The sequence below is a fragment of the Ruminococcus sp. genome (assembly GCF_016287535.1).
GTDB lineage: Bacteria > Bacillota > Clostridia > Oscillospirales > Ruminococcaceae > Ruminococcus.
This window is the reverse complement of the sequence record NZ_JAEFAJ010000016.1, coordinates 1-57,671: the sequence shown is the minus strand read 5'-3', so window position 1 is coordinate 57,671 and position 57,671 is coordinate 1. Positions and strand designations below refer to the sequence as shown.

Sequence of the window (57,671 nt, the reverse complement as noted above, 5' to 3'; positions counted from 1 at the left end):
ACGTTTTCACCCGTGAAACTCTCCTTGACGCTCAGGCTCACCCTGAGAAGTACCCACAGCTCACCGTAAGAGTTTCGGGCTACGCAGTAAACTTCGTAAAGCTCACAAAAGAGCAGCAGGACGACGTTATTTCAAGAACATTCCACTCAAGTCTCTGATAAAAAGCTGCAACATATAAAGTTTTGCCCCTGAGCGTATTAAAAAGCGCTCAGGGGCATTATATTTATCTTTCTGTGATGAATCGGGCAAGCTCAACATTGCCGTCTGTTTCAATGGATACTATACGAAATCCGCATTTTTCGGTATAGAACTTAACATTTTCCTTCTTATCCAAAGGCGTTACTAAAGTGAGCTTCTCCCAATCATCATAAAGCTCCTTTACAAACCGAACTGACTTAGTACCTAATCCTTTGCCCTGATACTCAGGGATAATGCACAGGCAAGTTATCTCATATACTCCCATTTCCTGCATTTTACAAGAAACACAGCCAACAGGCTTTTTATCGCACAGTATGATATATTTCGGATACTCTCTTATTGATTCTTTCATCATTTCTACCGTTCTGCCGTATCCGGGACACGCACCATATCTCATGTAATCGCTGTAAAAAGCAGCATCGTAGATATTTACCAGTATTTCCGCATCTTCTGATACTGCTTTTCTATATTCTATCGTCACAGTTTATCAGCTCCGCATCTTCCGATTTATAATAGTACACATTATAGCATGATACAGCTGAAATGTCAATAAAAAAGCCATAGCACTTCTGACTTTCATCAGAAATACTATGGCTTAAAACTTCTATACCAGTGTCTTTTCACAGGCACAGCCTATTTTGTTTTATTTAGTGGCATTAGTCGCGTATATTCCAAGTATTATTGACGCGTCCACTGCGTCTGCTGTGCCGTTTGTGTTCATATCAGCGGCAGTTTTCTGAGCTGCTGAAAAACGTGAGCCTCGTCCCGAGGAAACGCTTGCGTACTCCGTCAAGACCTCAGAAGCGTCGATAGCGTTTATTGCATTATCGCCGTTCACATCGCCCTTTGAAAGGTTAGTCTTGTCGCCGCTCTGTACCTTTATAGTCGGGAAGTCGGTGTACTCCACAGGAGAGTCCATAAACAGCTGTACCCAGTTAGCACAGCCGCCGTCATTATAGTAGCCCACACCGATGTACTTGCATCTGGAATTGAGAATATTATCTCTGTGACCGTTTGAATTCATCCAGCCGCTCATAACATCTTCGGGAGTAGGATATCCTGCGGCGATATTCTCGCCTACCCAGCTCCAGTTGAGCCCTGCGTCTTCAACAGCGGTAAAGCCGCGTCTGCCGTCGGGGCGTGTATGGTCGAACTTGCCTGCTATTTCCTTTGCGCGGGCAGAAGCCGCTTTGTTCATGGATATAAGAGCCTTGACAGGCTGGAGACCTCTCTTTGATCTCTCGCTGTTCACAAGCTTTACTACCTGCTCAGCATAAGCGTCGGCATTTGCCGAAGAAGCCTCTACTATGTTGTCGCCGAGCACAAATGCAGTATCAGGGGCAGCAAAACTCATCATCGGCAGCACAGCCGATATAGTCAGAGCTATTGAAATTACAGACGCCAAAAGCTTTTTCATAAAAAATCACTCCGTTTCTGCATATTTCCCCCAAAACCATGCATTTCACTTCTTATATTTTAAAGCTGTAAAAAACTGCGAAGCCGATAAATATTATACATAATGTTTACCAGCTGTCTAAGTTTATTATATCACAGGTTGTCCGACAAGTCAACAGGGATGACGAAAATTCGCATATTACACAGTGAGAAGAACTTCCTATACAGCACAATAGACAAAGGGAGTTGTACCATATTGTACAACTCCCTGTATAGTATACGATCCGTAATAAATTACTTGATCTCGATTGTAGCGCCAGCCTCTTCAAACTTAGCCTTGAGCTCGTTAGCCTCAGCCTCAGAAACGCCTTCCTTGATAGCCTTAGGAGCAGCCTCAACGATCTCCTTAGCCTCCTTGAGGCCGAGACCGAGAACTTCCTTAGCAACCTTGATAACGCCCATCTTAGCGTCACCGAAGGAAGCAAGGATTACGTCGAACTCTGTCTTAGCAGCAGCAGCGCCGCCTGCAGCAGCACCAGCAGCAGGAGCAGCAGCGATAGCAGCTGTTACACCGAATTCCTCCTGGATAGCGTCTACGAGCTCAGAAAGCTCAAGAACGGAAAGAGTCTTGATATCTTCAACAAATTTTGTGATCTTCTCAGAAGCCATGATAATAATCTCCTTTTAATAGTATTTGCCCTTCAGGGCTGTGATTTTAAACTGCGGAGCATATCTCCGCGTAACGTGTGTGAAAGACTAAGCGGCAATTATGCAGCTTCTTCTTCCTTCTTCTTGTCTGCAACAGCGTTGAGAGTAGCTGCCAGCTTCTGAAGAGGGCCCTGGAGAGAGCCAACGAGCTGAGCGAGAAGGGTGTCCTTTGAAGGGATCTTGGAAAGAGCAACAACTCCAGCCTGATCGTAAACTTCACCTTCAACGAAACCTGCCTTCAGATTGAACTTCTCATCGCCTGCCTTCTCAGCGAACTTACCGAGGATTCTTGCGGGAGCAGTCTGATCGTCGCTTGATACAGCGAGAGCAGTTGTGCCGTTGAGAGCCTCTTCAAAGCCCTCGATACCGCATTCCTTGAAAGCGCGGAGAAGCATTGTGTTCTTCTCTACAAAGTAGTTGACGCCAGCCTCACGGAGCTCTTTTCTGAGCTTGGTATCCTCTTCAACAGTGATACCCTTGTAGTCAACGAGAACGCCTGATACGGAGTTCTTGATGATCTCGGTGAGCTTCTCGACCTTAGCCTTCTTTGCTTCGAGTACAGCATTGCTTGGCATAGTGTGTATTCACCTCCGAATGATTTTTATCGTATTCAGAGAGAGCAATAAAAATGCCCATTCCGACAGCGCAGAATGGACAACGATAATTCTATCAATTGCTATTCCTCGGCGGGACTTACTGAGCTTTCGCTCTGCCAGCTGTCTTTAGAATACGATGCTGTATATTTCACAGCTTGATAATTATAGCATACTATTTCTCATTTGTCAAGCATTTCCCGAAAATAAATCAAAAGAAAAAGATGAGGGGAAATGATACGAAAAAAGCCTCTCAAATTGAGCATGGTTTTTCATTCAATAATATCCGAAAGCATTTTCCCGCCTTTTTCCGCATAGACCACAGGAAAGCTGTCCCCTATGCCTACACGTCTGTTCATGAATGTATGGGTACCCTTATGCAGCTGCCCGCTGCTGTCAGTAAAGCTGTAATCGCATATATAGTTGGTAAAGCCGCTGCTATCCTGCTTTACGGTCACATTGGTGACGGAAGCCTGACCCTGCGTGCCGTTCTTCATAAGGTATCCCTGAACACCGCGCTTCCTGAGAAGCACTGCAACAGCAATGATACCTGCCAGCGCCGAAGCAGCTGCACCTGCATACAGCAATATAATTCCGAGCTTATCGGGCTTTCTGTACACCTCAAAGGGGTTGTTCTCGTATACATAGCACTGATAATGCGCACCGACATAAGTTGATTTACTGCCGACTCCGTTGGTTATGCTGGCATTTATGGTCTTTCCGCTGCTGTTTACGTAATCCACATTTGCACTTACATGGTTGCCCACTTTGACAAAATCCGTCACAACGCAGTCAGTAAGCTTTCCGCCGGGCGGAGGGAGCATAGCATTCATCGCAGCGAAGATAAGTGTTGCAGGCACGAGCAGGATCAGCAGAAATCCTACGAACAGCGGTATTCCAACAGACATTTTTTTCATAATTAGTCCCCCTTTTAATAAAAACGGCAGTTCCCGTGACGCCGATGACCTTCGGAGCTATTCATGGGAACTGCCTGAATACATATTATTGCCTTTTTATTACTTTTTAAGAGCAGCCTTTACTGTCTTGACGATGTTCTCTGCTGAGAGACCGAACTCCTTGAGGAGTGCGACAGCAGGACCTGAGTGACCGAACTCGTCGTTCACGCCGATCTTGATAACAGGAACAGGACAACACTCTGTAACTGCATCTGCAACAGCAGAGCCGAGACCGCCGATAACACTGTGCTCTTCAGCAGTAACGATAAGACCTGTCTCCTTTGCACACTTGCAGATGAGCTCCTTGTCGAGAGGCTTGATAGTGTGGATATTAACAACTCTTGCGGAGATACCCTCAGCTTCAAGTGCCTTGGCAGCTTCTACAGCTTCGTTTACCATGAGACCTGTAGCAACGATAGTAACGTCCTTACCGTCCTTCATGACAACGCCCTTGCCAAGCTCGAACTTGTAGCTTGCAGCGTCGTTGATCACCGGTACTGCAAGTCTGCCGAAACGCATATACACAGGACCGTTGAAGTCAAGAGCAGCCTTTACAGCAGCCTTAGCCTCTACGTCGTCACAGGGGTTGATGATAGTCATGCCGGGGATAGTTCTCATAAGAGCGATATCCTCGTTGCACTGATGTGTAGCGCCGTCCTCACCAACAGAGATACCGGCGTGTGTAGCGCCTATCTTTACGTTGAGGTGGGGGTAGCCGATAGAGTTTCTTACTATCTCGAAAGCTCTTCCTGCAGCGAACATTGCGAATGTGCTTGCGAAGGGGATCTTTCCGCAGGCTGCAAGACCGGCAGCAACGCCCATCATATTAGCCTCTGCGATACCGCAGTCGAAGAAACGATCCGGATAAGCCTTCTTGAATATACCTGTCTTTGTTGCAGCAGCAAGGTCTGCGTCGAGAACTACCAGGTCCTTATATTCGCCGGCAAGCTCCTTGAGAGCCTCGCCGTAGCTTTCTCTGGTAGCCTTTTTGATAACATCTGCCATGTGATTAGTCCTCCAATTCCTTTAACTGCGCATTAAGCTCTGACATAGCCTGCTCGTACTGCTCCTGATTTGGAGCTGTACCGTGCCAGCTTACCTGATTTTCCATGAATGAAACGCCCTTGCCCTTTGTGGACTTCTGAATGATAGCCACGGGCTTGTCCTTTACGGAGCCAGCCTCTGTGAAGGCTCTGTCGATATCGTCGAAGTCGTGAGCGTCCATAGTGATAACGTGCCAGCCGAATGCTGCGAATTTATCAGTGATAGGCTCAGGTGAGCATACCTCTGTAATCGGACCGTCTATCTGCAAGCCGTTGTTATCTACGATAGCAACAAGATTTGAGAGCTTCTTGTGAGCTGCAAACATAGCAGCCTCCCATACCTGTCCTTCCTCGATCTCGCCGTCGCCGAGGATAGTATATACCTTGTATGACTTGCCGTCGATCTTGCCGGCGAGAGCCATACCGCAGGCTGCTGAGATGCCCTGTCCGAGAGAGCCGCTTGACATATCAACGCCGGGAATGTGTATGCAGGGGTGACCCTGAAGAAGTGCGCCTATGTGTCTGAGAGACTTCAGCTCCTCAACAGAGAAATAGCCCCTCTGCGCAAGTACCGAGTAGAGTGCGGGTGCAGTATGTCCTTTTGAGAGGACGAACCTGTCTCTTTCGGGAGCGTCGGGGTTCTTGGGATCATTGTTCATTTTGTTGAAGTAGAGATAAGTGAGTGTGTCGCTTATCGACAGCGAACCGCCCGGATGACCTGATTTAGCGTTATAGGTTCCTTCGATAACGCCCATTCTTACCTTGCAGGCAGTTTTCTGCAATTCCTTTTTAAGCTTTGCGTCCATATTGACCTCCAATATTTTTTTAACGGCTCATGCCGTGATCTGCATTTTTTGGTAGCAGGGGCAGGCTTTCTCCTCCATCCTCAAAGTGAAAGGTCAGACGGACGGTCCTGCCCCTGCGGGGTTGGCTATACCAATATTATACCGCAATATTTGAGTTATTGCAATGCATTTCTTGCTGAAAAATGTAAAATAAATATGTACATCATCTCATAGCTGTCATAATAAGGACTATGACGTAAAAGATGAAAAAGCCCGTACACACCGCCGCAGGCAGTGATATGAGCAGTTTGTTCTGTTTTTCGTGGAGCGTGCCCCTGAGCCTGAGAGCCTTCATGAGCAGGAACGATATTATCCACATTGGAACAGCGGATACCGCCAGCGCAAGTATCGCCACGTCCTCAAGAGTGAAGCTTGCGGCAGCTTCAGATGCCCTGCCGCTGACCCTGCTGTAAATGAGCAGCCCGATAAGTCCCAGTACGCACACTACTGCGATTATGTATGCAATTATTGCCGCCTTCTTGTTTTTCATTGTTCTACTTTCTGCACCTTTCGATGATATATTCTATGAGCTCTGAAACGGCTCCCTCGTCATTGGTGCGGGTGAGTATAAGGTCTGCCTTTGCCTTTACGGAATCTTCCGCATTTGCAGGACAAGCTCCCAGATCAGCTTCGACTATCATCTCTATATCGTTGTCGAAGTCGCCTACCGACACAAAGGTACAGTCCTCCATGCCGCTGAGCTTCCTGTATTCCGCAAGAGCGGAGCCCTTGCTCACTCCTTTGGGGAGCATTTCATAAAATATCTCCGAGGACTTCACAAAATCAACGTCCCCGTAACCGAGCTTCTTCACAAGAAGCTCCATACATTCCACGTCCTCAGGTGACATGGCAAACAGCACCTTCAGCCAGCCGCCTTCCTCTATCTCTTCAAGTTCCTTATAATACGGCTCTATGCCGCAGAGCCTTGTATGCAGCTGCTGATAATCGGTATTGCTGAAAACGTAGGTGCCCTCCGCTTTCAGCACCTCTCCGCCCACATCCGGCATAAGCTCCATGATACCTGTTACATATGCCTTTGCCTTATCGGGGAGAGGGTGTGAACAGAGTGTTTTCCCACTCATATAATCATATATCGCCGCTCCGTTGTACATGATTATGGGGTATTTCAGTCCCAGCATCGAGCGGTACTGGTCAAAGGACTGCACTGTGCGTCCCGTAGCCACTGAAAATCGTCCTCCCAGCTCCCTGAAATGCTCTATGGCACGTCTGTCGGAGTCGGTTATCCTCTTGTCAGTGCTGAGGAGAGTGCCGTCCATGTCGCTAAGCAGGACTACTTTTGATATATCTTCAAACAACGGTATCCCTCCTACATTTTTTCAAGCTTCGCGAGCACCGATATGAAATAATCCGGCAGCCCGCTCTCAAACTCCATATACTCCCCTGTTGACGGGTGTATGAAGCCTATCTTACGGGCGTGGAGACACTGCCCCTCTATGCCCTTGAAGGGCTTCCCGTAAACGTCATCTCCGAGTACAGGGTGTCCTATGTAGCTGAGATGTACTCTTATCTGGTGAGTTCTTCCAGTTTCCAGCCTGAGTCTCACATGGGCGTAGCCGCCGTACTGCTTTATCACGCTGTAATGAGTGACAGCGTTGCGGGAATTCTCACTGGTAACGCACATCTTCTTGCGGTCGGTCTTATGCCGTCCTATGGGAGCGTCCACAGTGCCCTCGGTATCCTTGAAATAACCGCAGGCTACCGCCTCGTATTCCCTCGTGAAGCTGTGAGCCTTTATCTGCTCCGCAAGCTTCAGGTGAGAAGCGTCGTTCTTCGCAACTATCAGCAGCCCGCTTGTGTTCTTGTCGATACGGTGTACTATCCCCGGACGTATAACTCCGTTTATGCCCGAAAGGCTGTCTCCGCAGTGATGCAGGAGCGCGTTCACGAGAGTGCCGGTATAGTTTCCGTGAGCAGGGTGTACTACCATACCCTTGGGCTTGTTCACAACAAGGAGGTCATCGTCCTCATAAACTATATCAAGGGGGATATTCTCCGGAACAGCGTCCATCGGCTCAGGCTCCGGTATCTCCACCGTCACCTCGTCCCCTGCTTTCAGCTTGCAGTTCTTGCTTACCTCTTTGCCGTTCACAAGGACAAGTCCTTTTTCAATGAGACCCTGGACCGCAGAACGTGTGAGCTCAGCAATATTGTCCGAAATATACCTGTCGATACGGCTTCCCGCATTCTCCGCAGTTACCGCAAGCACTACCGTTTCATTCATTGCTCTCTGCTGCCGCAGCTTCGGCTTTCTTTGCCTTCTCGATCTTCGGGTCTATGAATATGCCGTATATCAGCAGCATTACGAAAGCCACCGTAACGCATATGTCAGCCACGTTGAATATAGCGAAGCGGAAGAGTTTCAACTCGAACATATCCACTACATAGGCAAAGCGGAAACGGTCTATAAGATTGCCTATTCCTCCCGCAATGAACAGAACTATCGCCACATCAAGGAATTTCGAGCGCCTGTACACCTTTATGAGCATTATTATGCCTGCGAGCACCACGATACTCGTGAAACCTACAAGAAACCAGCGTTTTCCGGACATCATTCCGAATATAGCTCCCTTGTTTTCAAGGTAGGTAAGGTCGAATATCTTAAAATCGCCGATATGGATAAAATCCTTAGTTCCCACGGGCTTCAGCTCATATATCGCCCAGTATTTCACAAGCTGATCGGCTGCGATAAGGGCTGCCGCCAGCAAAGCAAGTAATATAGCCACTTGTTTTATCCTTTCAATAAGACTGCCTGCCGACTGATCAGCCGACAGGCAATATAATACAGATCAGACCTCCACAGCTGCTGCACACCTCTCACAGAGGGTGGGGTGAGTATGATTTGTGCCGACGTACTTGCTGAAGCACCAGCAGCGCTCGCACTTTTCTCCCTCAGCCTTTGCGACCTCGTAAACAGTCTCGGCTCCGCCCTTTTCGACCTCAACGCCTGATACGATGAGGATATCCTTGAGCTGGTCAGCAAGAGATACATATTTATCGTAGTCAGCCTCGCTGCTCCTGATAATGATCTTAGCCTCAAGGGACTTACCGATAGTCTTTTCGTTTCTTGCGTCCTCAAGAGCCTTGTTTGCTCCGAGTCTTGTGTTGTAAATGAACTGCCACTTGTCAATGAAGTCGGCTGTGAACTCAATGCCGCTCTTTTCCGGCATCTGATTGAGGAATACACTCTGAGTGTCGTCGTCTGCGGAGTGTGGCATGAACTGCCATATCTCCTCAGCGGTGAATGAAATGATAGGTGCGGCAAGTCTTGTTATCGCACTGATAATGCGGTACATTGCCGTCTGAGCTGCGCGGCGGAGAACTGAATCCTCCTTCTCGCAGTAAAGTCTGTCCTTGATTATGTCAAGGTAAAAGTTGGACATATCTATTACGCAGAAGTTGTGGAGAGCATGGAGGGCGATATGGAAATCAAATGCCTCGTAGCCCTTCTTCATAGTGTCGATGAGGTTGTCCAGCTTCATGAGAGCCCACTTGTCGAGCTCTGTGAGCTTATCGTCGCTTACGCAGTCCTTGTCGGGATCGAAGCCCGCGCCGTTTCCGAGGTTGCCCAGTATGAAACGTGCGGTATTTCTGATCTTCTTGTAGGCGTCGGAAAGCTGGCTGATTATAGGCTTGGATATACGGATATCGCTGTGATAATCGGAAGAAGCTGCCCAGAGTCTGAGGATATCAGCGCCGAACTGCTCTGTTATCTCACTTGGGTCGATACCGTTTCCGAGGGACTTGTGCATTGCCTTGCCCTCGCCGTCAACTACCCAGCCGTGTGTGCATACTGCCTTGTAAGGAGCGCAGCCCTTGTACACAACAGATGTGAGGAGGGACGACTGGAACCAGCCTCTGTACTGATCGGCACCTTCAAGGTAGAGATCAGCAGGCCATGTAAGACAGGGGAAGTCCTTGCCTTCCATAACAGAAGTATGGGATACGCCGCTGTCGAACCATACGTCCATGATGTCATATTCCTTGGTGAATTCACCGCAGCCGCATTCGCACTTTACGCTTGCGGGGATAAACTCACTTGTATCCTTAGTCCACCATGAATCAGCGCCCTCCTTGCGGAAGAGCTCTGCGATAGCGGAGATAGTCTCGTCGTTGTATATGGGCTTGCCGCAGTCCTTGCAGTAAACAACTGGTATCGGAACGCCCCATGTTCTCTGACGTGAGATACACCAGTCGCTTCTGTCGCGGACCATTCCCTTGATACGGTCCTCGCCCCAGTCAGGTATCCACTTTACGGACTCGATAGCCTTTATAGCCTCGTCCTTGAAGCCGTTAACCGAGCAGAACCACTGCTCTGTAGCTCTGTATATGATAGGACTGTTGCAGCGCCAGCAGTGAGGATACTGGTGGACGATCTTCTGTGTAGCCAGCATAGCGCCCAGCTCTGTGAGCTTTGCGGCGATAGCCTTGTTCGCCTGATCAGTATCCATGCCCTCGAACTCGCCTGCTTCGGCGGTCTGCTTGCCCTTTGAGTCAACGCATACGATTATGCCGATATCGTCGTAGTTCTTGCACACCTCAAAGTCCTCGACGCCGTAGCCCGGAGCTGTATGTACGCAGCCAGTACCGCTTTCAAGAGTAACGTGGTCGCCGACGATTATCGGTGACGGACGGTCGTAGAGGGGGTGCTTTGTCTTCATTCCCTCCAGCTCAGCGCCTGTAAAAATATGGTCTGTGGTATACTCTGTGATACCGGCAGTTTCCATAGTGGTCTTTACAAGCTCCTCAGCCATTACGTAGTACTCGTCGCCTACGTGAACGAGGGTATAGTTGTACTCCGGACCGAGGCATATAGCCAGGTTGCCGGGGATAGTCCATGTGGTAGTTGTCCAGATAACGAAGAATATCTTTGAAAGATCAAGACCGAGACCTGTGAAAATGCCCTTGTCGTCGGTAACATTGAACTTTACATATATAGAATAGCAAGGATCGTTGGAGTACTCTATCTCAGCCTCTGCAAGAGCTGTATTACAGTCAGGGCACCAGTAGACAGGCTTCAGGCCCTTGTACATATAGCCCTTCTTTGACATTTCTCCGAATACCTCTACCTGTCTTGCCTCGTACTCGGGACGGAGGGTAAGATAGGGGTAATCGTAGTCGCCCAGTGAACCGAGCCTCTTGAAGCCCTTCATCTGGTTTGCGACCTGTGTCATAGCGTATTCACGGCAGTGCTTTCTCAGGTCTACCGCGGGGATAGCGCCGTTCTCAACTCCGATAGCCTTCATAGCCTTCAGCTCGATAGGAAGACCGTGTGTATCCCAGCCGGGAACGTAGGGAGCACAGAATCCGCTCATATTCTTATACTTTACGATGAAGTCCTTTAACGACTTGTTCAGCGCGTGACCAAGGTGGATCTCGCCGTTTGCGTAGGGAGGTCCGTCGTGAAGAATATAAGAAGGCTTGCCCTTATTCTTATCTATCATCTTGTAGTAGAGTCTTTCGTCCTCCCATTTCTGGAGAGTTTCAGGCTCTCTCTTGGGCAGATTTCCGCGCATGGGAAATTCTGTCTGCGGTAAATTAAGAGTGCTGTTATAATCCTGTGCCATACTATCCGATCTCTCTTTCAAAAGCTCCGAGAGATCCTCCTTTCGATCTTTTTGATTATTGATTATTCCTCGGTCTCTGCCGCAACTGCTGCTGCGATCTCTTCAGCTGTTTCGGCTTTTTCCTCTGTCTCCTCTTCCTCTGTCTCGTCGTCAAAGGTCTCAGGCATAGAGGAAATGAGTTCGAGGTGGCTCTTGTACATATCGAACAGGCTCTTCTTGAAGTCTGCTACCTGCTGCTGAGCTTCAATGAGAGCTTCCTTTTCCTTTGCGATCTCCTCGCGGTTCTTCTCCATAGCCTCAGCGTGCTGACGTACAGCCTCGTCCTCCAGTGCGTCTGCCTTAGCCTGAGCCTCAGCGATGATCTTCTCAGCCTTCTCGTTTGCTTCGTTGAGCACCTGATGGCCCTGCTTCTGAGCGCCGAGGAGAGCGTCCTTGAGAGCGTCCTCATCTCTCATATACTCTCTTACCTTGTCTGCGAGCACCTGTATCTTGCTGTTTGCCTCAGAGCGCTCGCGCTCCATTTCGTCCAGCTCAGCCTCCAGCTGATTGAGGAACTCGTCTATCTCCTCCTGCTTATATCCAAAAGCTGCTTTTTCAAATCTTTTGTTTCTGACGTCTTTTGAAGTTATCATTTCAATTCACCTCTAAATATATTTTTTAAGGATAATGTGTATGCGGTCTTTCTTTGTATGACCGTTTATTTCAGAAAGTACAAATCTTCCGTAGCCCCTAATTGACAATACATCTCCGCCCCTGAGTTCATGGGAGACTGATGAAACCGGCAGATGATTTACCTCTGCCCTGTCAGCGCGGATAAGTGCCGCAGCCTTTTCCCTGCTTATCTTCGCGGCAAGTCCGACAACACAGTCGAGCCGCAGCGAAGCCACTGTTCCGCTTATTTCCTGAAACTTCTGAGCGTTTTCGAGTATAAACGGCTTATCGCCGGAGATTTTCACTCCGACCCTGCCTATTTTGGATATGCTCCCGCTTATGATCTTTGCAGCCACCTCTGTGGCAAATGCCTGTGCGGTACCCTCGGTGACAACGATATCTCCTATGACATCGCGCTTCAGCTGCAGCCCCATGAAAGAGCCGAGGAAGTCCCTGTGAGAGAGCCTGTCCTCCTCCCTGTAGGCAAAGGTAAGGCAGACAAAGGGGAAATCCTCAAGGATATAGTCCTCGCAATAATCCGGATATACCGCCAGCATCCTGCGTCTTGCGTCATCATAGCCTCCCCACAGTCTGTACCTGAGGCTGCCTGTATTCCTTGCGCACCACGCTTCTGCCTCCGCGCACTGTCTTTCATCGAAAAAGGACGAGAACACGGGTGCTCCGTCCCTTTCACAGAGTGATACCATGTCCCTGAGCCTTGCGGCAAAGAGCTTATCCGTCGGATCGTTCATCAGATGAATACGCCGTTGTTCTCCAGCTCGCCTACGAGATCCTCACCGATAAATCCAACATTGTAGGGAGTTATGATATATGTGAGGTTAGCGACAGGCTTGAGGCTTCCGCCGTTTGCGTAAGCAACGCCTACGAGGAAGTCGATGATCCTTCTCTTGTTTTCGGGCGAAGCCGTCTCAAGGTTGAGTACAACTGTCTTCTTTGCGATAAGGTGATCTGCGATCTGCTTTGCGTCTGTGAAAGCAGAAGGCTTTACCAGCACCACCTGAAGCTGTGCTGTTGTCTGTATATTAACTACTTTATTTCTTCTTTCCCTGCTCATTCCGCCGCTGATTCCGCCTTCATTTACGGGAGCATCGTCCATAGCGGCTGATGAGAAACCGCTTCTTTCGCCGCGTTCGTGACGAACCGGAACATCTGCGTCAAAATCGTCGTCCTCTTCAGCAAAGAAAAATTCCTTAATGTTCTCAAAAAGTTTCATCTTAATACTCCTTCTCCGCATTATATATATTTTTATCTCTCTTCACAGGATCAATGCGGAGTATCCCGTGTTGATATACGGCTTTCCGCCGGGAGTTACTTTGAATAGTCTCTTGCGCCGAACAGTCCCGTGCCTATACGCACCAGTGTTGAACCGTATCTTATCGCTTCGGCGTAATCGTGAGTCATGCCCATTGAGAGTATATCCATACCGCTGTACTCCGAGGAGATACTGTCATACAGCTCCTTCATCCTTCCGAGGAAGATATCGCTGTCTGACGGCGGAGGTATGGTCATAAGACCTCTTATGCGCACTCCTTCAAGCTCTGAGAGACCGCTGATAAGCTCTTTCAGTCCTGAGGGAGCGATACCGCTCTTGGAGTCCTCCCCGCCTATATTCACCTCGCAGAGAATATCCATCACCCTGCCGTTCCTGACGGCGAGGCGGCTTATCTCCTGTCCGAGCTTCAGGCTGTCAACGGACTGTATCATGCTTACAGTATTTATGATATATTTTACTTTATTTGTCTGTAAATGACCTATGAACTGGACCTCTGCCGACTTGTCGTAGAAGTCAGCCTTTGAGAGATACTCCTGCACCCTGTTCTCGCCGAGAAGGTCGATACCAAGCTTCACAGCATGGTTTACCGCCTCCGGAGCAACTGTCTTTGTAACAGCCATTATGCGGATCTCGTCGCCGGGACTGCGGTACTTCTCCTTAGCCTCGGCGCATCTCTCTTTTATTATGCGCAGGTTCTCGTCGATATAAGCGAGATCGTCATTTTTCATTGTCCTCGACCTCCTCTATAAGTATATCATCATAAAGCGCAAGGTAATCATCGTCGTTTTTCTGAGCTGAGAGAACGTAATCGCTTCCCTCGTAGATAACGTCTATTTTCTTGAAGAGTATCTGTTCGCCCTTGCGGATATATACTCCTTTGCATTTTGAGGTCCTGGCGGTGACATTGCCTTTTCCGTCGTCCTCCGTAGTGGTGACGTCGGCGAAGCGGATCGCTTCACGGGGCACCTTGAGTCCCGTATTGTCGCCATTGCCTTTTATGAGCTCGACAATCTCGGCTCTGTGCTGAACAAGCTCATAATTGAACTTGTCACAGGATATTATAATAATGCTCTTATCCTTTTTTTCGTCGCGGATATCATATATCACGGCAGGATAGCTCTCAGCCGACGAATCGAACCTCAGCCTTACATTATCACCGATAGCGTATTCCTTTCTGGAGTTATCGGCAACAAGCGCAAGATACCAGCCATAGCCGTCTATAAGCTTGCCGACGACGTTGGGGGCAGTGGACTTTCTGTCGGTAATGCCCTCGATCATGGAAACAGTGAGCTTGTCCAGATCCTTCGTGCTCAGCTTGTCCTCGTATCCGTCGATATAGCTTACGAAATAAGCAGAACGGGGGGATATTATCTCCTCGCCCGGAAGGACAGTCTTTGCATTGAGCTTTTCTATTTCCGCCTTTATATCGGATATCTTCTGATCGAAGCCCTGTACCTTCTCGGTAATGATCTGATAGGTACTGAGCTGGATAAGGAAATCGTCCTTTATCTCGTTCAGTTCCTCAAGCCTGCCCATATCCCTGTAGTAGATAAGGCTGCGGTAGCTGTCGTCTATGCTTTCGGAAAGGCTTGCGGGCTGAGCTGATTCAAGAGTACCGGGATTCTGTATTTTCTCAAGGATACTCAGTTCCCTTTCAAGATTGGCCTTTTCGCGCTTTATGCTCAGCTGTTCGTCATCAAGGTAAGCCTCTGCGATAACGGTGCCGTTGCCGACTTTTCCGCCGTCCGACACGTTGTAGCTGAGAACGCCGTTTCCGCTGTAAAGCTGTATCTCCTCGTCCCTGATGAACACGCCCTTGTACTCCTTTGACGAAGTTGCCGTAGCCATAAGAGCGGAGACAGTATCGCTTTCCCTGTTGCGGAAATTATAGACTATGCTTATAAAAACGATCAGAAGCAGCACCAGTACAACATTTCTCAGCAATTTGACCATGAAGCTGCCGTCCGACTTGGAAAATCCCATTCAGATCACCTTTAGTCGTTCTTTTCAGAAGCGTCCAGGATAGAAACCGATCTTGCGGGGATTATCGTCGAGATAGCGTGCTTGTAAACGAGCTGCTGCTTTCCGTCGCAATCGAAGATCGCAACATAGCTGTCAAAGCCTCTTACCATTCCCTTGAACTGGAAACCGTTGGTAAGTATGATAGTTACCATGATCTTGTCTTTTCTGCACTGATTGAGGAAAACGTCCTGCAGATTGATTGTTTTGTTCATACACATTACTCCTATCAATATTTGTTTCAGTGTAAAGCACTGCGGGTAAAAATTTTTGCCAAATAAGCCGCGCAGAAATACACACAGTACATTATAACACATTTACAAGTATTTGGCTATACTTTTTTTGCATTTTTCTAATATTTCATTATTTTTATTAAATCTGTCCAAAAAAAGCCACTCTATACGGGCGTTTTTACGGAACCACGTCAGTTGGCGCTTGGCATAATGCCGCGTTTCCTGTTTGATGAGGTCGATACAGTCAGAAAGCTCTGCTTTTCCCTCAAAAAACGGGATAAGCTCCTTGTAGCCTATAGCATTGGCGGCAGTTTTCATGCCGCTTTCCTGCCATAGCTGACGAGCCTCTTCCACAAGCCCTGCCTTCACCATTTCATCCACCCTGAGGTCGATACGTTCGTAAAGCTTCTGCCTGTCATCAAAATTCAGCCCTATAATAAGGGAATTGTACGGGCTTTCCACCATTCTGCTCTCACGTTTGAGTTCGCTGAATTTTCTGCCGGTGACGTGACAGACCTCCAGTGCCCGTACTACACGCACAAGATTGTTCGGGTGTATCCCCTCAGCGGCTTCGCTGTCCAGCTCCGCAAGACGCGCGTGGAGAGCCTCGTTTCCGTTCTCACGGGCAAATGCGTACAGTTCCTCACGGTAAGCCTCATCGCTGCCGCCCTCGGAGAATTTCACGTTCTCAAGGAGAGAGTCGATGTAAAGTCCCGTGCCGCCTACGATTATGGGCAATTTTCCACGGGAGAGGATATCCTGTATCTTCTCGTTTGCAAGCTGTACATAGTCGGCTGCACTGAAGCTCACGTCCCTGTCGAGGAAGCCCATGAGGTGATGGGATATCCCCTGCTTTTCAGCTTCCGCCGGCTTTGCCGAAGCTATATCCATACCCTTGTATATCTGCATGGAATCGGCGGAGATGACCTCTCCGCCGTATATCTTTGCAAGCTCAACGCCCAGCCATGTCTTGCCGGAGGCGGTAGGTCCCACCACCGCAAGCACGAAGGGCTTTTTACTCTTTTCGTTCATCGTTTCTCCTTACGTTCTTCCGAACTGATGTGAGATATTGCTCTTGGTCATGGTGAACATCACAGGTCTGCCGTGAGGGCAGTGACGTATCCTCTCGTCGAAGTATACCTGCTCCGCAAGGGACTGCAGCTCCGCGATGTCGTTTTTGTCGTTGCCCTTTATTGCCGATTTGCAGGCAACTGTATGGAGCATATCGTCCAGCATATGAGACTGCGGATCGTGACTGTACATACGGAGATTATTGGCTATCTCGGAGATTATATCCTCCATGTCAAGCTCCATTATGAAGGTGGGAACAGCCGTCGCTACCACGCACGGCTTATCGGAAAAGTCAAAGGCAAATCCCAGATCTTCAAGAAGCTCCTTGTTTGTTTCAAGAGCGCTGAATTCGTCCCCCGTAAGGAGGACTTTCACTCCGGTCAGGAGCTGCTGGCTGTACTGACGGCAGTTGCGGCTCTTTAAGCGCTCGAAGATTATACGCTCGTGGGCGGCGTGCTTGTCTATCATTATCATGGTATCCCCGCCCACCTCGGCAACTATGTAAAGTCCGAAGGCTTCGCCGATCACACGTATCTTAGGCTTTTCCGTCCATACCGACTCCTTTGGAGCCTCCGGCTCCGCAGGCTTCGGCGCAGTAGCCGCCGCAAAGGACTGCTGTGTGATATAGCTGAATCCCTCGACTGCCTTTGCGGGCTCAGGCTCTTTCTCAGGTTCGGGAGCTTTTACAGGCTCCGGAGCTTTTTCCGCTTTCCTTTCATATACGGGAACCTGCTGCTGTACCGGCTCCGGCTGACTGTAGGCAGGGCTGGGAGTTATATCCGCAGTAACAGGCGGTTCCTCCCTGACCGGTTCGGGAGCTGTATACACAGGGACAGGAGCTTCTGAAAGCTTCTTCTCGACCTCATCAATCTTGTCAACAGGAGTGAAAAGGAACTCCTGCTGCTTTATCTCCTCCGGCTCCGGAGCAGCCTTTGTCCAGTCGGCGTGGGGCTTCAGCTCGAATTCGTATATGAGCCCGTCCTTCATCATGGCGTTCTTCACCGCAAAATATATAGCGTCAGAAACGGATTTCTCGTTCGTAAAGCGCACCTCAGCCTTTGTAGGGTGGATATTCACGTCCATAGCATTTGGCGCAAGGTCGATGAGAAGTATGCAGGCAGGGAATTTCCCCGTCATTATCATGTTGGTATATGCGTTTTCGAGAGCAGCCGAGCACAGCCGTGAACGGACATATCTTCCGTTCACGAAGAAGTTCTGGAATGCGCGGTTTGTCTTGGAGTAAAGGGGCTTTATCACAAAACCGCCCACGTGTACCCCCTCATACTCATAGTCTACAGGCATGAGGTCACGGGCAAAGTCGCGTCCGTACACTGCGTATATCGCTGAAAACAGCTCACCATCGCCGCTGGAGTTGAACTCCGTGCGGTTGTCGCGTATGAACCTGAAAGCGATGTCAGGGTGAGACATGGCTATCTTCTGAAGTATAGTACTCACCGCATTTCCCTCGGTAACGTCCTTTTTCATGAACTTCCGTCTTGCGGGAACATTGTAGAACAGGTCGCGTATGACCACGGTAGTACCGTCGGGGCAGCCGCTCTCCTCATGGGACTTTTCAGTGCTTCCCTCGATAGTGTAAAGAGTTCCGTAGAGCTGTTCGCGCTGCTTGGTCATTATCTCCACACGTGAGACAGCAGCCACGGAGGCAAGAGCTTCTCCGCGGAATCCGAGGGTGAGGATATTTTCAAGATCCTCCTTGGCGCTTATTTTACTGGTGGCATGACGAAGAAACGCCTTCGGAACGTCGTCAAAGGACATTCCGCAGCCGTCATCGGTAACACGCATATACGTGGTTCCGCCGTTCTTTATCTCGACGGTTATGTGCGATGCTCCCGAATCTATGGAATTCTCCACAAGCTCCTTTATAACGGAGGAGGGGCGCTCGATGACCTCGCCTGCAGCGATCAGTTCTGATATTTCCTTGCTCAGCACGTTTATGGACGGCATTTGTTTACTTCCTTTCTGAATGGAACGCAGTTCAGACCAGCTTTACCCAGTTGGGCGTGAGTATCACGCCGCCGTATGCGATATGCTCGGCAGTATAATCAGCTGTGTCCATATGTCCGAACCGCTTTTCGGATACTATGGCAAATGGACAGGCAGAGGGCAGCGCACCGTCTCTTATATCCTCATCGGGAACAATCCCCTCACCAAGTTCAAGTTCTGTCTGCAGAGTGCGTGTCTTGGGAAGTATCCACAGCTTTGACGCTATCTCCTTCAGCTTGTCAACAGCTTCCTTTTTGTAGGTCTTTGGGTCTATTGCGACCTCATCCTCAGGTATGAGGAGAGTGAAGGTATATTCACCGCGTATAGGCTCCTCGTTCATAATGAAGCCGCGTATCTCGGAAAATCCGCCGGCGCTGAAATACATCTGCTTGTAGTCGTTGGAGGAATCCTCGTCATAGCCCAGTTCAAAATCGTCCTCAAGCTTTTTCTGGTTCCAGTCCATGATGTCCTCTAAGGTCTCGTTTTCAGCATTGTAGGCGCCACCTTTGAATTCGAGCCCTGCGTGCTTTATATAAGCGCACAGCTCCTTCATATTGTCAAAATCCAGCTCTGCGCGGCTGAATTCCATTATCATCGAAAAGTATGCGGGCATATTGTTCACCTCTGTTAATTTTATATGTATTTCAGAGAACGCCTTTACTTGCAAGACGTTCCCTCTTTCAAAACAGTCCGCCGGACTGTTTTGAAATTCACCCTTTGGAAACCATCCATAGGTCCAGCGATTTTATTGAAGAACATTCAGCATATCGCTTAGGAGCTCACGGCACTCGCTGTCCGTAAGCTCGTCTATATTGGTCTTTTCAAGCATTTCAAGTGCCGCCTCACGACCGAGGCTGCCGAAGCTTATCTGCCCCGACTCCTCCCGTACCACAGCAGGGCGCTCCGAGGCATGAGCCTTTTCCATTTCCTCAAGAAGCTCTCTCGCCCTTGCGACCACCTTCGTGGGAAGTCCCGCAAGCTTCGCAACGTCAACGCCGTAGCTCTCGTCCACTCCGCCGCGGACTATCTTTCGCAGGAAGCGGATAGTGCCGCCGTGCTTGTTCACGGCGATGCTGTAGTTCTTAACGCCCTCAAGCTCGTTTTCAAGCCCTATAAGCTCATGGTAATGGGTAGCGAAGAGGGTCTTGCAGCCCAGCTTCTTGGAGCTGCATATATACTCCGCGACCGCACGGGCTATGCTCACTCCGTCAAATGTGGAGGTACCTCTTCCCACCTCGTCAAGTATTACAAGGCTGTTTGGAGTGGCATTTTTAAGTATGTCCGAAACCTCGCTCATTTCCACCATGAACGTGGACTGTCCGGCAGTAAGGTCGTCGGAAGCTCCCACACGGGTGAATATCTTGTCCACCACGGATATTTTAGCTGAATCAGCAGGCACAAAACTGCCTGTCTGCGCCATGAGGACTATCAGGGCAGCCTGTCTCATATACGTGGACTTACCGGACATATTCGGTCCGGTGATTATGGACATACGGTCTGCCTTGTTGTCGATATGCAGGTCATTTGGCACGAACATCTCGTCCGTGAGCATGAGCTCCACAACAGGGTGGCGTCCTGCCTTTATGTCAATTGAGCCGTCAATGGTGATATCCGGCTTTACGTACTGATTTCTCAGCGCTACGTCCGCAAAGGAACAGAGCACGTCCACCGCAGCCACAGCGGAGGCGGTCTTCTGTACGGCTTCAAGCTTTGTGGCAAGGAAATCACGTACCTCTGCGAATATATCCGCTTCAAGGGAGAGAGCCTTGTCCTTGGCACCGAGTATAGCGTTCTCAGCGTTTTTAAGCTCTTCGGTTATAAAGCGCTCGGCGTTGGCAAGAGTCTGCTTGCGTATCCAGCCCTCAGGGATAAGGTCGTAATAAGAACGTGTTACTTCAAGGTAGTAGCCGAACACACGGTTGAAGCCTATCTTCAGGTTCTTGATGCCTGTGGCTTCCTTTTCGCGCTGCTCTATCTCGTCGATAATGCCTCTTCCGTTGTTCATTATGTGTCTCAGATCGTCAAGCTCCTTGTTGAAGCCCTCCTTTATCACGCCGCCGTCCTTTACGGATATTGGCGGCTCGTCCATAATGGCGTTCTCCACAAGGTTCACAAGCTCGTCAAGAGTGGATATCTCGCTGTTGTAACGTGCAAGTAGCTTTGAATCGCCCAGCTTTTCCAGCTCCTGCTTTATCAGAGGAAGCTGCATCGCCGTAGCGGAAAGGGATTTCAGGTCGCGGGGATTCGCGCTCTTGTACATGACCTTTGTCATAAGGCGTTCAAGGTCGTATACTCTGTCCAGCAGAGCCGCAAGGTCTGAAAGTACAACGCTCTTTCTGTAGAGAGCCTCCACAGCGTCAAGGCGCTCGATTATCCTTGCGGGGCTCTTCAGGGGCTGCTCCAGCCAGCTTTTCAGGAGCCTCCGTCCCATAGAGGTCTTTGTGGAATCAAGCACCCACAGCAGAGAGCCCTTCTTCTCCTTGCTGCGGAGAGTTTCTGTGAGCTCAAGATTACGCCTTGCGTTCAGGTCAAGTCCCATGAATGAGTCGCCGCTGAGTATCTCGATAGCCGTAAATCTCGATACTGAGGATTTCTGAGTGTCGTTTATGTAATCGAAAAGGCCGCATACCGCCGCACAGTCCGCTCCGTCCTCGCTTATGCCAAGCTCAGCCACCGACTTCACGCCGAACACCGCCGCAGCCATATCCCTGCGGACCGATGGAGTAAAGCAGATGGTATCACGGAGAGTTACTGCGCAGTTGAGCCGCACCTTCACAAATTCAGCAACAGTTTTAAGTGAAAGGAAATTCTGAGGAAAAATTATCTCCGCAGGCTGACAGCGTGAAAGCTCGTTGATGACTTCTGCTTCAAGGTCTTTGCCCTCAAAAAAGCTGAGAGCAGCTTTTCCTGTTGAGAGGTCAGCTGAAGCCACGCCGCAGGTCTTATTCTCCTCGTCGTAGAAGATACTGCATATATAGTTATTGCTGCCGTCGTCCAGCATACTGCTCTCAGTCAGAGTACCGGGAGTAACAACACGGATAACGTCGCGTACTACTATACCCTTGGTCTCGGCAGGATCGGTGAGCTGCTCGCATACAGCCACCTTAAAGCCCATATCTATGAGCCTTTTTATATACATATCCGCCGCATGATAGGGTACTCCGCACATGGGAGCTCTCTCCTCAAGTCCGCAGTCCCTGCCTGTCAGGGTCAGCTCAAGAGCCTTTGACACGACCACAGCGTCGTCAAAGAACATCTCGTAGAAGTCGCCGAGGCGGAAGAACAGGATACAGTCCTTATACTTGTCCTTGACCTCGAAGTACTGCTGCATCATGGGGGATATTTTACTTCTGTCGATTTCCATTGGTATGATACTCCTTTCAGACTTATGCACTGAGTGCGTAAATGACCGCGATCACCATCAACGCGATAAAAACTAACGCTCCAATAACTGCTAATATTATTTTCGTTGAATCCTTAGGCTCACTATAGAGATCACCGAGCTCGGTATTTATGCCGTTCCGGCGTGCCCAGCTCACCAGCGCCGCACAGTTTTCGTCCTTCATGCTGACTCGGAGTATTCGCCTTCCCCCGGAGTATATCTCCACATTTCTGCTGGGAGCTCCGTATACCCTGTCTATCTGTCCGCAGTCGTAGCTTTTGCCGCCGATCCGGATACTTCTGCCGTTTACGCGGGCTCTTACCGTACCTTTCATGACATTTGCGTAAACGCAGGCTGCCACTAAACCTATTAGCGTTATACAGAGAATGATAACTGTTACCGTATTGCCTTCTCTTTTATATTGTCCAAGAAACCTGAGACACAGAACGAATGGAATAAATAATGAAGCATTATAGCTTGCCGCCGTTGTCCATGACGTCTTTACCGCAAAATTATCGGAAGTCTCACGGACCGTATCCTCGCAGAAAGCGTCTATGACCTCATTGAAGCTCTGCTCGTCTATGCTGTTGATACGCTGCTGTTCATCGTTGAACATTGATCCCATAAGAAAGACCTCCTCTCATCAGCTGTTGTATGTTACATTTCACCGTGACCGAAATACACCTTATATGCCCATATTAATAAATAATCAAAAAGATACTTGATATTATCTCTTTTCTTTCTGTCTTTTTTTACTGCTTCTTTTGTGGTATCAATGATCGGTACATGATAATACCGCATCCATCTGATCATTTCATACCTGCCTTCGCATATAGGTGAAACTTTTATCAGTTCTTTTTCGCCGTACATTATTTTTAAGTCTTCCATATCGTTGATCATCAGCCTGATATCATCGCTGTAGTGATACTCTTTGCCCTTTATTTCGAAAGTGCCGTCCACAAACTCCACTACTGACTTTTTGGCATTTAAACACGAATAGCACATACAAATCAAACCCAAAGCAAACAGAATGACAACAGCGCCGAAATAGTATTTGTCAAACTTATCATTAGCCAACATATCCACTATGCCAAATACCGAAAATAAAATGAATAAGAAAGGTACAAAATTATTTATTTTCTTATCCTCCGCCGACTGCTTCAGAACAAATTTCTTTTGAGGCGGCTGAATAAACTCATCAGGTTGATCCAAAAATGATTTCAGACTATCGGCAGAGATATTCAGAAATTCATAATACAGATCATCTTGTTTTTTCATGATTTATCAGTGACAGCCGCCGCAGGAAGCGCAGCTTCCTGTGCAGCCGGATTCCGGTATCTGACAGGTGTCCGGATCCTCACCGTTCGCGCACATACTGATTATCTGCTGAATATTTGACACCAGACTTTCAAGAGCCTGCTGTGCTCCGGAAAATACTACCATCTTTGGATTCTTCATTACCTTCTGGTATACTGCTTTCAGCTCTGTATCAAGTTCCTTTATCCTGTCGGAATCGTGATCCTCAGCGCTCATGGCAGTACCGAGATTTATGCGGAGGTCCTCAAAATGAGCAATATCCTCCTGAAGCTCCTTGTCCTCATCATTAGCCTGCTTTGCAAGCATATAAGCGATGTATCTGTCGTCCTGCTGAATAGCCTTTCCAAGCTCTCTTGTCATTTCCATAATATCCATTTCTTTCTTCTCCTTAGATCATTTTTAGTCTTATCATATTTTGCAGCCAGGGGCAGGCTGATATTCGCACCGCCGCCCCGGACCGCACAAAATTCTGTTTCCACAAGTAAACTCAGATACAGTAATCAAAGTAGGCGCCTTTGATCTCCTCAGTGGTACCGTCTGCGTGATAGAACCATGAGGTTGCTCCACTGTCAGGATCTGACTGGTACACATCTGCGTAATCCATATACTGTATTCCCTTTTCGTCGAATATCTCCTTATAACTGTCAAAACTATCAAAGTTGAACGTATAGGCCTCCTTTGATTTTTTCAGGACGCCGTTCTCCATTTTCATATATTCAAAGCAGCCTGAGCCCATGTGTCCCCACGCCATTACCAGATCTCCCGTATCCTTTTCGTAAGCAAAGGTAATATGACCGCCTCCGACCATACCGAGATCCTTGATCTCTCCCTCGCTGTCGAGAGTGAATACGTTCACCTCAAAATCAGCCTCGCAGGTGCCGCGCTGGAATATAAGCTCAGGTATGCCGTCTGCGTCAAGGTCGCGGAAACCATAACATATACTTGCAAGACCGTCGTGTTCTTTCGCTACTCTTTCAAACTCCGATTTTATAAAGCCCTGATATATAGCAGGATACATATCCTGTATGCCGCCTGCTGACACGTTTGCCTCATGTGTAGTAGCCGGAGCTGTTTCCGTATCGGCTGTTGCAGTCAAAGCCTCCGTGGAGGTAGTTACATTCCCTGTTGTGATATCCTCAGCCGCGGTCGTGGTCTCTGCCGTAGTTGTGACTTTCGTCGCTGTGGTATCATTATTTCCGTTTCCGTTGTCTGTTGTGTTCTGACAGCCTGTCAGCACTGCGGCTGAAAGGCATAAAATTGTGATTGCTTTTTTCATTTTGATGAATCCCTTTCTGTTATTTTTCCCGTTACCGCCCAGTTCATAGCGCCTGTTATCTCAACGTCCACGAACTGCCCGATAAGGGAGTCTGCTCCTTCAAATTCCACTATTATGAACTCGCTGCTCTTTCCGGTCAGCCAGCCCTCCTTTTTCTTTGATACATCGTCAACGAGTACACGCATAGTCCTTCCGATGAAGCGTTTGTAGTGCTCCGTGGATACCTCTCTCTGCACCTCAAGCAGCTCTCTCATTCGTCTGCCCTTTTCCTCCTCGGAGGTGCTGTCCGGCATTTCCGCCGCTCTGGTACCGGAGCGCTTCGAATATATAAACGAATAAAGATTGTCATATCGGACATTTTTCACAAGACTCAGTGTCGCTCGGAAATCCTCGTCGGTCTCGTCGGGAAAGCCCACGATAAGATCGGTGGTAAGCGAAAAATCAGGATCCCTGCTGCGGATATAGTCCACTATCCCAAGGTAATCCTCTATGGTGTACCGTCGGTTCATTCGGGCAAGCACCTCGCTGCTGCCGCTCTGTACCGGCAGATGCAGATGCTTTGCCACCTTTTCGCAGTCGAATATGGCGTCTATCAGCTCCCGTGAAGCGTCCTTGGGGTGAGAGGACATAAAGCGTATCCAGAAATCGCCCTCTATTTTATTAAGCTCTCGCAGGAGCTGCGGAAAGCTGATATCTCCGCCAAGGTCTTTGCCGTAGGAGTTGACGTTCTGTCCGAGGAGCATTATCTCCTTGTAGCCCTCACTGACAAGCTGCCTTACCTCGGATATAATATCCTCCGGGCGGCGGCTCCGCTCACGTCCGCGGACATAGGGCACTATGCAGTAGGTGCAGAAGTTGTTGCAGCCGAACATTACAGGCACAGATGCCTTGAAGCTGCTGCCGCGAACCTGCTCGACAGTTTCGGAAAAATCGTCATACTCGGTTATATCCGCCGAGAAGCCCGATCCTTTAAGAGTTTCAAGCAGCAGATCGGGAAGAGCGCTTATCGCTGACGTTCCCATTACGAAATCCACCTGCGGATAGGACTTCTTTATTTTTTCAGCCACATGGCTCTGAGCGGTCATGCAGCCGGCTATACCGATAATGAGCGACGGTTTCAGCTCCTTCAGCTTCTTCATGCTGCCCACTATGCCGTAAACACGGTCCTCCGCGTTCTCACGCACCGCACAGGTATTGAGTATTATCAGATCTGCTTCATGCTCGTTCTCCGTGAAGGAGTAGCCCATTTTTTTCAGCAGTCCCTGTATCTTTTCACCGTCCGAAACATTCAGCTGACAGCCGAAGCTTCTGACATAGGCCCGTCGGGTATTGCTGCCCAATAAGCCGTTTATTTCACTTATAACTGCGGTATTGTCCTTCAATTCGCAGAACCTCGCCTTCCAAAAATCCTGTAATAAATAATTATACCATATAATACATTATAATGCAAGTGCGGATTTGCTAAAGAATGTCCGGCAAAAAAATAAGAAGAAATTTTCATTTTTCAATACATTTTTAAGAAATTTATGGTATAATGTATAATGTAAAGGTGTAAATCATTACACTCAGGGAAAGGAGTCTGAAACATGAAAAAGAACAGAAAAACAGCCGCACTGCTGTTTTCGGCATTTTTTATAGCTTTATCGCTGTTTTCCTGCAACGAAAAACAGCAGGCGGCCAATGCAGGTGAGCTTAAAGTCACATTTTTTGATGTCGGAAAGGCTGACGCGATACTGCTTCAGTCAGAGACCGCCAATGTGGTCATAGACTGCGGTGAAAAGGGCGACGGAAAAAAGATAAGCAAGCTTCTTGAGGCAAGCGACGCTGACACCATAGACTACCTCATTATCACTCACTTCGACAGGGACCACGTGGGCGGAGCTGCAAAGCTTATAAGAGGCTTTGACGTAAAAAACGTGCTTACTCCCAACTATGACGGCACATCCGAGGAATATGAAAAATACAAGAGCGCTCTTGCGGAAAAGTCAATAACTCCAATGAAGCTGACCGAGGACATTTCCTTCACTCTTGACGGTATAGACTATACTGTCTATGCTCCGAAAAACGACTTCTACGGCAATAATGACAGTGATGAGAACAACTTCTCCCTCGTCACAAAGGTGGTACATAACAAGAATACCCTGCTTTTCACCGGTGACGCTATGGAGCAGCGCCTCAGCGAGATAATGGACATCGGTACCTGTACTCTGCTGAAAGTTCCGTATCACGGCAGAAAGCTTGACAATATCACCGATTTTCTCAGCGCCGTGAAACCTAAATGCGCTGTAGTATGCACTTCCACAAACGAGTTCTCCGGCAAGGTGCAGGACGCTCTCAAAAAAATCGGAGCGACTACCTACGCCACCTGCTTCAACGGCGATATAACCGCCGTAAGCAACGGTAATACCATAGAAATGTCGGTGGAGAAGGGCTCGGCACTGTAATAACATACTCCCGTGAGGACGTTCCGTTCAGGGACGTCCTCTTTTTGTATGTGGAATTATTCACTGCGAGTGTTGCATTTTTTCACATAGTGTGTTATAATAGATTGTAAGTGTGCATTTTCGGCAGTTACAGGTACTGCCGGCACAAATAATTATTATGAAAAGAGGAAAACAAATGCCTGCAAATATTGTAGTCGGAACTCAATGGGGAGACGAAGGAAAAGGCAAGATCATAGATATCCTTGCTTCCCGTGCAGATGTTGTAGTCCGTTCACAGGGCGGAAACAACGCAGGTCACACAGTTGTAAATAACGGTGAGGTCTACAAGCTCCACCTTGTACCATCGGGTATCCTTTACCCGAATGCCCTCAACCTTATCGGTGCAGGTGTCGTTCTTGACCCCAAGGACTTCATCGGCGAGCTTGACAACCTTGAATCAAGAGGTATAAAGACTCTCGGCCACTTAAAGGTTGACCCCCGCGCCCAGATCGTTATGCCGTGGCATATCGCTCTCGACGGTCTCTCCGAGGCTTTCCGCGGCGGCAAGGACATCGGTACTACAAAAAGAGGCATAGGACCTACATATATGGATAAATACGAGCGCTGCGGAATCCGTATGTACGACCTCGTTCACCCAGAGGTACTGGCTGAGAAGATACAGTCCACAGGAAAGCTCAAAAACGAGATAATCACCAAGGTATACGGCGGTGAGGCATTCGATCTCGGCGCTGTTACAAAGGAATATACAGAGTACGGAAAGAGACTTCTCCCCTACATGGACGACGTTTCGGTACTCACCTTTGAAGCTCACAAGGCAGGCAAGACCATAATGTTCGAGGGCGCACAGGCTACTCTCCTCGACATCGACTTCGGTACATACCCCTACGTTACCTCCTCACATCCGCTCTCAGCAGGCGTATGCGTAGGCACAGGCGTAGGTCCCAAGGTAATAACAAATATCATCGGTGTTGCAAAGGCTTATACCACCCGTGTGGGCAAGGGTCCCTTCCCCACAGAGCTTGATGACGCTACAGGCGATCAGATCAGAAACGTAGGCGGAGAGTTCGGTACTACCACAGGCAGACCGAGAAGAACAGGCTGGTTCGACGCTGTTATAGTACGTCACTCCGTAAGAGTCAACGGTCTTGACAGCCTTGCTATCAACAAACTTGACACTCTCGCAAATATAGATACTCTCAAAATGTGCGTAGCTTACAAAAAGCCCGACGGCAGCGTTATAAAGGAATTCCCGCCGACACTGGAGGAGCTTGAAGGCTGCGAGCCCATATACGAGGAGTTCCCCGGCTTCACCGAGGATATATCCAAGTGCAGGAGCTTTGACGAGCTTCCCGCAAACTGCAGGAGCTATATAGCACGTCTTGAAGAGCTGGTAGGCTGCCATGTAAGCATGGTGGGTATCGGTCCTGACAGAGCACAGATACTTGAAAGATAAATAATATGCGTTCAGCCGCTTCGGCGGCTGTTTGCTTATAATAATCAGGGGGGATTATTTATGAAGATAAAAGCAAGGCTTACCGCCGCGGCTGTTGCGGCAGCGCTGTGCGTAAGCGCGGCAGCTCCGGTATACGCGGCAGCAGACTCCGCCGTGGTATACGATGATCAGGGGAACGTCTCATTCTCAATGGAGGTAAACGAAAACGCTCCGCGTTTTTATGACATTGACGCAGCGGCTGAATACGTAAAAGCACAGCTCAAACAGCGCGTCAGTGAGTTCGACCTTTTAGTCACAGGCTGGGCGCCTGAAAACGACAATGACGACGTCACAGACCATATCAGCGAAAAGCTGATAACTATAACCGACGACCCGACGGAGGGTCTGTACCTTTCTCTTACAGCCAACATCACCTGCGGCTGCCTTTATCCGTCAGAAGGAGCCTATGCCAAGTATGCTGTAAAATACTACACCACTCCTGAGGAAGAGGATGAAGTCACAGCAGCCGTTGCAAAGCTGAAGGAGGCTCCGGAATATCTTGCAGTAAAGGATTCTGACGTTTACGACAGGATACTCTGGGCTTACGATACGGTCGCAGACAATATGGATATCTACGATAACCTTTCGGACAACGCCTACAGCACAGCTTACAGTGCCGTGATAAAGAAAACGGCAAACGAGTCCGGACAGGTGCATTTCCTTATAAGGCTGCTTCAGGAGATCGGGATACAGCCGATGCTGTACCTTACCAATCTGTCAAGCTATTCAGATGAAGCTATAGGCTGTCATCTGCTTGTTCTGGCGCAGATAGGCGAAAAATACTATTTCCTCGACCCGATATGGGATCACATGATGGGCGAAAACAAGCACCGTTTCTTCCTCAGGGGTTACTCAGACCTTGACAGCAGCAACGAAGGCAAGGAAGAATTCACTCATGTCCACCTCTTCCAGATGATCTTCGATATCCCTTTGGATGAGGTAATGCAGGACTCTGAAATAGCACGCACATCCTATGTTAAACCGGCTCCCGCAAGCTATAAGGACGGCGATGTCAACGGTGACGGTGAAATAAACGCTGTTGACGCTTCTCTTATACTTAAAGAATATACACTTCTTTCAGGCGACACACATACCGGAAACTTCAGCGAGGCTCAGAGCAGAGCCGCCGATATCGACGAAAACAATCTTGTCGATGCCGTTGACGCTTCCCGTATTCTCTCATATTACGCCTATGTTTCAACGATCAGCGAAGGAACTTCCCCGGAAAGCATAAAGGACCATGCAGTAAAATAAGCTCTTTCGCAAAAGGAGGTCTTAATGTGAAATTACCATTTAAAGCCGCTGCTCTGCTGTCGGCTGCGGTACTTGCATTTGCAGCTCTGCCGCCGTTCTCTGCAGCTGCTGCGCAATTATCCGTACCGGAGATATCCGGAGAATATGTATTATCTTCCGAAAGCGAAGCGATACAGCAGCTAAGGCAGTCACTGAAAGATCATTCCGAAAGCGTTGAAATTGTTTTACCCGATAACGGCGAAGAACCCAAGGAAAAAAGCTACCAGCTGCTGTACGGTGCATTTGACGAGACCGGGAAAGGCACTGAGGGCGATTATCTCAGATTTTCCATACAGGGCTTCAAGTGCAGTATCTCCAAGGAAAACAATGAACGGCATTTTCTCTACAGCTTCAGATACTACACCACTCAGGAGGAGGAAGCCGAGCTCACCGAAAAGCTCGATGAGCTCATGAGTTCCCAGAACTTCGACGGCATAAGCGGAAATTACAACAAGATCCGCAGTATCTACCAGTATATCACTTCCAGCGTGGAATATTCGGAAAATGAAGAGGATCCGTATGCCTTTACCGCTTACAGCGCCCTTCTCAGAGGCACTGCGGTATGTCAGGGAGTCACTCAGCTGCTGTACCGTATGTACAACGACTGCGGTATACCATGCAGGATCATTGCCGGAGAGACTGTTTCGGTAAGCGGTTCCAACAGAGGGAACCATGTGTGGCTTATAGTAAAGCTGGACGAACAGTATTATTACCTTGACCCCACATGGGATATGAAGTTCGGAGGTAAATCCTTCTATTACTTCCTCAAGGGCTCAAACGATCTCGATTCGGCTGCGCCGAGACTTCAGCATATAGCAACAAACGCGGATCAGAAGACCTTTCCGGACTATGCTTCGGAGGAATTTGCCGCTGCTTATCCGATAGCAAAGGAAGCATACAAGGCTCCCGAATACAGTCAGGGCGACATAAACGGCGACAAGCTTATAAACGCTGTAGACGCTTCACTGATACTTGCCGAATACGCCCGCAGCTCCACCGGCTGCTTCAGCTCGTTCAGCACATCTCAGTCAGGTTATGCGGACGTTGACAGCAACGGTATCATAGACGCGGTTGATGCTTCCATAGTCCTTTCATATTACACACAGATATCAAACGGCTCAGATATATCCCTGTCCGACTTTATAAAAAATTTAGACCGAGGTGTTTATTATGTATGATGAAAAGAACCCCGCAGGCGGTATGCCGGAGGAAATAGACTATACTCCGGACAACGCAAGAAAAGGCGCTCCGCAGGGCGTGTCCGCACCTGTCCTTGACGACTTCGGATACGTTGCTCCTTCCGCAAAAAAGGACGGTCCTACCGGAGTATCCGCGCCTGTCCTTGACGATATGAGCTCCTATACTCAGGGAACTGAGAAAAAGGGCGCTCCTACAGGTGTCTCGGCACCAGTTCTCGACGACGGGATGCAGTACCGGAACGAAACCGGCAAAAAAGGTGCTCCAACCGGAGTTTCCGCGCCGGTGCTCGATGAAGGCGCTCCGTACATCCACGAAAAGCTCGTCCTCACAGATGATGACATAATAAACGGTCTCACACCGGAACTGAAAGCCCGCTTTGACGCACTCCCTGCTGACAAGCAGCAGCAGATAATCGACATGAGAAGAACTCAGCTCGGCGCTGTTGCACCGCCTGAGGATATAAAAGCTCCGGTACTTGACGAGGACAACTATACTCCCCCTCCGAAAAAAGAGGAGCCAAAACAGCCTGAGGCTCCCATAACTGCTCCTGTACTCGACGATGAGCCGGAGCCGCCTAAGTATCAGCCCAAATACGTTGACGAGGACCTTGAAAGAGCAAAGGCAGAGGCTTCAAAAAAAGCTGTATCCGCTCAGCTCGTCTCAGAGCCCAAGGACTCGGAAGCAAGCCGCCGTATGATGCTTGAACTGAAAGAACAGGCACGTCAGCAGCAGGCTCACAAGGGATTTATAATAGTTTCGGTGCTCGCTTTGCTCGGAGTTATCGCAGCTGTAATGTTCTATTTATTCTATTCCGGAGCTGCAATGTTCAGCTATACGGGAGAGCTTGGCGGAATAAAGGAGACAGTTCAGCAGTCAGCTATTTATATAGCAGCTATAGTCGGAGTGCTTTCCCTGTCACTTATTGCAGGTATGAGCGGTCTCAAGTCGCTTACATCAGTCGTAATGCTGCTGTTCGGTATAGTGCAGATAGTACCCGGAATAATGATGATATCGCAGCACGAGGGAAATACTGTCCTTAAAATAGTATTTTATGCTGTTCCGCTCATAATCGCGTGGGTCATCTTTTTCCTGCTTGCAGGCAGCGAAGATGTCGGACAGTTCTACAATAAAAAGAAATAAGCAAAAGGGCTGACATAAATGTCAGCCCTTTGATTATTGTTCTTCTTTTTTAATGCCGAATATTACCCTGAGCAGCCCCGATATGAACTTAGGACTTTTTATGACTACTATCTTCAATATGTAATCCCTCCTTTGATGATATACTCCATTATATTCATCAAAGGCTTTTTTGTTACTTCTTATCAGTGAGAATTATAAGTGCTATGCCGTGATTAATTCGAAGCTCCGCTTTTTCGCCCTCTATCTCGTTGCTTACTCCTATAGGGAAAGACTGCACCATGAGGTAGTTTTCAAGGGGATATTTCACGCCGCGGAGATAGTCGATACCGACAGACTCAGAAAGAGCAAATACCGACATATACATTTCGCCCTTCTTTTTGTATACCACTTCGCCGTCATCAACGCTCTGCACCATAAGAATGCTTTCGCCCATTATTTTCAGGTCGCAGCCCTGCTGCAAAGCATATACCATGGTCTGGATATTTGCGATGGAATGCTCAAAGCGGCTTCCGCCGAGAGCTCCGTACAGCTCTATATTCTTGTATCCAAGCTCTATAGCCTTTTTAACAGCCATCATAGTATCCGTGTCGTCCTTTTCGGGAATACTTGCGATTATTTCCGCGTCCTCAGGCAGCTCTTCAGTAAACGAATCGAAATCGCCTGCAACGATATCAGGCTTTATACCAAACTTTCTCGCGTTATACAGTCCGCTGTCCGCACATATTATACAGGCGAACCTTTCCCAGTAGCCTTCAGTATTATAAGGTTCCCTGTCAGGCAGATCGCCGCCTGCGATTATTGCGCATTTTTTCATTTCAGTTCCCACTCCTTCAGCTGTTTTGCTTCCTCGTACATGGTCTTATAGCTTTCGTGGCGGCTTACGGAGATATCTCCGCGCTCCACAGCCGCAACTACCGCACAGCCCTTTTCACAGAGGTGAGCGCAGTCTCTGAAGCGGCACTCCTTTGCAAGTCCCTCAAACTCTCTGAAACAGCCTGCCAGCTCCTCCTTGCGGATAATGTCGTAACGGTTGGTATCAAAGGTTGAAAAACCCGGAGTATCAGCTATATATCCGCCTCCGCTGAGCTTGAAGAGCTCGGCATGACGGGTAGTATGTCTTCCTCTGCCCAGTTTGCGGCTTATCTCGCCGGTAGCGGTATTCAGTGCAGGGTCCACAGCGTTCAGCAGGGTGGATTTACCTGCTCCGGAATTACCCGTAAACGCGCTAATCTTTCCCCGCAGGAGCTGTCTTACAGCTTCAACTGAGGCGTCGTCGTCATAGTTCACCTCAGCCACATCTATACCTATCCTGCCGTATATCTCATGTATCGGACGACTGTCGCCGAGGTCTGTCTTGGTTATGACCACCACAGGCGTTATGCCCTTGTACTCCGCTATTGCTATGAACTTGTCAAGAATAAGATAATTCGGCGCAGGCTCACAGGTAGAAACTATAAATATGAGCTGGTCGAGGTTTGCAAGAGGAGGTCTTATGATACAGTTTTTTCGCTCGGCAATATCCGATATGACTCCGTTTTCCACTGTCACTCTGTCGCCGACGCAGGGACTTATCCCTCTGTTGCGGAAAACTCCCCTCGCTTTGCACTCATATATACCGTCAGGGGACTCTACACTGTAGAGTCCCCCTAAGCATTTTACTATTATTCCGCAGAAATTCTCTGCCATTATTAGTTATACCATTCCCAGACAGTAGAGCCGTTCTCCTTTGTCACCCATGAACCGTTGGTGCCGGGCTCATAAGGTGTCCAGACATCAGGTATTCTGTATTCACCGTTCTGTCCGGGAACTCTTTCTTCTGTAGAAGGCTCTGTAACGTAAGCCTGTGTCGTAGTTGTTTCCACAGGAGCTGCAGTTGTCTCTGTTGTTGTCTGAGCAAAGCCGTTTACCTGAGCAAGTGCTCCGGAGATGTCCTCTGAATTTGTGGTATATCTGCCGTTTGCAAAGTCAAAGGTATATGAACCAAGACGAGCTCTTGTACCGTTGGCATTATTGGTAAGGTAAGCATCACCTGTTACGTTCTTTCCTGAGCCCTTGATATTTCTTGAAAGGTTCGGCCATTCGGGACAGAGGACAGTACCCATCGACTCAACGGTTGTCTTGCCCTTTTCGTCCTTGAGTATAATATCCACGCTGAAAGTACCCTTTGCATCTGCCGGAAAGCTGAGAGAGAAGTCAACATTTCCGTCGGGGATAGTACCGTCGCTGACATAGAGTATGATCTCATCGCCTGCTGATATAACAGTACCTTTCTCCGGCTCCTGACGTACAACTGTACCTTCCTTCTCATAAGAAGGCTCTGTCTCGGTCTTTACCTTGAGGTTCTGGAAGCCTGCCTTTACTGCCGCGTCCTTTGCAGACATTCCGACATATTCTTCCATCTTTATAGGCTCGGCATTCGGTCCCATGCTTACATAGAGGATTACCTTTGAGCCCTTGGGCACCTCTTCTCCCTCTTCAGGAGAAGTCTTGATAACGTAATTCGGTTTTACAACAGCGTCCGAGGTCTTTTTGATCTCAGCCTCAAGACCTCTTTCCTTCAGCTGCATCTTTGCAAGATCAGCGTTGAATTCAGTAAGTCTCGGCACCTCAACTGTCTGCATACCCTTACTTACAACGACCTTGCACACATCATGCTTCTTGAAAGGAGCGTCTATATCAATGCTCTGCTCGATGATGACACCCTCGTCAGCCTCATTGTATTCAGTTCTGCTGACTTCGATATTAAGGTACTCGCCGTATTCCTGACAAGCTATATTGTAATCCTTGCCGATGAGCTCCGGCATCTTGTTGGTGTTCTTTCCGAAGCCGTTTGTGATATAGGGAATAAGGAGCGATACTATAAATATTACCGCAACGATTATTACAACCACCACTATAGCGGTAAGGACAGGTATGACAAGTGAAGAACGCTCTTCCTCCTCATCGTCATCATCATCATCGTCATAGTTGTTGTAATTGTCGGTATAAGCGTCGTTATATCTCTTTGAAACAGGACCGCCGCCTGAAGAATAGCCGCCTGCTCCGCCGGCGCCTCCTGCGCTTCCTGCCAGTGCGGCAGCAATAGCGGGAGCCTTTGCCTTTGCGGCATAAGCGCTTGCCACTTCCTGTCTGCTCTCAGACTGTACATCGGTTCCGGCGCTGCTGCTGAGCATATCCTCAGCCTCTTCGTCCTCCTCAGCGTAGTAGCCGAAGGAGATGTGGGGATCTGCCTTGAAAGCTTCGATATCGCTTATCATCTCGGCTGTTGTCTGATATCTGTCCTCAGGAGCCTTTTCCATAGCTCTGAGAACTATCTCCTCAAGACCGTCAGGGATATCGGGATTGATAGCTCTCGGACGCTCAGGGATATCGTGCATATGCATAACTGCGATAGCAACGGGGTTATCGCTGTCGAAGGGCTTCCTGCCCGTAAGCATCTCGTACATCATAGCGCCTACCGAGTAGATATCGCTCTTGGCGTCGGTAACATTTCCGCTTGCCTGTTCGGGGCTGATATAGTGAACGCTTCCGATGGCCTGATCGGTAGCAGTCTTTCCTTCCTCACGCGCGAACTTGGCAATGCCGAAGTCCATGACCTTTATAGTGCCGTCAGTGAACATCATAATGTTCTGAGGCTTGATATCGCGGTGAACGATACCCTTGTCATGAGCGTGCTGAAGAGCGCGGAGTATCTGTATAACAAAGTGTACAGTATCCTTCCATGTGAGGACCTTCTCCTCCTCGATGTACTCCTTCAGCGTAATACCGTCGATATATTCCATAACGATATACTGTATCTTCTCAGAGAAGCCCACGTCGTATATCTTTACGATATTAGGATGAGAGAGCACTGCTATCGCCTTGGACTCATTTCTGAAACGGCGGAGGAACTCTTCGTTCTCTGCAAATTCCTTTTTCAGTATCTTTATGGCGACAGTTTTGTTGTCGATGACATCGACTCCCTTGTATACCTCTGCCATGCCGCCGACGCCGATAAGCTCTGTTATTTCATATCTGCCGTCGAGCTTCTTGCCAATATTCTTGTCCATTTCCTTTCCTCCTGCGTTAGTCAGAAATCACCGCAACGGTAACATTGTCACGGCCGCCCTTTGAGAGCGATAATTTTATAAGTTCGTCTGCAACGTCATCAAAATCGGAATTGAGTATGACGCTGTATATTTCATCGTCGCTGCAATAGCCCGAAAGGCCGTCCGAGCACAGCAGCAGACTGATCTTGTCCTCATAATCGAGCATAAACGTATCGGTGAGCACTGTTTTTTCAACACCTACCGCTCTTACGAGCATATGCTTCTGAGGGTGTACCTCCATTTCCTCCTCGGTTATCTTGCCCTGTTCAAAGAGCACCGAGGCTACATTATGATCGGTAGTGATCTTATAAAGGCCTGTGTCGGTTATCAGATAGGCTCTGCTGTCGCCGACATTGGCAATGAAGGCTGTTTTATTGGTGACGAATGCAGCCACACAGGTGGTACCCATGCCGAAGTTCTTGAAATCGAACCTCGCCCGTGTATATATCACGGAATTTGCTGCCGAGACCGAGGAGATAAGGAGCTTGCGGATATCCTCATCGCCCAGGCTTTCCTTATAGTCAGCCGAGAAACGCTGGAAGAATTCCTCCACAGCGAGCTCGCCCGCTTCCTTGCCTGCGCGTTCGCCGCCCATACCGTCGCATACGACGGCAAGCACATTATGACCGAAATATTCACATCTTACCGCGTCCTGGTTTTCCTCCCGGGCAAGACCGATATCCGTGCCGTAGCGAAACCTCAAGTATCCGCACCCCCATTCTGTTTGCTTTGTTTGTCGGCGTCACGTCTGAGCTGACCGCACGCCGCTTCGATATCGCTGCCGAGAGTTCTTCTCACGGTAGCGTTTATCCCCCGCCTGCCCAGCTGCCTTGCGAACTCGGCAACTCCTGAGCGGGCTGTGTGATAATTCCGTTCCCTGACCTTATTAACGGGGATAAGGTTAACATGGCAGTTCATACCGCGAAGCAGACCAGCCAGCTTGTCGGCGTCTGCCGCGGACGAATTCACACCGTCGATAACGGCGTACTCAAAGGTGACACGCCGTCCCGTAGTATCAATATAGTATCTGCAAGCCTCTATGAGACTGCTGAGATCGTATTTTCTGTTTACAGGCATAATAGCGCTCCTGCCCTCGTTGTCCGCACAGTGGAGCGATACCGAGAGGGTGAGCTGCAGCTTTTTATCAGCCAGCTCATAGATACGCGGTACTATGCCGCAGGTGGAAAGGGATACATGGCGAAGGCTCATATCGTTTCCGTCCTTGTGGGACAGAAGGCTGAGGAACTTCATGACATTGTCAAAGTTGTCAAGAGGTTCGCCGATGCCCATGAGCACAACTCCCGATACCTTTTTACCCGAATCGCGCTCCGTCTCGTAGATCTGAAGCAGTATCTCCGAGGGAGCAAGGCTCCTTACGTACCCTGCGATGGCAGAGGCACAGAAATTACAGCCCATTTTGCAGCCCACCTGAGTTGAAACGCAGATACTGTATCCGTAGCTGTATTCCATCAGGACGGTCTCCACAAAATTGCCGTCAGAAAGCCTATAAAGATATTTTACCGTATTATCTATGGCAGATTCAAGCTTTTTCTGCACAAATAGTCCATTTATACAAAATTTTTCTTTCAGAGTACTGCGCAATTGGATAGATATATCAGTCATTTTGTCGAAATCAAGGACTCTTTTCACATGGAGCCACTGAAAGACCTGTTTAGCACGGAATTTCTTCTCGCCGAGACCGGCGAGGATATCTTCCAGTTCCGCAAGATCAAGACTGAGGATATCGGTCTTTTCCAATATATCACCTTACTTTTCTGAATTTGGAAATGAAAAAGCCGCTGCCGTATTCCGGCGGCATAAGAGTTGCCATAGCGCCGAAGCTCCTGCCGAGCATTTCCGGCAGCTCCACCGCTTCTATTCCGGTGTGCTCCCGGAGAAGTCTTTCACAGATCTCCTCGTTCTCGGCTTTCCGCACCGTACAGGTGGAATAGACGAGAGTACCGCCGGCTTCGAGATAACTGAGCGCATTGCTCACTATTTTATATTGTATATCCGGGAGCCCCGCAAAGTCCGAAAAGCTCTTGTACTTTATCTCCGGCTTGCTGCCGATGACTCCCAGTCCCGAACAGGGGACGTCGCATAGTATCTTAGTAAACTTGGGAAGCTCCGCATTGAACCTTGTTGCGTCCCCTGCCGCTGCCCTTATATTTGTGAGTCCCAGTCTCTCAGCGCCCTTACGTATGAGCTCCGCACGTTTTTCGTGAAGGTCGAAGGCGTATATCTCGCCCCTGCCCTTCATCAGCTCCGCCATAGTGAAGGTCTTGCCTCCCGGAGCCGCGCATATATCAAGAACTCTGTCCTGCTCAGTGGGAGCCAGTGCCTGACAGCAGAGCTGCGAGGCAAGTCCCTGAACATGGAAAAAGCCTTTCTTAAAGGCGTCTGTCGCGGTGACGTCGCCGCTTCTCACCGCAAAGCAGCTTTCGCTGATCCTTTCCGCCTCGATACAGCCCAGAGCAGAAAGGAATTCCTCCTCTGTACATCTAATCGTATTGAGCCGGAGATATGTGACAGATTTTTCAAGAGAAGCTGAAAGAAATCTCTCCGCGGCTTCCCTGCCGTAATCCTCAGTAAGACTTTTTACAAGCTCCGCCGGTGCCGAATACTTCACCGACAGCGCCTCTGTTCCGTCATTCGGCAGTTTAAGCTCCTTGCCGCCGCGGATAAAGCTGCGCAGGACTGCGTTCACCATTCCCGAAGCACTGGTCTTGCGGAATTTCTTCGCAAGGGCAACGCTCTCGTTTACCGCAGCACTGTCGGGAACGCTGTCCATGTACATTGTCTGATACACGCCGCAGCGCAGTATATTGAGGACTATGCTATCCAGCCTGTCTATGGGGCGGGAACTGAGACCGCTGATTATATGGTCAAGGGTGATCCTGCGCTCGATAACGCCGTAGTATACAGCCGAGCACAGCTTCCTGCCCCTTTCGTCAAGGTCTGAGGTCTTCAGACCGCTGTCAAGCTGCAAATTGGAATAGCTGCCGCTCCCGAAGGTCTTGTCAAGGAGCTTTACAGCAAGATACCGTGGGTCAGTCATTATCTTCTTCTTGCAGACGCAAGGAGTCTGAGAAGCTGGATTATAGATGTAACAAGACTTGCAACATAGGTGAGAGCTGCTGCCTTGAGGACCTTCTGTGCATGAGGTATCTCTCCCATTTCAAGTATGCCGTCGCGCTCAAGTGTCTTTATTGCTCTGCCGCTTGCGTCAAATTCGCAGGGAAGTGTAACTATCTGGAAAACGACAACTGCTGCGAACATTATTATGGAAGCATACAAAAACGGTGTTCCGGCTTGTGCAGCTATACTGCTTACAAAAATACCTATGAGAAGAACAAAGTACCACAGACGTGAGCAAAGATTAGTTACCGGAACAAGCTTGCTCCTGAGTACTATAGGCGCGTAATTCTCAGCGTGCTGACAGGCGTGACCGCACTCGTGTGCAGCAACTCCGATAGCAGCAACGGAAGTCTGTCCATAGACTGAATCTGAAAGCCTTACCACATTTGCCTTGGGATCAAAGTGATCGCTGAGATTTCCAGAGATATGCTCTATCTGTATATGATGAAGTCCGTTTGAATCAAGTATCATCCTTGCCACCTGATCCGCTGTAAGCCCTCTTGAATTGCCTACCCTGCTGTATTTCTTGAAGGTAGATGTTACATTTATCTGCGCGATAATCGGCAGAAGAATCATTATTAATAAAAGTATGATCTGCATATATTTTTCCTCCTTATGCGAGTACCTCTCCCTCTGTGAGCTTTTTGCCCCTGAGGAAGTCCTCTGTGTTCATTCGTTTTTTGCCCTCAGGCTGTACCTCGCGGAATATCACCGCCCGGCCGTCGCCGCATTTGACTGCGAACCTCTTTGTATCAACAACAGCGCCGTTTTCGGCGTTGTATGTTCCCTCAGCTATCTCAGACCTGAATACCTTAAGACGCTTGCCCTCCAGCATTGCAAAGCCTGTTACTCCGCGTATGGTATTGTGTACCTCAGCGGCTGTTTTACTGAAATCGAGAGCGCTCATCTCCTTTTTTATCATGGGAGAATAGCAGCTCAGGCTGTCGTCCTGCTTTTCGGGACTGAGTGTGCCCTTTTCCAGTGCGTCTATGGTCTCCGCAAGCACCTCTCCGCCCATAGCGGAAAGCCTTGCATAGAGCTCCTCAAAGGTCTCGTTATCACCGATATCCGTTCTTTTCTTTATGAGCATATCGCCTGTGTCGAGACCCTCGCTCATCTGCATCGAGGTCACTCCCGTCTCCTTTTCGCCGTTCAGGAGCACCCAGTTTATGGGAGCAGCTCCCCTGTACTTTGGCAGGAGCGAAGCGTGGATATTTATACAGCCGTATTTTGGCAGCTCCAGTATCTCCTTGGGGAGTATCTGTCCGTAAGCCGTTACGACTATCAGCTCCGGAGCAGCCTCACGGAGTATCCTCATAGCCTCACCGGCGTCCTCGCCCTTTCTGAGAGACAGTGGCTGATATACAGGTATGCCGTATTCAAGCGCCGCAGCCTTTACGGGAGTCGGTATAAGCTTATACCCTCTGCCCTTTGGCTTGTCGGGCTGTGTGAACACCGCTGCCACCTCATGTCCGCTCTCTGCAAGAGTACGCAGGCAGGGTACTGCAAATTCGGGTGTTCCCATAAAAATTATTTTCATTTCTTAGTCTCCTCAGGTACGAAGAATTCTTCAACTATCTCCGTAAATACATGACCGTCAAGGTGGTCGTTCTCATGGCAGGTACACTGAGCGCCAAGGTCTGTGAAATCCCGCTCGAACCAGTTGCCGTTCCTGTCCTGAGCTTTAAGCCGGCATTTTGCCGGACGGGTCACATAGCCCCATACATTCGGGCATGAAAGACAGCCCTCCTGTACTCTCTGCTTGCCCTCCATGCTTATCACCTCAGGATTTATCGCCTCGATGATGTCCTCCTCGCTGAGATGCATGATGAAGATCCTGCGGCATATGCCTATCTGTGGAGCGGCAAGTCCCACGCCCTCAGCCTTGTTCAGCGTCTCATGCATATCGTCAAGGAGCTGTGCAAGCTTCTCGTCAAACTTCTCCACAGGCTTGCATACCTTGTGGAGTATCTCATCCTTATCGGTCAATATTCTTCGTAATGCCATTTTACCATATCCTTCTTTATACGCCCACATCGCCGTTTATATCGGCATAAAGGGCAGTGTTTTTCATTTCCTTCAGTTTTGCCGCACCTGTGAGCACTCCGCTTATGAAGCCTCTCATCTCGGCGTTGTTCTTGCACTTCATTATTATCCTGTAGCGGTACTTCCCGTTTATCCTGCCATAAGAGCAGCGCACAGGCCCCAGCACCCGCACAGGAGTTTTCGGCTGGAGCTCCCTGAGTTTTTCGTTCATAAGCCTCAGTACAGCCTCAGCGCCGAGCCTTGCGGATATGTCCTCATTTCCCGAAAAGCAGAATATGCACATATCGCACAGCGGCGGGTATATCATTGCGCGGCGTATGGCTATCTCCTCATTGTAGAAGCCCTTGTAGTCCTGAGCCGCGGCAAGGTTCATGATGTAGTGCTCCGGGATAAATGTCTGGAGTATGGCGCGTCCTCTGCGTCCGCCTCGTCCTCCGCGTCCCACCACCTGAGTGATGAGTGAGAAGGTACGCTCATAGCTTCGGAAATCCCCTGCATACAGCGCTTTATCCACGGAAAGGACTCCCACCAGCGTAACATTTGGAAAATCAAGTCCCTTTCCTATCATCTGAGTACCTATCATTATATCGTATCTGCCCTCCCGGAAATCCGTGAAGCTCTTCTCGTAGGAATAACGGGAAAAGGTGGTATCAGCGTCCATGCGCAGGATACGCGCCTCCGGAAAGAAGGTGGAAAGCTCCTCCTCCAGCTTCTGCGTGCCGAAGCCCATATTTTTAAGGCGCTTCGAGCCGCAGGACGGGCAGGTATCAACAGGCTCGCTGACGTAGCCGCAGTAATGACACATCAGCTTGTTGTTCTTCTTGTGGTAGGTCAGAGGCACCGAGCAGTTGGGACAGTACACAGGCTGATAGCAGTCGCAGCAGCTTATAATTGTATGATAACCGCGCCTGTTCAGCAGGAGTATGGACTGTTCCCCGTTTTTCAGGTTTGTGCTTATCTCCTCAGCCAGTTTGCGGCTGAATTCAGTGCGGTTGCCTGCCTCGCGCTCAAGGTTCATATCTATGATACTTACCTCCGGAAGCGGTGCGTTCTGATACCTTTCCTTCATTTCGAGAAGCCTGTAGGCTCCCCTTTCGGCGAGGTAATAGCTCTCGATGGAAGGAGTTGCCGAAGCCAGCAGCAGTGACGCGCCGTGATGCGCACAACGCTGCTTTGCGATATCATGTGTGTGATATCTTGGTGAGCTGTCCGACTTGTAGGAGCGCTCACCCTCCTCATCTATTATAATGAGTCCTATATTACTGAGCGGTGCGAACACGGCGCTCCTCGTACCTATTACGATGTCCGCGTCGCCCCGTTTTATACGCTTGTACTCGTCAAGTCTCTGTCCGAGAGAGAGACCGCTGTGTATAACAGCCACTCTTTCGCCGAAAAGCGAGCGAAAACGCTTTAAGGTCTGTGGAGTAAGACCTATTTCCGGTATGAGCAGCATCGCCTGTCTGCCCATTTTCACCGTATCGTCTATGAGCTTCTCAAATACGGAGGTCTTGCCGCTGCCGGTAACGCCGTGAAGCAGAAATACTGCCGGTCTTCTTTCGTTCAGCTGCGCAAGGACTTCATCTCTTGCACTCTGCTGCTCAGCCGAAAGAACTATATCCTCAGGGCTTCTCTCCCCGCCGTCTTCTCCTCCGACCTTCCTGAGCACCTCCGCCTCGTACTCCTCAGCCGCGCCGTTTGCGCAGAGACGTTTGATGACAGATTCGGTGATACCGCACATATAGGCGGCTTCACGCACAGCTGCCGTGCCGTATTCCTCAAGGAAATCCGCCGCCTTCTTCTGCTTGGGAGTGAGGTCGAAGCTCTCAGGAGAGCTTATATACTTATCTGAAAGACGGACCATTCTCACGGCTGCGTCGCCGACTGTCTGCCTGAACACGTTGTCCGATTCAAGGGCGCCTGCGTCGCAAAGCTCGTCTGAGAGCCGTCTTCCGTTTTCAATGATATGCTCCTCAATGATCCTGTTCAGCTCCCTGCTGTCAGCAGCACAGGAAAGTGTCTGGAGCAGTTCAGCTGCCGCAGGGCTGAGAGAGGCAGTATCCGTGAAATTCTTAACAATCCTGAATGTTTCTTTTGCACTTACGCTCATTGCAGGAGGAAGCATACACTTCACCGCATCGAAGTAAGTGCAGAAGGTGTTCTCGCGCAGATAAAAGGCAAGCTTCAGAAGCTCCCCGGATATGACCGGCTCCTCGTCCACAAGTGATACAAGGGATTTGAGCCGTCCGTCACCGCCTTCAGTGAGCTTCATGACCACACCTATCCTGCGCGTATTGCCCTTTCCGAAGGGGACCAGCACCCGACAGCCGCAGGCAATTTTTGCCGCAAGTCTTTCGGGAACAGAATAGCTGAACAGCATATCAAAGGAATAGGCTGTTCCGCTGACTGCGGTCTCCGCGATAAGGGGCATTATTCGTTGTTCTGCGGAGCTGAGCTGACTATCTTGCACTTGCCGCTGGCAAGCTCCTCAACAGCAGTCTTTACGGGCTTTTCTTCGAGAGTCTCGCCCTTGTCGTAAAGCTCCTCCGAGATCTGCCTTGCTCTCTTCGCAACAGCGATAACGAGTGAATAACAGCTCTCGTTCTTTGTGATGATCTGATTTACTGCGGGTCTAAGCATTTTTCAACACCTCTTCTATAATATCTGCCGAGTAGTCCACTTTAAGCTGTTCTCCGCGTATTACCGCAAAAAAATCGCTTATCGCGTCCTCAAGGGCGTCATTTACTATAATATAATCGTATTTCTCAGCCTGGGATATCTCCCACGCAGCCTTTGAAACACGTTCTTCTATTACCTCGTCGGACTCCGTGCCGCGCTTTTTCAGTCTGCGGCGAAGCTCTCCGATTGAAGGCGGTACTACGAATATGAACACAGCGTCTGGACGCTTTTCACGTATCTTCATAGCGCCCTGAGGCTCTATTTCAAGTATCACGTTAAGTCCGCGCTCCAGTCTGCCGTCCACCTCGCTGACGAGGGTACCGTAAAGGTTCTGGCAATACTCAGCGTGTTCGATGAACTTACCGTCGGCAACGCGCTGCTCGAAATCCTCACGGGTGAGGAAGTGGTAATTCACGCCGTCCTTCTCTCCCTCACGGGGAGCTCTTGTGGTAGCGGATACCGACACGGCAAAGCGCTCGTCCTTCAGTATCTCCTCCAGCATGGTGCCCTTTCCGCAGCCCGATGGTGCGGAAAATACTATCAGTCTGCCCTTATTCATTTTCGTCCGAACCTCCCGAACCGTTTATTCTCGCAGCAAGAGTTTCTGTGATAAGGGACGAGAGTATGATATGACCGCTGTCCATCACCAGAACTGCTCTTGTTTTTCTTCCGTAGGTAGCGTCTATAGCTCTTCCGTCGTCGCGGGCTTCCTGTACCAGTCTCTTTATGGGAGCCGATTCAGGGCTCACTATGGTCACTATCCTCTCGGCGGAGACCATATTTCCGTATCCGATATTTATCAGCTTCATGGCATTACTCGATATTCTGTATCTGCTCGCGGATCTTCTCGATCTCTGCCTTCATATCCACAACGACCTTTGTCACGTTGAGATCCTGAGCCTTTGAGCCTATGGTATTTACCTCGCGGTTCATTTCCTGTACAATGAAATCCAGCTTTCTGCCCACTGCGTCATCGCCTGCAAGCATTGTCTCAAGCTGTGATATATGGCTTCTCAGGCGGACAGTCTCCTCGTCAACAGCTATCTTTTCGGCAAATATCGCCGCTTCGGTAAGAACTCTCTGCTCGTCGATATCTCTGCCCTCAAGCACCTCGCTGAGCTTTTTGTACAGTCTGTTCCTGTAATTCTCCACGGTCTTGGTAGAGAGCTCCTCCACCTTTTCCACCATTGCAAGTATGCCCTCAGCCTTATCGGTTATGTCAGCTTTAAGGCGTTCGCCCTCGATCTGGCGCATTTCTACAAATTTGCCGATAGCCTCCTGAGCGACCTTCGCAACGTCCTCCCAGACCTGTTCCTCATCGTCGGGAGTTTTCTGTATATTGAATATATCCGGAAGCTTCATAAGCTTTGAAAGGGTGATATCGTCCTCGACACCAAGCTCGCCTGCGATGCTTCTGAGGGCGTTCACATAGCCCTCTGCCGCACCCTTGTTTACAGCGATCTCGGTATCCTTTCCCTCAATGTTGTTGATAGTGACAGCTATCTCCACCTTGCCGCGGGATATGCCGTTTTTAAGTAAAGCCTTGAGCTTTTCATCGATATAGCTGTAAGTTCTCGGAACTCTTGAAGAATACTCATAATATCTATGATTAACGGAGCGTATCTCAACAAGGATATCGCGTCCGTTCAGTATCTGCTGGGCTCTTCCGTAGCCTGTCATACTTCTAAGCACCTTATCGCCTGCTTTCCTGTAATTGTAATATGTATATTTTTTCGCATAAAAATACTATTATAATATTATAACATCATTTGCATAAAAATGCAAGCATTTTCTAAAAATATTGGGGAAACTCCTGTATCCGCAGACATAAAAAAGCTGCACGGCTTTGCCGTGCAGCTTTGATAGTTTTATACGCTGCTAATTACTTAGTAGGATCGAGTGTAGAAATCTTGTGGAGGAGGAACTCCTGGATGCGGAGAGCATCGTTAGCAGTAATTCCTGCGCTGCTTGTATCTACATCTGCGTTAGCCTGACCCTGAGCTGTGATAGCCTTAGCGTCTGTACCGCCGATACCATACTTGTTCGGGTTAGCAAGTGACTGCATGATAAGAACAGCATCTGACATATCTACATCGCCGTCGCAGTTAGCGTCGCCCCACTTAGTAACGGTAGTACCGCCTTCTGTGGTTGTAGATGTTGTAGTTGTTGTGTCCTTGGTTGTAGTCGAAGTTGTAGTTGTATCCTTAGTTGTGGTTGTAGTAGTTGTTGTTGTGGTGGTTGTTGTGGTTGTAGTTGTTGTTCCCTCACCAGGAAGCGGGAGAGGCTTAACCTCAGGGAAGAGGAGTGCCATTGTACCATAGGAAACAACAGCGTCACCAGCGTGCCAGAATCTGTGATACTGGAACTGATAGTCAGCAACGTCAACCTTACCGTCGCCGTTGTTGTCCTTGCCTTCGCCCTTCCAGTACTTCTGGCATTCCTGCCACATAGGATCCTTCTCGTAGCTTGTACGGATGGATGAGAATGTAGCGCCGGGCTCAAGCTTTGAACCGTCAGGCATTTCGCCGCTGTAGTAATCCGGGATATAAACTTCCTGCTCAAATACTCTCTTCAGGCTTGGATTGCAGTCTGTGAATGTGAGACCGATATCATCACGAGCCTCGTTGTACTGATATGAGAGAAGTCTGTTTGCAAGGTAGAGAGCCTTTTCAGCAACAGATGTGCCTTCCTTGCTTGCGAATGAAGCGTCAACGCCCTTAGCCTTTGCATAGTAGATAAGTGTATTACAGAGTGAGGATACGCATCCAACGTCTCCCTGGCCGTAACCGCCGATCTTGCAGCTGAGGCTTGAGTTAGCAGACTCGCTGTATGTACCTGTCCATGTGTCAGGTGTGCAGGTATAGTCTGTATCGCTTGAACCCCAGTCAAGAGTTGAAGGAATAACGTATGTATGTGTTACACCGTACTCGTCCTCATAATCGAACTTTGTGTTCTCCTCGAACCAGCCGATCCATCTCTCAAGGAGCTTTTCGAGTGCTGTCTCGAGATCGAGTCCGCCGTACTTCTGACCTGACTGGTCGCCGTTTGTTACTACATAGTAGTAGAGCTCAGCAAGACGCTGTGTTGACCATACCTGGTTACCGATCCAGTGGTTTGAACCAGGATCTGCGTATACAGGATGAGGAACGTAAGCCATATCATAGAATGTAGCGTGACCAGAAGGATACTCTTCGTAACGGCCTCTCCAGCTGTTTGTACAACCGCCGGCGAAAGGACCTTCCTTGGACTGGAGCCACTGGTACATTTCGATCTGTCTCTTGAGAGACTCCTTATAGTCTGTATCAGCATCCTTGCCCTTCATACCTGAATTGATATCGCTATCATAGAGGAGAGCGTAAGCAGCAAGAGGATTCTGATAGAACTGATGTGAATGTGAGCAGCCGATCTGCCAAGCCCAGCCGTAATCGCCGTAGCTTGCGCTGAGAGCACCGCCCCAAGCGGTATACCATGACATGAGGTAGTGCTTGGAATCCATACCGGCTGATGAAGAAGTGAGCTTAGTGTCCTTAGCGATAGCCTTGTAGTACTTATCAAACATATCGTTACGGCACTGGTCACCCATCTTACCTGCGAGAGCAGATACGCTTGAATCACCTGCATTGTACATATTTGCAAAATGTACAGCCTGGATACAACGATCCTCAGCGTCAGGAGCGTTTGTGAAGGAGTACTGTGAAGGAACCTTGTCCTTGCCGTTGAAGATAGCCTTGATACCGTTACCGTTATCCTTATCGGTGCTCTTCATACCCCATTTAAGCTCTTCAAGACAAGGAGCGGGAACTGTCTCGAAACAAGACTCCTGCTCACCTCTCTGGAAGGTGTTGATGAATGTGAACTTACCCTCGCCCTTTGTGCCCTTGCTGAAGCCGTACCAGTCGTCAACGTCAGCGAGCCAGTTCATAAGGTAATATCCGTTATCGCTGCTGTATGCAGCCTTGAACGTGTCATAGATCGGGTTGATAGCGTCAACGCCGGGCTGCTTTGCAGGATAATCCTCAGGAGCGTCACACTCTTCAGCTGTATCAGCCTTGAGTCCGTTGCTCTGTGACCAGATGGAGCTGTACTTGATCTCTGTGTCTCTGCCTGAAGCCTTTGACCAGCCAGGGATCATAGCTTCCATTGTGTTCCATGCCTTAGCAAGGTCGCCCTTGGAGCCGGAAATTGTGTTGTTTGCAGCGAGAACATCGTGCATAGCTGCCATCCATACGATGTAGGACATAGCCTCAGATGTAGTCTCGTGACCGTAGTCAGGAGCCTCAACGATGAATGTCTCTACTGAATGGTAAGGAATACCGAAGCCTGAACCGTTTGTCTGCTTGCTGAGGTAGCCGTTTGTCTGACCGTTTGTTACAACGTCCTCATAGAGTGACGCGAACATATCAGCATATGTATCTTCCTTAGCGTAAGATGACTTTGTTGCAGCAGAAGCCATTGAAGGAAGAACAGCGGTTGCAGACATAGCTGCAGCGAGAACGCTGGCTGCGAGAGCCTTATTCTTTTTGCTTATCATTTGTTTTTACCCCTCTCGTAATAATATAGTGGTTAAAATTGGATAACTGCCCCCAAAAGGCTTAATTTCGGGAGCGCATACGAAAATACTTCGTACACTGTGTGCATTTTCACGCAGACTGCACACAATTCTCAAACTATTTTCAAAATCATTATAGCCCACCTTTTAATTTGTGTCAACAGTTTATATTGTTTTCACATTTGGTCCAAGTCATTTTTGGTGCAATGCACACAATAGCAAATCCTTTTTTGTGCATTTTAGCCACTCGGCATTTACTGAAAAATCTTCATGTATTAACGATATATGAACAAGTTTTGTTTCAAAACAAAAAGCTCCAACATTCATCTCTTCCTCAATTTTTCCACACAAAATCCTCACACAATAGCTATAATATTTACCTGTCACGGTACTTTTGCATGGATATATTTTTTTCACGCCGCAGTACTGAATTAACTTTTTATTCACAGTTTATTCATCTTGCGTTAATATTATTCTGCGATAATAAAACAGTATGTTATACTGAGGTAATTGTATCTGCTTTTACCCGAAATAAACGATCAATGATCGGAAAGGAGCGCCTCATGATCAATATTGAAAATCTTACGAAGTTTTACGGCAGCAACCGTGCCGTAAACAGGATCAGCTTTACAATAAACGATAATGAGATACTCGGTTTCCTCGGTCCCAACGGAGCGGGAAAATCAACGACAATGAATATGATCGCAGGTTATCTGCCGATGTCAGACGGCACTGTGACCATCTGCGGTTCAGACATAACAACAGAGCCTACCAAGGCAAAGAGCAACATCGGATATCTCCCTGAGATACCGCCTGTTTATCCGGATATGAAGGTCAGGGAATATCTCTCCTTCTGTGCGGGTCTCAAAAAGGTGCCTTCAGGCAAAAGAAAAGAAGAGATAGAGCGCGTTATGGGGCTTCTAAAGATAAAGGACGTTGAGGGCAAGCTGATACGCAATCTCTCAAAGGGCTACAAGCAGCGTGTGGGTTTTGCGCAGGCACTGCTGGGCGATCCCAAGTTCCTTATACTTGACGAGCCCACAGTCGGACTTGACCCCAATCAGGTCGCGGAGGTCAGGGCTCTAATCAAGAGCCTCAAAAAAGGGCACTCCGTCATATTCAGCTCACATATACTCAGCGAGGTAAGCGCCGTCTGCGACCGCGTTATAATCATCAATAAAGGCGACATCAAGGCTATGGACACCATCGAGAACCTTGAAAAGTCGTTCACTGCCACACTTGTTCTTCACATCAAGGTCAAGGGCGACAGGACAAAAGCCGCTTCCATAATAGAACTCACAAAGGGCGTAAAGGAGATTACTTCCATTGATGACGAAGGAAACGGTATCTACTCCTTCACGGTATCCCTTGAGGGTTATGCCGACCCGGTAAGGGACTCAATAATGGCTGAGTGTATCAGCAGCGGTATCAGTATCCTTGAGATATATACCGACAAGCCCGATCTTGAAAAGGTATTCATCGAGCTCATAAACCGTCCGACAAAGAAATCCGGACTTCAGGAGCTCCTTGACGAGATGCCGGACGAATCCGGCGAAGATGCTGCCGGCGGCAGCGAAGAAAAGGAGGATGAATAATATGTTTCCTATTTATAAAAAGGAGCTGCAGTCATTCTTCTACACTCCCTTCGCCTATGCGGTGGCAGCGCTTTTCATGCTGTTCTTCTCCATGCCGCTTGCCAATGCCATCAGCGACATGGAAGGCACCAACAAAATGATCTTCTCGTTCACCGAGATGTTCTATTCGGTAATACTCTACTTCATATTCCTTCTGCCGATACTCACCATGAAGGCTTTCGCTGACGAGCGCAGGAACGGTACAGAGGTACTGCTCATGACTTCACCGGTAAGCGTTGCAAAAATAGTTCTCGCAAAATTTCTCGCGCTTGTTACCGTATACCTGTTCATGCTCGTCTGCACCTTGTTCTTCCCCATTATCACAGCGATAAAGGGCGAAGTCGTCATAAGCCAGCTGATATGCGCATACATCGGTATATTCTGCTGGGGAACAATGTACATCGCTATAGGTATATTCATTTCCTCACTTACGGAAAACTACCTGCTTGCCGCTATTCTCAGCGAAGTCGTGCTGTTCATGCTCCTCTTCGTTGACAACTTTGCAAACTCAGGCTTCATGTCACAGTTCCCGAAGCTCCAGTCTGTACTCTATCAGTTCGCGGCTCAGCCGAGATTCGCATACTTCTCCGAAGGATTCATACGTCTTTCAGACATTGTTTTCTTTGCATCCGCAACTATACTGTTTCTCGCATGGACTTACATATCCGTCGAGAAAAGACGCTGGAACAGGGGGTAAGCTGAAATGAAAAAGAAAAAATTCAACTTCTCCCTGACATTCGCTGCTGTACTCGCGATTCTTGTGCTTGTGATACTGATACCCATAAATGTTATAGTGAACTATTACGACAAGGGCTATGATATGACCCCTGCCGGCAAGTACACACTCAACAAGAAGACCCAGCAGCTCCTTGACGAGACCTCGGACAAGCACATTGACATCTACTATCTCTCTCTCCTGAAGTATTTCAGGGACGCAGAGGCGTCCGAGTACCTTCCGCTCTATCACACCCTCACACAGCTTGATGAGCGCGATAATATCACACTCACCTGCTTCCGTCCCAACGAGAACGCAGCTCTCGCAAAGGAGCTCGACCCCGACGGACTTCTCGGAACATACGAGGGCGATATATTTGTAAAGTGCAACGGCGTTGTCAAGAAGGTAAGCAAGGACAAGATATTCCAGACAGGCGCTGACGGCTCATGGCAGTACGCAGGCGAGGAGCTTATCGCTTCAGCTGTATCCGTGTGCGCAAGCGGCTCTCTGCCGACTATATACTTCCTCAAGGGCCACGGTGAAAAGACTATAAATGAAGATGACGAAAACGGAAATTTTGCCGTTTACGCCTCTGTGCTCAAGACCAACAACTATGACGTTCAGGAGCTTGATCTCAACGAGACCGGTGCTATCCCCGGAAACGCAAAGATAATCTACCTTGCGGGTCCCACAAAGGATATCACCGACAAGGAAAAGGAGCTCCTTCTCGCCTACGCCGACAACGGCGGCGCAATGTCCTTCCTCATAGACCCCTGCGAGACAAAGGGACGCTTTGAAAATATCGAATACATAATGGAGCAGTTCGGTCTTATCCTCGATTACAATATCGTTACCGAAAAAACTCCCGCAAACATGCTTGAAGATCCCGACTCAAAACAGAGCGAGAACTTCTTCCGCGTACAGTATCCTGCCGGAGCCAACTCAGGAGCAGAGCTCACTCAGGATCTCACTACCGACCTGAATTTACAGGTAAGCGACGGCAAGTTCATAGCAGGTATAGCCTATCCGCGAAGCATGACAGAGATACCTGAGGATTCGTTCCCTGCCGCTTCCTATGTTGAGCGTTCATCTATCATCAGAAGCGTTCCCGATTCAGACGGAAATTACACAACAGTCAGCAAGTCAATGGGCGGCGACGCAAACACAGCTGCTGAGGCAGATGAACGTCTGAGCGGTATGCCGCTGGATTTCGGTTACTACTCCTTCAACAAGAAGACCGGGGCAAAGCTCATAGTTATCGGAACCACATCTGTCATCGACCAGAACATGAGCACAGTATCCCTGAGCGGTTCAAGAACACTTACCGTATTCACGAACACATGGCTCTATGACAGTGAGATACAGTTCGGTGTCGGCAACAAGATAAACGCCTATGACCACATGATATTCAAGGGTTCAAAGGACGCTACAGGCACTATCGTCTTACTGTACATCGCTCCCGCGATACTTGCGTGCATCGGCGTTGCAGTATGGCTCAAGAGGAGATATTCCTGATGAATAAAAAGATCATAGCACTTATAGTTCTGCTGCTCATGGCGGCAGCATCAATAGGAACGATGCTGTTCTTCAAAGGCAGGGTAAAAGAAAATGAACGCAAACAGCAGGAACAGCTCGACGACAACGTGCTGTTCAGCTTCGATCCATACAGTCCGACTCAGCTCGTCTTTTCAAAGGACACCGAGAGCTACACCTGCAGGCTCGACGGCGAAAAGTGGGTGCTGGATTCAGGCGATTTCGCCGTTGACCAGACCTACTGTCAGCTGGTATGCACCTACTGTTCAAATCTGACAGCCGCGGAAAGCTACGGCGAGATAACAGATGAAAAGCTGAAAATGTACGGTCTCGACACTCCCGACAAAGTGGAGATAACAGAACCGAACGGTACTCACACCATTTACATAGGCAACCAGAGCCCAACGAATGATTACTTCTACGTAACTGTAGACGGCAAGAAAAACGTATACGCAGTAGACGCGCAGCACGGAAGCGTGCTGAAGCTCGACAGGCTCCTCATCAAGAACAAAGAGCTTCTCCCGTATACGCTCTACGATCTGAAGGAGGTAATCACCTATAAGGACGGTAAAGTGCTCTGTGACCTTACATACGACAAGGAGAGCGACTCATGGAGCCTTCCTGCCGCATACTCATTGCTTACTCTCGACCAGACAAAGGTCACATCAGTATTCAATAACATTGTCCGTATCGAAGCTGAGGAAATGATGGACGAAAAGCTCACTGACCTTTCAAAGTACGGCTTTGACAAGCCTTACGGCGAAGCTGTGGTAAAAGGTATCGACGGCACCGAGCACCGTCTCCTCGTAAGCGCGAAAGACAATGATCCCACATACTGTTTCGTGCTTGTTGACGGCGAGCAGGTAGAGATGTACTACAGGTCCGACCTTGAGTTCACACAGAAGCTCCCCTATGATTATATTGCAGAAAACGTGAATGTTATGACATTCTCAAATGCAAGCGGATTCAGCTTTAAGTTCCAGGGCGGCGACGACATATGCAAACTCGACACCGAGAACAAGGAATGCACCTACAATGGCAGGAGCCTGGATATCAGTGCTTCTGAGAAATACCTTGCTCTCAACAACTTCTACAATTCATTCTCTGTACTAAAACTCACCGGCACAGACACCGACGCAAAGCCCGAACTCAAGGATCCGGCACTTTCTGCCGAACTTGAATCAAAAGACGGCAGCAGCAAAAAAATAGACCTTGTAAAAGGCAGCGGAACAGATTACTATGTATTTATAGACGGCAAATACACCGGAGCTTACGTAGACGAAACAATGCTCACAGGAAGAAATTCGGTAAGCGACTTCTATCTGAAGTTCAAAAAACTGACAGGACTTGAATAATTCAAAAGCAGCACGTACTGATATCACGCATACGTGCTGCTTTTCCTTTATCTGTAAAACCTTTTTTTGCCGCTGCCGGCAATAGCTTCGTACTTCCGTTTGGTAGCAAGTCCTCCGCGGATATGGCGTTCCTGTTTATTGATTTCGAGTATCTCCTTCACCCGTGCATAGAGCTCCGGGTCTTCCAGCCTGAGCCGCTCGCTGACATCCTTATGCACCGTGCTCTTTGAAATGCCGAAATGACCTGCGGCAGCTCTTACAGTAGACCTGTTTTCGGTTATGTACTTTCCGAGCATCACCGCTCTCCCCTCTGACCGTTCCTTCAAACATATCACCTCTTTCCATGGCATTTACTAAAGTATATGTCACAGAAAAGTGATAGATGTTACAGTAAATCAAAATTTAGCTTTGCTAAATTTTGATTTAGTTGAGAATTGAGAGTGGAGAATTAAGAGTTAATGAGTTCGCTGCGCTCATATTATTTAAATTATATCGCCGCAGGCGATACACCACAACTGTCAACTCTCAATTCTCAACTCTAAACTAAATCATAATTTTGCTCCGCAAAATTATGATTTACGGTATAATTTAAAAATAACCGCAGATACTACCAGAAAGGAGCTGATATTATGAAAATTACACCGGAACTATACAGCGATATGACACGGCAGGCTTCGCCAAAGTCGAACTACAGAATAAATATCACCGCAGCATTCTTAGTCGGCGGAGCCATATGCGCTGCCGGACAGATAATACTTTCATTCTTTGAAGCCTACGGACTTGACCGCACGGAAGCAGGCACATGGACTTCCATAATCCTTGTGGGCATAAGCGCGGTATGCACCGGCTTCGGCTGGTACCAGAAGCTCGCAAAACACGCAGGCGCAGGAACTCTCGTACCCATAACAGGCTTTTCAAACGCAATAAGCTCATGCGCTATTGAAGCAAGGTCGGAAGGTCCCATACTCGGAGTTGGTACAAAAATATTCACCATAGCCGGACCCGTACTGCTCTATGGCTGCACGGCAGCTTCACTCTATGGACTGGTATACTTTTTTATCAGCCGGTGAACGCTGTTTTAATTCGTAATTCGTAATTATGTCGGCTTACGCTTACACATTATGAATGACAATGTGTAGGGGCGCCCTTTGGGCGCCCGCAGACTTCGATAATATCAGTACAGGCACCAAATGGTAACCCATACATATTGTGCCGTAAGCGATGTACAAGTAACGATTTTGAAAAAGCGAGCGAGCTGGCAAGCGACAACGTGGAAGCGGTCGAGCTGGCTCAGCTCGCAAAAAAATAAGCAGGGCAAAAGCCCTGCTTGTCTTAGATAAACAGATGAAAATAAATATGTGTAGAACAAAAGAAAGGAGACAACAAAACGAGTGTTAAATAAATCTTAACACTGTAGTTATTATACCTTATTTCTGCTCTTACGTCAAGCAAATCTCTTAACTTTTGTCAAAATGTACAACTTTAAGCAGACTTTGTAATACATTTTTCACAACCTCTGTTTTTTTAAAGCTGACAGCTGTACATATTGCGATCAACTATTGCTGCCAGTATAAGCCGGAAACGGCAATTTATGGACAAATTGCCAAAAATACGCCTGACAATTTTGTAACAAGTCAGCAAAAAAAGTGTTTACAAAGATATTGATTTGTGGTATAATATTTCACAGTAGTTATATTTGGTTAACGTTATCACCCGCTAACCATTTCTATAACCTAAAATTTAATATTATTTTTTAGGAGGTCATTCCTATGGCAATCAAAAGAAAAATGAAAACAATGGACGGTAATAACGCCGCTGCATATGTTTCTTACGCCTTCACGGAAGTTGCCGGTATCTATCCGATCACACCTTCCAGCCCGATGGCAGACTATGTTGATCAGTGGTCCGCTCAGGGTGTCAAGAACATTTTCGGCACGACCGTTAAGGTTGAGGAGATGCAGTCTGAGGCTGGCGCAGCAGGTACTGTTCACGGTTCTCTGAACGCTGGTGCTCTGACCACAACCTATACTGCTTCTCAGGGTCTGCTCCTCATGATCCCGAATATGTACAAGATCGCCGGTGAGCTTCTCCCCTGCGTATTCCATGTTTCTGCACGCTGCGTTGCTTCTCACGCACTGAACATTTTCGGCGACCACTCCGACGTTTACGCTTGCCGTCAGACTGGTTTTGCTATGCTCGCTGAGACCAACCCGCAGGAAGTAATGGATCTTGCTGCTGTTGCTCATCTCGCTTCTATCAAGAGCCGCGTACCTTTCATCAACTTCTTCGACGGTTTCCGTACATCCCACGAGATCCAGAAGATCGAGACATGGGATTACGAGGATCTGAAGGAAATGTGCGATATGGATGCTGTAAAGGCATTCCGTGCCCGTGCTCTTAATCCTGAAACCCCGACAATGCGTGGTTCTCACGAGAACGGAGATATCTTCTTCCAGCACCGTGAGGCTTGCAACTCCTACTACAATGCTGTTCCCGGAATCGTTGAGGAGTACATGGGCAAGGTAAACGCAAAGCTCGGCACTGACTATAAGCTCTTCAATTACTACGGTGCTCCCGATGCAGAGCGCGTTATCGTTGCAATGGGCTCTATCTGCGACGTTGCTGAGGAAGTTATCGACTACCTGAACAAGAAGGGTGAGAAGGTCGGTATCGTTAAGGTTCGTCTGTTCCGTCCGTTCTCAGCTGAAAAGCTCGTTGAAGCAATTCCTGCAACCGCAAAGACAATCGCTGTCCTTGACAGAACCAAGGAGCCTGGCTCTCTCGGTGAGCCTCTCTACCTCGATGTAGTGGCAGCTCTGAATACTACTGGCAGAAACGGTATCAAGGTTATCGGTGGCCGTTACGGTCTCGGTTCCAAGGATACTCCTCCTGCATCTGTATTTGCTGTTTATGCAGAACTCGCAAAGGCTGATCCCAAGCCGCAGTTCACACTCGGTATCGTTGACGATGTTACCAATCTCTCACTCGCTGAGGAAGATGCTCCGAATACTGCAGCAGAGGGCACTATCGAATGCAAGTTCTGGGGTCTCGGTGGAGACGGTACCGTTGGCGCAAACAAGGACTCCATCAAGATCATAGGTGACCACACTGACAAGTACGTTCAGGCATACTTCCAGTATGACTCCAAGAAGACAGGTGGTATCACTATCTCACACCTGCGTTTTGGTGATAAGCCTATCAAGAGCCCTTATTACATCAACAAGGCTGACTTTGTTGCCTGCCACAACCCATCCTACATACTCAAGGGATACAAGATGGTCAACGACGTAAAGCCGGGTGGTGTATTCCTCATCAACTGCCAGTGGAAGCCTGAGGAACTCGAACAGCACCTCACTGCCGACACAAAGCAGTATATCGCAAAGAACAACATCCAGCTCTATCTGGTTAACGCAATTGACCTTGCACAGGAGATTGGTCTTGGCAAGCGTACCAATACAATTCTCCAGTCTGCATTCTTCTCACTTTCCAAGGTTCTTCCTGAGGCTGAGGCAATCGGCTACATGAAGGAGAAGGCTCAGAAGTTCATGAAGAAGGGAATCGAAATCGTTCAGATGAACGAAAAAGCTATTGACGCAGGCGCAAATGCTTATGTCAAGGTAGATGTTCCTGCTGAGTGGGCAAATGCTGTTGATAATTCCGCACCTGCAAAACTCGAGGGCCCAGAGAAGCTCGTCAAGATGGTTGATGGCATCATGAACCCTGTTGGCAAGATGCTCGGCGATACACTTCCTGTTTCTGCATTCACAGATCACGTTGATGGTACATTCGAGCAGGGTG

The 57,671-nt window shown here is 48.7% G+C and carries 56 protein-coding genes (1 of these 56 running past the window's edge); 12 read left to right on the top strand and 44 right to left on the bottom strand.

Annotation, left to right across the window (positions count from 1 at the left end; translation table 11 throughout):
• On the top strand, positions 1 to 158 hold the 3' portion of the coding sequence (gene grcA3, locus QZZ36_RS07785; protein ID WP_347491806.1) for an autonomous glycyl radical cofactor GrcA3. It extends 88 nt beyond the left edge of the window; 158 of the gene's 246 nt are visible here — the last part of the coding sequence; its start codon lies off the left edge, out of view; its stop codon occupies positions 156 to 158.
• Positions 159 to 223: 65 nt separating this feature from the next.
• Here the strand turns inward: grcA3 and QZZ36_RS07780 are convergent, their stop codons facing one another.
• From QZZ36_RS07780 to miaB, 27 genes are all read right to left on the bottom strand, one after another.
• Complete coding sequence (locus QZZ36_RS07780) at positions 224 to 679, bottom strand: GNAT family N-acetyltransferase (protein WP_295079500.1); 456 nt, start codon at positions 677 to 679, stop codon at positions 224 to 226.
• A 162-nt stretch (positions 680 to 841) separates the two neighbouring features.
• Complete coding sequence (locus tag QZZ36_RS07775; RefSeq protein WP_295079496.1) at positions 842 to 1,615, bottom strand: CAP domain-containing protein; 774 nt, start codon at positions 1,613 to 1,615, stop codon at positions 842 to 844.
• 272 nt (positions 1,616 to 1,887) lie between these two features.
• Positions 1,888 to 2,262, bottom strand: a complete 375-nt coding sequence (gene rplL, locus QZZ36_RS07770) for a 50S ribosomal protein L7/L12 (protein WP_024861668.1) — start codon at positions 2,260 to 2,262, stop codon at positions 1,888 to 1,890.
• Positions 2,263 to 2,360: 98 nt separating this feature from the next.
• Entirely contained in the window at positions 2,361 to 2,876 is a 516-nt protein-coding gene (gene rplJ / locus QZZ36_RS07765) for a 50S ribosomal protein L10 (RefSeq protein WP_295079490.1), read from the bottom strand.
• A 290-nt stretch (positions 2,877 to 3,166) separates the two neighbouring features.
• Positions 3,167 to 3,811, bottom strand: a complete 645-nt coding sequence (locus QZZ36_RS07760; protein ID WP_295079486.1) for a hypothetical protein — start codon at positions 3,809 to 3,811, stop codon at positions 3,167 to 3,169.
• A 99-nt stretch (positions 3,812 to 3,910) separates the two neighbouring features.
• Complete coding sequence (locus tag QZZ36_RS07755; protein WP_295079483.1) at positions 3,911 to 4,855, bottom strand: transketolase family protein; 945 nt, start codon at positions 4,853 to 4,855, stop codon at positions 3,911 to 3,913.
• 4 nt (positions 4,856 to 4,859) lie between these two features.
• Positions 4,860 to 5,699, bottom strand: a complete 840-nt coding sequence (locus QZZ36_RS07750) for a transketolase (RefSeq protein ID WP_295079480.1) — start codon at positions 5,697 to 5,699, stop codon at positions 4,860 to 4,862.
• 202 nt (positions 5,700 to 5,901) lie between these two features.
• Positions 5,902 to 6,228: a hypothetical protein gene (locus QZZ36_RS07745; RefSeq protein WP_295079477.1), complete on the bottom strand. Its 327-nt coding sequence runs from the start codon at positions 6,226 to 6,228 to the stop codon at positions 5,902 to 5,904.
• Between the two features lie 4 nt (positions 6,229 to 6,232).
• The gene (locus QZZ36_RS07740) at positions 6,233 to 7,054 is read right to left on the bottom strand and encodes an HAD family hydrolase (protein WP_295079474.1); all 822 of its coding nucleotides are present in this window, start codon (positions 7,052 to 7,054) and stop codon (positions 6,233 to 6,235) included.
• Positions 7,055 to 7,065: 11 nt separating this feature from the next.
• On the bottom strand, positions 7,066 to 7,980 hold the full coding sequence (locus QZZ36_RS07735) for an RluA family pseudouridine synthase (protein ID WP_295079471.1): 915 nt from the start codon (positions 7,978 to 7,980) through the stop codon (positions 7,066 to 7,068).
• Entirely contained in the window at positions 7,973 to 8,482 is a 510-nt protein-coding gene (lspA, locus tag QZZ36_RS07730) for a signal peptidase II (RefSeq protein ID WP_295079468.1), read from the bottom strand. The genes QZZ36_RS07735 and lspA overlap by 8 nt, the downstream gene beginning before the upstream one ends.
• Positions 8,483 to 8,545: 63 nt before the next feature.
• Positions 8,546 to 11,323: an isoleucine--tRNA ligase gene (gene ileS / locus QZZ36_RS07725; protein WP_295079516.1), complete on the bottom strand. Its 2,778-nt coding sequence runs from the start codon at positions 11,321 to 11,323 to the stop codon at positions 8,546 to 8,548.
• A gap of 62 nt (positions 11,324 to 11,385) precedes the next feature.
• Complete coding sequence (locus QZZ36_RS07720; RefSeq protein ID WP_295079465.1) at positions 11,386 to 11,955, bottom strand: DivIVA domain-containing protein; 570 nt, start codon at positions 11,953 to 11,955, stop codon at positions 11,386 to 11,388.
• Positions 11,956 to 11,967: 12 nt separating this feature from the next.
• Positions 11,968 to 12,726, bottom strand: coding sequence for a YlmH/Sll1252 family protein (locus QZZ36_RS07715; protein WP_295079462.1), 759 nt, complete (start codon positions 12,724 to 12,726; stop codon positions 11,968 to 11,970).
• On the bottom strand, positions 12,726 to 13,208 hold the full coding sequence (locus QZZ36_RS07710) for a cell division protein SepF (protein WP_295079459.1): 483 nt from the start codon (positions 13,206 to 13,208) through the stop codon (positions 12,726 to 12,728). Before QZZ36_RS07710 ends, QZZ36_RS07715 begins: the two co-directional genes overlap by 1 nt.
• 95 nt (positions 13,209 to 13,303) lie before the next feature.
• Complete coding sequence (locus QZZ36_RS07705) at positions 13,304 to 13,996, bottom strand: YggS family pyridoxal phosphate-dependent enzyme (RefSeq protein ID WP_295079455.1); 693 nt, start codon at positions 13,994 to 13,996, stop codon at positions 13,304 to 13,306.
• A complete protein-coding gene (locus tag QZZ36_RS07700) occupies positions 13,986 to 15,251 on the bottom strand; it encodes an HlyD family efflux transporter periplasmic adaptor subunit (protein WP_295079451.1) in 1,266 nt (421 codons plus the stop codon). Before QZZ36_RS07700 ends, QZZ36_RS07705 begins: the two co-directional genes overlap by 11 nt.
• A gap of 11 nt (positions 15,252 to 15,262) precedes the next feature.
• Positions 15,263 to 15,502, bottom strand: a complete 240-nt coding sequence (hfq, locus tag QZZ36_RS07695; protein WP_295079446.1) for an RNA chaperone Hfq — start codon at positions 15,500 to 15,502, stop codon at positions 15,263 to 15,265.
• A 102-nt stretch (positions 15,503 to 15,604) separates the two neighbouring features.
• Positions 15,605 to 16,552: a tRNA (adenosine(37)-N6)-dimethylallyltransferase MiaA gene (gene miaA / locus QZZ36_RS07690; protein WP_295079441.1), complete on the bottom strand. Its 948-nt coding sequence runs from the start codon at positions 16,550 to 16,552 to the stop codon at positions 15,605 to 15,607.
• A gap of 9 nt (positions 16,553 to 16,561) precedes the next feature.
• The gene (gene mutL / locus QZZ36_RS07685) at positions 16,562 to 18,556 is read right to left on the bottom strand and encodes a DNA mismatch repair endonuclease MutL (protein WP_295079438.1); all 1,995 of its coding nucleotides are present in this window, start codon (positions 18,554 to 18,556) and stop codon (positions 16,562 to 16,564) included.
• Positions 18,557 to 18,587: 31 nt separating this feature from the next.
• Complete coding sequence (locus QZZ36_RS07680; protein ID WP_295079435.1) at positions 18,588 to 19,208, bottom strand: hypothetical protein; 621 nt, start codon at positions 19,206 to 19,208, stop codon at positions 18,588 to 18,590.
• Between the two features lie 132 nt (positions 19,209 to 19,340).
• Positions 19,341 to 21,959 carry a DNA mismatch repair protein MutS gene (mutS, locus tag QZZ36_RS07675; RefSeq protein WP_295079432.1) on the bottom strand — a complete coding sequence of 873 codons (2,619 nt, stop codon included), beginning with the start codon at positions 21,957 to 21,959 and terminating at the stop codon, positions 19,341 to 19,343.
• 22 nt (positions 21,960 to 21,981) lie between these two features.
• Positions 21,982 to 22,602 carry a hypothetical protein gene (locus QZZ36_RS07670; RefSeq protein ID WP_295079429.1) on the bottom strand — a complete coding sequence of 207 codons (621 nt, stop codon included), beginning with the start codon at positions 22,600 to 22,602 and terminating at the stop codon, positions 21,982 to 21,984.
• A 32-nt stretch (positions 22,603 to 22,634) separates the two neighbouring features.
• Entirely contained in the window at positions 22,635 to 23,255 is a 621-nt protein-coding gene (locus tag QZZ36_RS07665; protein WP_295079426.1) for a hypothetical protein, read from the bottom strand.
• A 6-nt stretch (positions 23,256 to 23,261) separates the two neighbouring features.
• Positions 23,262 to 23,669 carry a YlbF family regulator gene (locus QZZ36_RS07660; protein ID WP_295079422.1) on the bottom strand — a complete coding sequence of 136 codons (408 nt, stop codon included), beginning with the start codon at positions 23,667 to 23,669 and terminating at the stop codon, positions 23,262 to 23,264.
• 112 nt (positions 23,670 to 23,781) lie between these two features.
• Entirely contained in the window at positions 23,782 to 24,570 is a 789-nt protein-coding gene (locus QZZ36_RS07655) for a hypothetical protein (protein WP_295079419.1), read from the bottom strand.
• Positions 24,567 to 25,952 carry a tRNA (N6-isopentenyl adenosine(37)-C2)-methylthiotransferase MiaB gene (gene miaB / locus QZZ36_RS07650; protein ID WP_295079416.1) on the bottom strand — a complete coding sequence of 462 codons (1,386 nt, stop codon included), beginning with the start codon at positions 25,950 to 25,952 and terminating at the stop codon, positions 24,567 to 24,569. The genes QZZ36_RS07655 and miaB overlap by 4 nt, the downstream gene beginning before the upstream one ends.
• A gap of 204 nt (positions 25,953 to 26,156) precedes the next feature.
• On the opposite strand from miaB, the gene QZZ36_RS07645 reads away from it, so the two are divergent.
• From QZZ36_RS07645 to QZZ36_RS07625, 5 genes are all read left to right on the top strand, one after another.
• Positions 26,157 to 27,014, top strand: coding sequence for an MBL fold metallo-hydrolase (locus QZZ36_RS07645; protein WP_295079411.1), 858 nt, complete (start codon positions 26,157 to 26,159; stop codon positions 27,012 to 27,014).
• A gap of 175 nt (positions 27,015 to 27,189) precedes the next feature.
• Entirely contained in the window at positions 27,190 to 28,467 is a 1,278-nt protein-coding gene (locus QZZ36_RS07640) for an adenylosuccinate synthase (RefSeq protein ID WP_295079408.1), read from the top strand.
• Between the two features lie 60 nt (positions 28,468 to 28,527).
• Positions 28,528 to 29,760 carry a dockerin type I domain-containing protein gene (locus tag QZZ36_RS07635; protein WP_295079405.1) on the top strand — a complete coding sequence of 411 codons (1,233 nt, stop codon included), beginning with the start codon at positions 28,528 to 28,530 and terminating at the stop codon, positions 29,758 to 29,760.
• 26 nt (positions 29,761 to 29,786) lie between these two features.
• Complete coding sequence (locus tag QZZ36_RS07630; RefSeq protein ID WP_295079401.1) at positions 29,787 to 30,977, top strand: transglutaminase domain-containing protein; 1,191 nt, start codon at positions 29,787 to 29,789, stop codon at positions 30,975 to 30,977.
• Positions 30,970 to 32,139: a DUF308 domain-containing protein gene (locus tag QZZ36_RS07625; RefSeq protein WP_295079398.1), complete on the top strand. Its 1,170-nt coding sequence runs from the start codon at positions 30,970 to 30,972 to the stop codon at positions 32,137 to 32,139. Before QZZ36_RS07630 ends, QZZ36_RS07625 begins: the two co-directional genes overlap by 8 nt.
• 33 nt (positions 32,140 to 32,172) lie before the next feature.
• Here QZZ36_RS07625 and spoVM read toward each other — a convergent pair whose 3' ends face one another.
• The 16 genes from spoVM to QZZ36_RS07550 all read right to left on the bottom strand — a co-directional run bounded on the left by spoVM (position 32,173) and on the right by QZZ36_RS07550 (position 48,618).
• Positions 32,173 to 32,256 carry a stage V sporulation protein SpoVM gene (gene spoVM, locus QZZ36_RS12945; protein ID WP_365685986.1) on the bottom strand — a complete coding sequence of 28 codons (84 nt, stop codon included), beginning with the start codon at positions 32,254 to 32,256 and terminating at the stop codon, positions 32,173 to 32,175.
• Between the two features lie 55 nt (positions 32,257 to 32,311).
• A complete protein-coding gene (locus tag QZZ36_RS07620) occupies positions 32,312 to 32,953 on the bottom strand; it encodes a thiamine diphosphokinase (protein ID WP_295079396.1) in 642 nt (213 codons plus the stop codon).
• Entirely contained in the window at positions 32,950 to 33,825 is an 876-nt protein-coding gene (gene rsgA, locus QZZ36_RS07615) for a ribosome small subunit-dependent GTPase A (RefSeq protein ID WP_295079393.1), read from the bottom strand. The genes QZZ36_RS07620 and rsgA overlap by 4 nt, the downstream gene beginning before the upstream one ends.
• Before the next feature lie 2 nt (positions 33,826 to 33,827).
• On the bottom strand, positions 33,828 to 36,188 hold the full coding sequence (gene pknB / locus QZZ36_RS07610) for a Stk1 family PASTA domain-containing Ser/Thr kinase (RefSeq protein WP_295079390.1): 2,361 nt from the start codon (positions 36,186 to 36,188) through the stop codon (positions 33,828 to 33,830).
• 16 nt (positions 36,189 to 36,204) lie between these two features.
• Positions 36,205 to 36,930, bottom strand: a complete 726-nt coding sequence (locus QZZ36_RS07605) for a Stp1/IreP family PP2C-type Ser/Thr phosphatase (RefSeq protein WP_295079387.1) — start codon at positions 36,928 to 36,930, stop codon at positions 36,205 to 36,207.
• On the bottom strand, positions 36,927 to 37,988 hold the full coding sequence (rlmN, locus tag QZZ36_RS07600) for a 23S rRNA (adenine(2503)-C(2))-methyltransferase RlmN (protein WP_295079513.1): 1,062 nt from the start codon (positions 37,986 to 37,988) through the stop codon (positions 36,927 to 36,929). The genes QZZ36_RS07605 and rlmN overlap by 4 nt, the downstream gene beginning before the upstream one ends.
• A gap of 1 nt (position 37,989) precedes the next feature.
• Positions 37,990 to 39,285, bottom strand: a complete 1,296-nt coding sequence (rsmB, locus tag QZZ36_RS07595; RefSeq protein ID WP_295079384.1) for a 16S rRNA (cytosine(967)-C(5))-methyltransferase RsmB — start codon at positions 39,283 to 39,285, stop codon at positions 37,990 to 37,992.
• Positions 39,285 to 39,965: a zinc metallopeptidase gene (locus QZZ36_RS07590; RefSeq protein ID WP_295079381.1), complete on the bottom strand. Its 681-nt coding sequence runs from the start codon at positions 39,963 to 39,965 to the stop codon at positions 39,285 to 39,287. Before QZZ36_RS07590 ends, rsmB begins: the two co-directional genes overlap by 1 nt.
• A 13-nt stretch (positions 39,966 to 39,978) precedes the next feature.
• Complete coding sequence (gene fmt, locus QZZ36_RS07585) at positions 39,979 to 40,905, bottom strand: methionyl-tRNA formyltransferase (protein WP_295079378.1); 927 nt, start codon at positions 40,903 to 40,905, stop codon at positions 39,979 to 39,981.
• On the bottom strand, positions 40,902 to 41,372 hold the full coding sequence (gene def, locus QZZ36_RS07580) for a peptide deformylase (RefSeq protein WP_295079375.1): 471 nt from the start codon (positions 41,370 to 41,372) through the stop codon (positions 40,902 to 40,904). The genes fmt and def overlap by 4 nt, the downstream gene beginning before the upstream one ends.
• A gap of 16 nt (positions 41,373 to 41,388) precedes the next feature.
• Positions 41,389 to 43,839, bottom strand: coding sequence for a primosomal protein N' (gene priA, locus QZZ36_RS07575; RefSeq protein WP_295079372.1), 2,451 nt, complete (start codon positions 43,837 to 43,839; stop codon positions 41,389 to 41,391).
• Positions 43,839 to 44,048, bottom strand: coding sequence for a DNA-directed RNA polymerase subunit omega (gene rpoZ / locus QZZ36_RS07570; protein WP_295079369.1), 210 nt, complete (start codon positions 44,046 to 44,048; stop codon positions 43,839 to 43,841). The genes priA and rpoZ overlap by 1 nt, the downstream gene beginning before the upstream one ends.
• Positions 44,041 to 44,646, bottom strand: a complete 606-nt coding sequence (gene gmk, locus QZZ36_RS07565) for a guanylate kinase (RefSeq protein ID WP_295079366.1) — start codon at positions 44,644 to 44,646, stop codon at positions 44,041 to 44,043. The genes rpoZ and gmk overlap by 8 nt, the downstream gene beginning before the upstream one ends.
• Positions 44,639 to 44,896, bottom strand: coding sequence for a DUF370 domain-containing protein (locus QZZ36_RS07560; RefSeq protein WP_295079363.1), 258 nt, complete (start codon positions 44,894 to 44,896; stop codon positions 44,639 to 44,641). Before QZZ36_RS07560 ends, gmk begins: the two co-directional genes overlap by 8 nt.
• Before the next feature lie 4 nt (positions 44,897 to 44,900).
• Positions 44,901 to 45,779: a YicC/YloC family endoribonuclease gene (locus QZZ36_RS07555; RefSeq protein WP_295079360.1), complete on the bottom strand. Its 879-nt coding sequence runs from the start codon at positions 45,777 to 45,779 to the stop codon at positions 44,901 to 44,903.
• 190 nt (positions 45,780 to 45,969) lie between these two features.
• The gene (locus tag QZZ36_RS07550; protein ID WP_295079357.1) at positions 45,970 to 48,618 is read right to left on the bottom strand and encodes a glycoside hydrolase family 48 protein; all 2,649 of its coding nucleotides are present in this window, start codon (positions 48,616 to 48,618) and stop codon (positions 45,970 to 45,972) included.
• Positions 48,619 to 49,199: 581 nt separating this feature from the next.
• Here QZZ36_RS07550 and QZZ36_RS07545 point away from each other — a divergent pair.
• The 4 genes from QZZ36_RS07545 to QZZ36_RS07530 are packed head-to-tail and all read left to right on the top strand — an operon-like array spanning position 49,200 to position 53,873.
• Positions 49,200 to 50,231: an ATP-binding cassette domain-containing protein gene (locus QZZ36_RS07545; protein WP_295079354.1), complete on the top strand. Its 1,032-nt coding sequence runs from the start codon at positions 49,200 to 49,202 to the stop codon at positions 50,229 to 50,231.
• A 1-nt stretch (position 50,232) separates the two neighbouring features.
• Positions 50,233 to 50,967, top strand: a complete 735-nt coding sequence (locus QZZ36_RS07540) for an ABC transporter permease subunit (RefSeq protein ID WP_295079351.1) — start codon at positions 50,233 to 50,235, stop codon at positions 50,965 to 50,967.
• A gap of 6 nt (positions 50,968 to 50,973) precedes the next feature.
• Entirely contained in the window at positions 50,974 to 52,500 is a 1,527-nt protein-coding gene (locus QZZ36_RS07535; protein ID WP_295079348.1) for a Gldg family protein, read from the top strand.
• Positions 52,500 to 53,873, top strand: coding sequence for a DUF4340 domain-containing protein (locus QZZ36_RS07530; protein ID WP_295079345.1), 1,374 nt, complete (start codon positions 52,500 to 52,502; stop codon positions 53,871 to 53,873). Before QZZ36_RS07535 ends, QZZ36_RS07530 begins: the two co-directional genes overlap by 1 nt.
• A gap of 47 nt (positions 53,874 to 53,920) precedes the next feature.
• On the opposite strand, the gene QZZ36_RS07525 is transcribed toward QZZ36_RS07530, so the two are convergent.
• Positions 53,921 to 54,199 carry a sporulation transcriptional regulator SpoIIID gene (locus QZZ36_RS07525; RefSeq protein WP_295079342.1) on the bottom strand — a complete coding sequence of 93 codons (279 nt, stop codon included), beginning with the start codon at positions 54,197 to 54,199 and terminating at the stop codon, positions 53,921 to 53,923.
• A gap of 303 nt (positions 54,200 to 54,502) precedes the next feature.
• Here QZZ36_RS07525 and QZZ36_RS07520 point away from each other — a divergent pair, with 303 nt between their 5' ends.
• Together QZZ36_RS07520 and nifJ are read left to right on the top strand one after the other, a co-directional pair.
• Entirely contained in the window at positions 54,503 to 54,943 is a 441-nt protein-coding gene (locus QZZ36_RS07520; protein ID WP_295079337.1) for a SpoVA/SpoVAEb family sporulation membrane protein, read from the top strand.
• A gap of 705 nt (positions 54,944 to 55,648) precedes the next feature.
• Positions 55,649 to 57,671 (top strand): pyruvate:ferredoxin (flavodoxin) oxidoreductase (gene nifJ, locus QZZ36_RS07515; protein WP_295079510.1); only part of this gene is annotated, 2,023 nt, incomplete at its 3' end.

Excerpts from the sequence above, each read along its gene's own strand:
- QZZ36_RS07775 (WP_295079496.1), bottom strand. The coding sequence starts at position 1,615 with ATGAAAAAGCTTTTGGCGTCTGTAATTTCAATAGCTCTGACTATATCG.
- rplL (WP_024861668.1), bottom strand. The coding sequence starts at position 2,262 with ATGGCTTCTGAGAAGATCACAAAATTTGTTGAAGATATCAAGACTCTT.
- rplJ (WP_295079490.1), bottom strand. The coding sequence starts at position 2,876 with ATGCCAAGCAATGCTGTACTCGAAGCAAAGAAGGCTAAGGTCGAGAAG.
- QZZ36_RS07760 (WP_295079486.1), bottom strand. The coding sequence starts at position 3,811 with ATGAAAAAAATGTCTGTTGGAATACCGCTGTTCGTAGGATTTCTGCTG.
- QZZ36_RS07755 (WP_295079483.1), bottom strand. The coding sequence starts at position 4,855 with ATGGCAGATGTTATCAAAAAGGCTACCAGAGAAAGCTACGGCGAGGCT.
- QZZ36_RS07750 (WP_295079480.1), bottom strand. The coding sequence starts at position 5,699 with ATGGACGCAAAGCTTAAAAAGGAATTGCAGAAAACTGCCTGCAAGGTA.
- QZZ36_RS07745 (WP_295079477.1), bottom strand. The coding sequence starts at position 6,228 with ATGAAAAACAAGAAGGCGGCAATAATTGCATACATAATCGCAGTAGTG.
- QZZ36_RS07735 (WP_295079471.1), bottom strand. The coding sequence starts at position 7,980 with ATGAATGAAACGGTAGTGCTTGCGGTAACTGCGGAGAATGCGGGAAGC.
- ileS (WP_295079516.1), bottom strand. The coding sequence starts at position 11,323 with ATGGCACAGGATTATAACAGCACTCTTAATTTACCGCAGACAGAATTT.
- QZZ36_RS07720 (WP_295079465.1), bottom strand. The coding sequence starts at position 11,955 with ATGATAACTTCAAAAGACGTCAGAAACAAAAGATTTGAAAAAGCAGCT.
- QZZ36_RS07715 (WP_295079462.1), bottom strand. The coding sequence starts at position 12,726 with ATGAACGATCCGACGGATAAGCTCTTTGCCGCAAGGCTCAGGGACATG.
- QZZ36_RS07710 (WP_295079459.1), bottom strand. The coding sequence starts at position 13,208 with ATGAAACTTTTTGAGAACATTAAGGAATTTTTCTTTGCTGAAGAGGAC.
- QZZ36_RS07705 (WP_295079455.1), bottom strand. The coding sequence starts at position 13,996 with ATGAAAAATGACGATCTCGCTTATATCGACGAGAACCTGCGCATAATA.
- QZZ36_RS07700 (WP_295079451.1), bottom strand. The coding sequence starts at position 15,251 with ATGGGATTTTCCAAGTCGGACGGCAGCTTCATGGTCAAATTGCTGAGA.
- hfq (WP_295079446.1), bottom strand. The coding sequence starts at position 15,502 with ATGAACAAAACAATCAATCTGCAGGACGTTTTCCTCAATCAGTGCAGA.
- miaA (WP_295079441.1), bottom strand. The coding sequence starts at position 16,552 with ATGAACGAAAAGAGTAAAAAGCCCTTCGTGCTTGCGGTGGTGGGACCT.
- mutL (WP_295079438.1), bottom strand. The coding sequence starts at position 18,556 with ATGCCGTCCATAAACGTGCTGAGCAAGGAAATATCAGAACTGATCGCT.
- QZZ36_RS07680 (WP_295079435.1), bottom strand. The coding sequence starts at position 19,208 with ATGCCCGCATACTTTTCGATGATAATGGAATTCAGCCGCGCAGAGCTG.
- mutS (WP_295079432.1), bottom strand. The coding sequence starts at position 21,959 with ATGGAAATCGACAGAAGTAAAATATCCCCCATGATGCAGCAGTACTTC.
- QZZ36_RS07670 (WP_295079429.1), bottom strand. The coding sequence starts at position 22,602 with ATGGGATCAATGTTCAACGATGAACAGCAGCGTATCAACAGCATAGAC.
- QZZ36_RS07665 (WP_295079426.1), bottom strand. The coding sequence starts at position 23,255 with ATGAAAAAACAAGATGATCTGTATTATGAATTTCTGAATATCTCTGCC.
- QZZ36_RS07660 (WP_295079422.1), bottom strand. The coding sequence starts at position 23,669 with ATGGATATTATGGAAATGACAAGAGAGCTTGGAAAGGCTATTCAGCAG.
- QZZ36_RS07655 (WP_295079419.1), bottom strand. The coding sequence starts at position 24,570 with ATGAAAAAAGCAATCACAATTTTATGCCTTTCAGCCGCAGTGCTGACA.
- QZZ36_RS07645 (WP_295079411.1), top strand. The coding sequence starts at position 26,157 with ATGAAAAAGAACAGAAAAACAGCCGCACTGCTGTTTTCGGCATTTTTT.
- QZZ36_RS07640 (WP_295079408.1), top strand. The coding sequence starts at position 27,190 with ATGCCTGCAAATATTGTAGTCGGAACTCAATGGGGAGACGAAGGAAAA.
- QZZ36_RS07635 (WP_295079405.1), top strand. The coding sequence starts at position 28,528 with ATGAAGATAAAAGCAAGGCTTACCGCCGCGGCTGTTGCGGCAGCGCTG.
- QZZ36_RS07625 (WP_295079398.1), top strand. The coding sequence starts at position 30,970 with ATGTATGATGAAAAGAACCCCGCAGGCGGTATGCCGGAGGAAATAGAC.
- QZZ36_RS07620 (WP_295079396.1), bottom strand. The coding sequence starts at position 32,953 with ATGAAAAAATGCGCAATAATCGCAGGCGGCGATCTGCCTGACAGGGAA.
- rsgA (WP_295079393.1), bottom strand. The coding sequence starts at position 33,825 with ATGGCAGAGAATTTCTGCGGAATAATAGTAAAATGCTTAGGGGGACTC.
- pknB (WP_295079390.1), bottom strand. The coding sequence starts at position 36,188 with ATGGACAAGAATATTGGCAAGAAGCTCGACGGCAGATATGAAATAACA.
- rsmB (WP_295079384.1), bottom strand. The coding sequence starts at position 39,285 with ATGACTGACCCACGGTATCTTGCTGTAAAGCTCCTTGACAAGACCTTC.
- QZZ36_RS07590 (WP_295079381.1), bottom strand. The coding sequence starts at position 39,965 with ATGCAGATCATACTTTTATTAATAATGATTCTTCTGCCGATTATCGCG.
- fmt (WP_295079378.1), bottom strand. The coding sequence starts at position 40,905 with ATGAAAATAATTTTTATGGGAACACCCGAATTTGCAGTACCCTGCCTG.
- def (WP_295079375.1), bottom strand. The coding sequence starts at position 41,372 with ATGGCATTACGAAGAATATTGACCGATAAGGATGAGATACTCCACAAG.
- priA (WP_295079372.1), bottom strand. The coding sequence starts at position 43,839 with ATGCCCCTTATCGCGGAGACCGCAGTCAGCGGAACAGCCTATTCCTTT.
- rpoZ (WP_295079369.1), bottom strand. The coding sequence starts at position 44,048 with ATGCTTAGACCCGCAGTAAATCAGATCATCACAAAGAACGAGAGCTGT.
- gmk (WP_295079366.1), bottom strand. The coding sequence starts at position 44,646 with ATGAATAAGGGCAGACTGATAGTATTTTCCGCACCATCGGGCTGCGGA.
- QZZ36_RS07560 (WP_295079363.1), bottom strand. The coding sequence starts at position 44,896 with ATGAAGCTGATAAATATCGGATACGGAAATATGGTCTCCGCCGAGAGG.
- QZZ36_RS07550 (WP_295079357.1), bottom strand. The coding sequence starts at position 48,618 with ATGATAAGCAAAAAGAATAAGGCTCTCGCAGCCAGCGTTCTCGCTGCA.
- QZZ36_RS07545 (WP_295079354.1), top strand. The coding sequence starts at position 49,200 with ATGATCAATATTGAAAATCTTACGAAGTTTTACGGCAGCAACCGTGCC.
- QZZ36_RS07540 (WP_295079351.1), top strand. The coding sequence starts at position 50,233 with ATGTTTCCTATTTATAAAAAGGAGCTGCAGTCATTCTTCTACACTCCC.
- QZZ36_RS07535 (WP_295079348.1), top strand. The coding sequence starts at position 50,974 with ATGAAAAAGAAAAAATTCAACTTCTCCCTGACATTCGCTGCTGTACTC.
- QZZ36_RS07530 (WP_295079345.1), top strand. The coding sequence starts at position 52,500 with ATGAATAAAAAGATCATAGCACTTATAGTTCTGCTGCTCATGGCGGCA.
- QZZ36_RS07520 (WP_295079337.1), top strand. The coding sequence starts at position 54,503 with ATGAAAATTACACCGGAACTATACAGCGATATGACACGGCAGGCTTCG.